At 50.6% G+C, this 57,671-nt stretch carries 47 protein-coding genes and 1 pseudogene (2 of these 48 running past the window's edge); 6 read left to right on the top strand and 42 right to left on the bottom strand.

Going from position 1 to position 57,671, the window contains the following annotated elements; translation table 11 throughout:
- Both BLQ82_RS13820 and BLQ82_RS13825 read right to left on the bottom strand, forming a co-directional pair.
- Nucleotides 1-795 carry the 5' portion of a M24 family metallopeptidase gene (locus BLQ82_RS13820; protein WP_062527683.1) on the bottom strand. 273 nt of this gene lie to the left of the window's left edge, so only the first 795 of its 1,068 coding nucleotides appear in the window; its start codon is at nt 793-795; the stop codon falls past the left edge of the window.
- Nucleotides 796-869: 74 nt separating this feature from the next.
- Nucleotides 870-1,361 carry a YqhR family membrane protein gene (locus tag BLQ82_RS13825; RefSeq protein ID WP_062527682.1) on the bottom strand — a complete coding sequence of 164 codons (492 nt, stop codon included), beginning with the start codon at nt 1,359-1,361 and terminating at the stop codon, nt 870-872.
- A 206-nt stretch (nt 1,362-1,567) separates the two neighbouring features.
- On the opposite strand from BLQ82_RS13825, the gene BLQ82_RS13830 reads away from it, so the two are divergent.
- Nucleotides 1,568-2,515, top strand: coding sequence for a DUF1385 domain-containing protein (locus tag BLQ82_RS13830; RefSeq protein WP_143013442.1), 948 nt, complete (start codon nt 1,568-1,570; stop codon nt 2,513-2,515).
- Nucleotides 2,516-2,522: 7 nt separating this feature from the next.
- A complete protein-coding gene (locus BLQ82_RS13835; RefSeq protein ID WP_062527680.1) occupies nt 2,523-2,864 on the top strand; it encodes a hypothetical protein in 342 nt (113 codons plus the stop codon).
- Between the two features lie 63 nt (nt 2,865-2,927).
- Here the strand turns inward: BLQ82_RS13835 and BLQ82_RS13840 are convergent, their stop codons facing one another.
- The 3 genes from BLQ82_RS13840 to mntR form a co-directional block, all read right to left on the bottom strand.
- Nucleotides 2,928-3,875, bottom strand: coding sequence for a patatin-like phospholipase family protein (locus BLQ82_RS13840; RefSeq protein ID WP_062527679.1), 948 nt, complete (start codon nt 3,873-3,875; stop codon nt 2,928-2,930).
- A 57-nt stretch (nt 3,876-3,932) separates the two neighbouring features.
- Nucleotides 3,933-5,621: a family 10 glycosylhydrolase gene (locus BLQ82_RS13845; RefSeq protein WP_062527840.1), complete on the bottom strand. Its 1,689-nt coding sequence runs from the start codon at nt 5,619-5,621 to the stop codon at nt 3,933-3,935.
- A 179-nt stretch (nt 5,622-5,800) separates the two neighbouring features.
- Complete coding sequence (gene mntR / locus BLQ82_RS13850) at nt 5,801-6,226, bottom strand: transcriptional regulator MntR (protein ID WP_019909637.1); 426 nt, start codon at nt 6,224-6,226, stop codon at nt 5,801-5,803.
- 193 nt (nt 6,227-6,419) lie between these two features.
- Between mntR and splB the strand changes: the two genes are divergently transcribed.
- A complete protein-coding gene (splB, locus tag BLQ82_RS13855; protein WP_062527678.1) occupies nt 6,420-7,496 on the top strand; it encodes a spore photoproduct lyase in 1,077 nt (358 codons plus the stop codon).
- Between the two features lie 27 nt (nt 7,497-7,523).
- Here the strand turns inward: splB and BLQ82_RS13860 are convergent, their stop codons facing one another.
- From BLQ82_RS13860 to BLQ82_RS32645, 31 genes and pseudogenes are all read right to left on the bottom strand, one after another.
- Nucleotides 7,524-8,237, bottom strand: a complete 714-nt coding sequence (locus tag BLQ82_RS13860; RefSeq protein WP_062527677.1) for a cytochrome c biogenesis CcdA family protein — start codon at nt 8,235-8,237, stop codon at nt 7,524-7,526.
- Nucleotides 8,238-8,326: 89 nt separating this feature from the next.
- Nucleotides 8,327-9,130: a metal ABC transporter permease gene (locus tag BLQ82_RS13865; RefSeq protein ID WP_062527675.1), complete on the bottom strand. Its 804-nt coding sequence runs from the start codon at nt 9,128-9,130 to the stop codon at nt 8,327-8,329.
- Nucleotides 9,131-10,152: 1,022 nt separating this feature from the next.
- Complete coding sequence (locus tag BLQ82_RS13870; RefSeq protein ID WP_062527673.1) at nt 10,153-10,902, bottom strand: metal ABC transporter ATP-binding protein; 750 nt, start codon at nt 10,900-10,902, stop codon at nt 10,153-10,155.
- Between the two features lie 48 nt (nt 10,903-10,950).
- Complete coding sequence (locus BLQ82_RS13875; RefSeq protein WP_062527671.1) at nt 10,951-11,928, bottom strand: metal ABC transporter solute-binding protein, Zn/Mn family; 978 nt, start codon at nt 11,926-11,928, stop codon at nt 10,951-10,953.
- 990 nt (nt 11,929-12,918) lie between these two features.
- Nucleotides 12,919-14,940 carry a methionine--tRNA ligase gene (gene metG / locus BLQ82_RS13880; RefSeq protein ID WP_062527669.1) on the bottom strand — a complete coding sequence of 674 codons (2,022 nt, stop codon included), beginning with the start codon at nt 14,938-14,940 and terminating at the stop codon, nt 12,919-12,921.
- Between the two features lie 347 nt (nt 14,941-15,287).
- On the bottom strand, nt 15,288-15,551 hold the full coding sequence (gene yidD, locus BLQ82_RS13885) for a membrane protein insertion efficiency factor YidD (protein WP_062527667.1): 264 nt from the start codon (nt 15,549-15,551) through the stop codon (nt 15,288-15,290).
- Between the two features lies 1 nt (nt 15,552).
- The gene (locus tag BLQ82_RS13890; RefSeq protein ID WP_062527665.1) at nt 15,553-16,014 is read right to left on the bottom strand and encodes a Fur family transcriptional regulator; all 462 of its coding nucleotides are present in this window, start codon (nt 16,012-16,014) and stop codon (nt 15,553-15,555) included.
- Between the two features lie 159 nt (nt 16,015-16,173).
- Nucleotides 16,174-18,465 (bottom strand): stalk domain-containing protein, encoded by a 2,292-nt coding sequence (locus BLQ82_RS13895; RefSeq protein WP_074648241.1) that lies wholly within the window; start codon nt 18,463-18,465, stop codon nt 16,174-16,176.
- A gap of 121 nt (nt 18,466-18,586) precedes the next feature.
- Nucleotides 18,587-18,808 (bottom strand): hypothetical protein, encoded by a 222-nt coding sequence (locus BLQ82_RS13900; RefSeq protein ID WP_062527660.1) that lies wholly within the window; start codon nt 18,806-18,808, stop codon nt 18,587-18,589.
- Between the two features lie 65 nt (nt 18,809-18,873).
- Nucleotides 18,874-20,292 (bottom strand): sugar porter family MFS transporter, encoded by a 1,419-nt coding sequence (locus tag BLQ82_RS13905; protein ID WP_062527658.1) that lies wholly within the window; start codon nt 20,290-20,292, stop codon nt 18,874-18,876.
- Between the two features lie 236 nt (nt 20,293-20,528).
- Complete coding sequence (locus tag BLQ82_RS13910; RefSeq protein ID WP_062527656.1) at nt 20,529-21,857, bottom strand: AraC family transcriptional regulator; 1,329 nt, start codon at nt 21,855-21,857, stop codon at nt 20,529-20,531.
- Nucleotides 21,858-21,862: 5 nt separating this feature from the next.
- Nucleotides 21,863-23,278: a sensor histidine kinase gene (locus tag BLQ82_RS13915; RefSeq protein ID WP_062527654.1), complete on the bottom strand. Its 1,416-nt coding sequence runs from the start codon at nt 23,276-23,278 to the stop codon at nt 21,863-21,865.
- Nucleotides 23,275-24,273: a substrate-binding domain-containing protein gene (locus BLQ82_RS13920; RefSeq protein ID WP_062527651.1), complete on the bottom strand. Its 999-nt coding sequence runs from the start codon at nt 24,271-24,273 to the stop codon at nt 23,275-23,277. The genes BLQ82_RS13915 and BLQ82_RS13920 overlap by 4 nt, the downstream gene beginning before the upstream one ends.
- Before the next feature lie 171 nt (nt 24,274-24,444).
- A complete protein-coding gene (locus tag BLQ82_RS13925; protein WP_062527649.1) occupies nt 24,445-25,236 on the bottom strand; it encodes a response regulator transcription factor in 792 nt (263 codons plus the stop codon).
- Nucleotides 25,214-27,082 carry a cache domain-containing sensor histidine kinase gene (locus BLQ82_RS13930; protein ID WP_062527647.1) on the bottom strand — a complete coding sequence of 623 codons (1,869 nt, stop codon included), beginning with the start codon at nt 27,080-27,082 and terminating at the stop codon, nt 25,214-25,216. The genes BLQ82_RS13925 and BLQ82_RS13930 overlap by 23 nt, the downstream gene beginning before the upstream one ends.
- Nucleotides 27,083-27,110: 28 nt before the next feature.
- The gene (locus BLQ82_RS13935) at nt 27,111-27,941 is read right to left on the bottom strand and encodes a carbohydrate ABC transporter permease (protein ID WP_062527645.1); all 831 of its coding nucleotides are present in this window, start codon (nt 27,939-27,941) and stop codon (nt 27,111-27,113) included.
- On the bottom strand, nt 27,941-28,825 hold the full coding sequence (locus BLQ82_RS13940) for a carbohydrate ABC transporter permease (protein ID WP_062527644.1): 885 nt from the start codon (nt 28,823-28,825) through the stop codon (nt 27,941-27,943). Before BLQ82_RS13940 ends, BLQ82_RS13935 begins: the two co-directional genes overlap by 1 nt.
- A gap of 198 nt (nt 28,826-29,023) precedes the next feature.
- Nucleotides 29,024-30,433: an extracellular solute-binding protein gene (locus BLQ82_RS13945; protein WP_062527642.1), complete on the bottom strand. Its 1,410-nt coding sequence runs from the start codon at nt 30,431-30,433 to the stop codon at nt 29,024-29,026.
- 230 nt (nt 30,434-30,663) lie between these two features.
- On the bottom strand, nt 30,664-31,401 hold the full coding sequence (pflA, locus tag BLQ82_RS13950; RefSeq protein ID WP_062527640.1) for a pyruvate formate-lyase-activating protein: 738 nt from the start codon (nt 31,399-31,401) through the stop codon (nt 30,664-30,666).
- Nucleotides 31,402-31,533: 132 nt separating this feature from the next.
- On the bottom strand, nt 31,534-33,795 hold the full coding sequence (gene pflB, locus BLQ82_RS13955; protein WP_039838559.1) for a formate C-acetyltransferase: 2,262 nt from the start codon (nt 33,793-33,795) through the stop codon (nt 31,534-31,536).
- 264 nt (nt 33,796-34,059) lie between these two features.
- Nucleotides 34,060-36,681 (bottom strand): bifunctional acetaldehyde-CoA/alcohol dehydrogenase, encoded by a 2,622-nt coding sequence (adhE, locus tag BLQ82_RS13960; protein WP_062527638.1) that lies wholly within the window; start codon nt 36,679-36,681, stop codon nt 34,060-34,062.
- Nucleotides 36,682-37,056: 375 nt separating this feature from the next.
- Nucleotides 37,057-38,520 carry an ABC transporter substrate-binding protein gene (locus tag BLQ82_RS13965; RefSeq protein ID WP_062527636.1) on the bottom strand — a complete coding sequence of 488 codons (1,464 nt, stop codon included), beginning with the start codon at nt 38,518-38,520 and terminating at the stop codon, nt 37,057-37,059.
- Nucleotides 38,521-38,653: 133 nt separating this feature from the next.
- Nucleotides 38,654-39,526 (bottom strand): carbohydrate ABC transporter permease, encoded by an 873-nt coding sequence (locus tag BLQ82_RS13970; protein ID WP_062527634.1) that lies wholly within the window; start codon nt 39,524-39,526, stop codon nt 38,654-38,656.
- Nucleotide 39,527: 1 nt separating this feature from the next.
- Nucleotides 39,528-40,451, bottom strand: a complete 924-nt coding sequence (locus BLQ82_RS13975) for a carbohydrate ABC transporter permease (RefSeq protein ID WP_062527632.1) — start codon at nt 40,449-40,451, stop codon at nt 39,528-39,530.
- Between the two features lie 115 nt (nt 40,452-40,566).
- Nucleotides 40,567-41,895: a response regulator gene (locus tag BLQ82_RS13980; protein ID WP_062527630.1), complete on the bottom strand. Its 1,329-nt coding sequence runs from the start codon at nt 41,893-41,895 to the stop codon at nt 40,567-40,569.
- A 16-nt stretch (nt 41,896-41,911) separates the two neighbouring features.
- A complete protein-coding gene (locus tag BLQ82_RS13985) occupies nt 41,912-43,705 on the bottom strand; it encodes a cache domain-containing sensor histidine kinase (protein WP_062527628.1) in 1,794 nt (597 codons plus the stop codon).
- Between the two features lie 720 nt (nt 43,706-44,425).
- On the bottom strand, nt 44,426-45,223 hold the full coding sequence (locus tag BLQ82_RS13990; RefSeq protein ID WP_062527838.1) for an alpha/beta hydrolase: 798 nt from the start codon (nt 45,221-45,223) through the stop codon (nt 44,426-44,428).
- Between the two features lie 86 nt (nt 45,224-45,309).
- Nucleotides 45,310-45,940 (bottom strand): annotated as a pseudogene (gene pgmB / locus BLQ82_RS13995) (beta-phosphoglucomutase).
- Nucleotides 45,941-45,983: 43 nt separating this feature from the next.
- On the bottom strand, nt 45,984-48,281 hold the full coding sequence (locus BLQ82_RS14000) for a glycosyl hydrolase family 65 domain-containing protein (protein WP_244280784.1): 2,298 nt from the start codon (nt 48,279-48,281) through the stop codon (nt 45,984-45,986).
- Complete coding sequence (locus tag BLQ82_RS32640) at nt 48,278-49,126, bottom strand: glycosyl hydrolase family 65 domain-containing protein (RefSeq protein ID WP_244280785.1); 849 nt, start codon at nt 49,124-49,126, stop codon at nt 48,278-48,280. The genes BLQ82_RS14000 and BLQ82_RS32640 overlap by 4 nt, the downstream gene beginning before the upstream one ends.
- A gap of 13 nt (nt 49,127-49,139) precedes the next feature.
- A complete protein-coding gene (locus tag BLQ82_RS32645; RefSeq protein ID WP_062527623.1) occupies nt 49,140-49,805 on the bottom strand; it encodes a glycoside hydrolase family 65 protein in 666 nt (221 codons plus the stop codon).
- Nucleotides 49,806-50,160: 355 nt separating this feature from the next.
- Here BLQ82_RS32645 and BLQ82_RS14010 point away from each other — a divergent pair, with 355 nt between their 5' ends.
- On the top strand, nt 50,161-50,880 hold the full coding sequence (locus BLQ82_RS14010; protein ID WP_269847273.1) for a Crp/Fnr family transcriptional regulator: 720 nt from the start codon (nt 50,161-50,163) through the stop codon (nt 50,878-50,880).
- Nucleotides 50,881-51,094: 214 nt separating this feature from the next.
- Here BLQ82_RS14010 and BLQ82_RS14015 read toward each other — a convergent pair whose 3' ends face one another.
- The 5 genes from BLQ82_RS14015 to ric form a co-directional block, all read right to left on the bottom strand.
- Nucleotides 51,095-51,913, bottom strand: a complete 819-nt coding sequence (locus BLQ82_RS14015; protein WP_062527621.1) for a formate/nitrite transporter family protein — start codon at nt 51,911-51,913, stop codon at nt 51,095-51,097.
- 42 nt (nt 51,914-51,955) lie between these two features.
- On the bottom strand, nt 51,956-52,276 hold the full coding sequence (gene nirD / locus BLQ82_RS14020) for a nitrite reductase small subunit NirD (protein ID WP_062527619.1): 321 nt from the start codon (nt 52,274-52,276) through the stop codon (nt 51,956-51,958).
- Between the two features lie 30 nt (nt 52,277-52,306).
- Nucleotides 52,307-54,733 (bottom strand): nitrite reductase large subunit NirB, encoded by a 2,427-nt coding sequence (gene nirB / locus BLQ82_RS14025; protein WP_062527617.1) that lies wholly within the window; start codon nt 54,731-54,733, stop codon nt 52,307-52,309.
- Nucleotides 54,734-54,945: 212 nt separating this feature from the next.
- Entirely contained in the window at nt 54,946-55,647 is a 702-nt protein-coding gene (locus tag BLQ82_RS14030) for a hypothetical protein (RefSeq protein WP_062527615.1), read from the bottom strand.
- A gap of 191 nt (nt 55,648-55,838) precedes the next feature.
- Nucleotides 55,839-56,570 (bottom strand): iron-sulfur cluster repair di-iron protein, encoded by a 732-nt coding sequence (ric, locus tag BLQ82_RS14035; RefSeq protein WP_062527614.1) that lies wholly within the window; start codon nt 56,568-56,570, stop codon nt 55,839-55,841.
- A gap of 238 nt (nt 56,571-56,808) precedes the next feature.
- On the opposite strand from ric, the gene BLQ82_RS14040 reads away from it, so the two are divergent.
- Nucleotides 56,809-57,024, top strand: a complete 216-nt coding sequence (locus BLQ82_RS14040; RefSeq protein WP_062527612.1) for a helix-turn-helix transcriptional regulator — start codon at nt 56,809-56,811, stop codon at nt 57,022-57,024.
- Complete coding sequence (locus BLQ82_RS14045) at nt 57,011-57,448, top strand: DUF6773 family protein (RefSeq protein ID WP_062527610.1); 438 nt, start codon at nt 57,011-57,013, stop codon at nt 57,446-57,448. Before BLQ82_RS14040 ends, BLQ82_RS14045 begins: the two co-directional genes overlap by 14 nt.
- 146 nt (nt 57,449-57,594) lie before the next feature.
- On the opposite strand, the gene BLQ82_RS14050 is transcribed toward BLQ82_RS14045, so the two are convergent.
- Nucleotides 57,595-57,671, bottom strand: the 3' portion of a protein-coding gene (locus BLQ82_RS14050; RefSeq protein WP_062527608.1) for a hypothetical protein. Its footprint extends 646 nt past the window's final position; the window shows 77 of its 723 coding nt (coding positions 647-723); the start codon falls outside the window, past its right edge; it ends in the stop codon at nt 57,595-57,597.

Genomic DNA, 57,671 nt, shown 5'->3' on the forward strand with positions numbered 1-57,671 from the left:
TTCCCTTCCGGTCATGCCCGGTTTGATATTGGCCAGCGTGTGGAGCTGCGCTTCAAGCACAATATCATAAATCTCTTTGAGCTTGGGGTCCGGAGAGCCCAAAGCGATCGTACGCGTTACATCCGAGCAGTAACCATCCAGCAGCGCACCGAAATCGAAGGTCACGAATTCATTGTTCTGAATGACCTTGCTGCTTGCCACGCCATGCGGCATCGCTGACCGTTCACCGGAAGCCACAATCGTATCGAACGAAGATGAGGTTGCGCCGTGGGTGCGCATGTAGAATTCCATTTCCAGGTCCACGTCACGTTCGGTCATGCCGGGCTTGATCACATTCAGGATGTGGCTGAACGTGGCATCCGCCAGATCTGCAGCACGCTGCATCACAGCAAGTTCGCCTTCATCCTTGAACGCCCGCAGATTCTCAACAGCCTTGGAGACCGGCACCAGCTCCGCAGGCTGCAGCGCAGCCGCATATGCACTATAGGCACTGAAAGTCACATCATCCTGTTCGAAGCCGATGCGGACATTCGCGCCCTGCAGCAGCTCGCGGACAGTATCAATAAATTTCGGACCATGCTGTACCACCTTCAGGCCTGTTACCTGTTCCGCCGCCTGTGTCATATACCTGAAGTCAGTCAGCAGATAGCTGTCATCGCCGGTCACCAGAACATAACCGGAAGAACCGGTGAATCCGCTTAAATAGCGGCGGTTAATGCCGCTGGTTATTAAGATCGCATCCAATCCCTGTTCCTGCAAAACCTTGCGCAGCTTGGAGACACGCTTGTTGCCCATTTTCATTCTCCTCTCGAAATAGCCACATTGTATTTTAACATAGGGTCATGCCCTTGAGAAGTTTTTTCGGGCTGTCAGGCAAGCTTTGTCTGCTGTTCGCGTTTGCGTTCATCTGTATATTCGATTGCCGCTGTATATCCGATGAATAATCCCCAGAGCAAAAAAATGCAAAACTCACTGACCACAGAGTTCCATGGCAGCCTGAACATCTTCTGCTGCAGGAATTGCCAGGATCCGGCAAGGAAGATCGCCGACCAGCACAGCACACCGAAGATCATCCCCGGCCACGGCCCCTTCAGCTTGCGCAAGATCAGCACATACAGCAGGGACGCTACCACTGAAAAAGCAATAAAACATAGATATCCTGTCAGATGACCCGCCCGTGTCATCAAGAACTCATGCTTAAAAAAGGGCTCGGCCAGAAATCCCGGGATCACCTTGGTAAAATGCAGGGCATACATCAGCCAGCGTGCCCCTCCCCAGATTAACCCGGCGAAAAAGCCCAGCTCCATGCCAAAAAACCAGGGATTGGTATGTTCGGATTTTTGCTTATGGGATTTGCTCATTATGCTGCCTCTCTTTCAATGGATGGAATAGCTTGCCGGCTCTCTGCTCCCAGTTCCTAGTATGTACAGTAAAAGGCAATCCAACTAGCAATGTCGCCATAAATTAGTTACAATGTATTATATAAATCACATTAATACACGGGAAGGTGAATTGGTTGTCCCAAGAAACTCCAAGTTACGGCGGCCAAGCCGTCATTGAAGGCGTTATGTTCGGCGGCAAGCATATCAACGTAACTGCCGTAAGAAGGAAGAACCGGGAAATTACATTTTTGGAGGTGCCGAGAAGCGATAAGAGCTGGGTCGTAAAACTGCGCAGGATACCGCTTCTTCGCGGCCTTGTCAGTATTATAGATTCCAGCGCCAAAGGCTCCAAGCACTTGAATTATTCAGCGGAATCCTATGCCGAGGATGAGACCGAGCCGGAAGACTTGGCGAAGCAGCAGAAGAAAGCCAAGAAAAAGGAAGAGGGCTGGAGTCTGGGGATGATTTTTGGCGTAGCGATCATGGGTATTTTATCTTTCCTTTTTGGCAAGCTGATCTTTACCCTTGTCCCTGTCTTTGTTGAAAATTTTCTGTTCAAGAATGCATTTGATAACTACATTCTGCACAACCTCGTAGAAGGCGGAATTAAACTGGTTCTCCTGCTCGTCTACCTGTGGGCTATCTCTCAGACCCCTGTAGTGAAGCGGCTGTTCCAGTACCATGGGGCCGAGCACAAGGTTATCAGCGCATTTGAAGCCGGTGAAGAGCTGACGGTAGCGAACGTGCAGAAGTACAGCCGTCTGCATTACCGTTGCGGAAGCAGCTTCATGATGCTGACGATTATCCTTGGCGTCATTATCTACTCCGTGTTTCCTTGGGATAACCTGGTTGAACGTGTAGTGCAGCGCATTGTGCTGCTGCCGGTCGTAATCGGTATCTCCTTTGAGGTTCTGAAAGGAACCAACGCCGTAAGAGACATTCCGGGACTGAAGTACCTGGGCTATCCTGGACTGTGGCTGCAGCTGCTGACAACCAAGGAACCCAAAGATGAAATGGTTGAAGTCTCCATCGCCTCATTTAACCGGATGCGGGAGCTGGATGCCGCAATCGAAGCAGGGGCATATACTGAAGCAAGTGTGTCAGGCGGAATATTGGATCCTGCGAAAGGATGAGTGGTCTATGATCAAGCATGCTTTGATTTTTTGGATAAGTGTAGCGCTGGCGGTACTGGGTTTGGTTACACGGTTTATGCTGGTGGGCTTCGGAGCGCTGACGTCTTTGATTATCCCGCTCTTGCTTCTAGGAATTGTGTTTTATGCGAACCGGTCTTTCAAGGCTGGTTATGGCCGGGGTTCCGGCAGATCACAAACGAAAGTAATCCCTTCCCAAAAAACCATGGCCAAGGTCGCAGGCCTGCGTAAAACGCAGTCAGCCGCTCCCGGCAAACGCAAAACCTATCCGTTTCAGGTGATCGAAGGCAGCAAGGGCAAGAATGATGAGCAGCTGCCCAAATATCATTAATAAAAGCCTTCCCGCGCAGCAATACGCGGGAAGGCTTTTATAATGTATGTGCTTCACGCCATCTTAGAAAATCGTAGGCTTCGGAAGCGGCCGCCAATTTTTGAAAAACGCCTCCCCCGCCTTGTATCCGGCTGCATACAGCTCGTCACTTCTGTCCGGCGCGAGATTGAACTCCGTCATCGAGATGCCCAGCGTAGGAATCTTAACCGTCCGGATAAATTTTTCCGTTTCAATATAACGTTCATCATGGGCCGACAGCATGGTGCCCACCATCGCCTGGAGCATACTGAAAGGACCGGTAATCCTGTGCGGCTGCGGCTCTGTTTTACCGATCATCTGATAACCCACCGTGGGGATTCTGCGGCCCGGGCTTTTGAAGCCCTCTTCCTTCTCGTCGAACAGCCACAACGGAAAATTGCTTAACAAACCGCCATCGACTATATAGACAAACTGCTCAGCAAAAGACTTTCCTTTAGCCGCTTCATTGCTCATTCTCAGCATCACCGGATCAAAAAAATACGGGATGCTGCAGCTCATCCGCACCGCTTTGGCCACCTCGAAGCTGTCCGGGGAAATCCCATACTGCTTCAAGTCGTCAGGCAGCACAACCAGACGCCCGTTCGTAATATCGGAGGCGATAATGGACAGCTTGCCGCGGGGCAGATCTCCAAAGGTGACAAGTCCTTTTTCTTTCAAAATCCCGCGTATCCACGACTCCAGCGCCTCCCCGGAATACAGCCCTTTTTTGATCAGCACACGTAATGCAGGTCCCACATAAGCCGTATTATAGAGGAAGCCCCTTTTTAGAAAAGAGGTAAAAGCTGTTGCCTGGATAATCCTGCTCATCGCTTCACCGTCATACCCCGCGGCAAGCAGCGAGGCGATGATGGAGCCTGAAGAGGTTCCGGCCACCCGCTTAAACACCGCCCCCGCCTGCTCTGAAGCCTGAACCGCGCCCGCGAGCGAAATCCCCTTCACACCCCCGCCTTCAAATACGGCATTGATCTCCATAGACAGTCATCCCCCGTTCCATAGACCTAATGCTTATCTATGACCACGGGGGAAGTTTCATGACTTGAAATAAAAGGTCAGCAGACTGGCGAGTCCAAAAGGATCGCGGCTTACAATATCGTTCGCTCTGAACATGATGCTGCCGGCCACTTCAGTATACTTCTCATTATATTTCAACTGGTTGATAATCTGTTCGCCGCTTTGCCACTCAGCGCTTTTGTCGGTTCCTACTTTGTAGGTGGCCTGTCCTATGTAGAGCTTGACTCCGGTGCCCTTCACCTCGTTCACCCACCAGTCCACCAGCTTGTCGTACCGGGCCGCATTAAAGGAGAGGCTCCAATAAATCTGCGGGGCAATATAGTCGATCCAGCCGCTGCGTATCCAGGTCCGCGTATCGGCATACATGTCGTCATACGCAGATACACCTGCAGTGGTATCGGAACCGGTGCTGTCCGCCTTCTTGTTGCGCCAGACGCCAAACGGGCTGACACCGAACGAGACATCCGATTTCACGCCATGAATGGACTGGCCTAGGCGGCTGATGAAATCATTGATATTGTCCCGCCGCCAATCCCCCTTGGAGCTGATGGACTTGGAATTATAGGTCTTAAACGCCTCATCATCGGCAAAAGTACCGGATGGATAGAAATAGTCATCCAGATGAACACCGTCAATGTCATAGCCCTTCACTACTTCCATAACGGTATCGATGATATGCTGGCGCGCTTCGGGAATGCCCGGATTAATATAGAGCTTGTTGTCTGCTTTGACGATCCATTCCGGATGGGCTTTTGCCACATGATTGCTCGCCAGATTTGCCGTGTTGGCATCCGTAGTCGCGCGGAACGGATTGAACCAGGCATGGAACTGCATGCCCCGGCTGTGAGCGGCACTGATCATAAATTCCAGCGGATCATAACCCGGATTCTTGCCCTGCGTACCAGTTAATATCTTGGACCAGGGAACAAGCACCGAGGGATACAGGCTGTCCCCGGAGGGTCTGACCTGCACGAATACGGCATTAAAGCCGGTTTTTTGCAGCTTGTCGAGCAATGTGTTGAACTCCTGCTTCTGCTTGGCCTCATTGCCTGCAGAGGCAGTAGAAGGCCAGTCCAGGTTGAACACGGTTGAGATCCAGGCACCCTTCATTTCTTTCGGGGCCTTTGCTCCCGGAACCGATGGAACTGTCGGCGCAGGCGCAGTTGGTGTCGGCACGTTAGGCTTTGGCACGTTTGGTGTCGGTACAGGCGCCGGTGACGGCACGCTTGTCGGTGCAGGTACCGCCGGCGTGGACGGTCCGACAATCTCTGTATTTGAATACAGCGCGATGTGCTTGGTTGCCTGATTCCAGACGACCTCCAGCCCAAGCTGTTCACTTACAAAACGCAACGGCACGGTCACCCGGCCCTGCACGATCTGCACCGAGGTATCCAAGGCTACCGCTGTTCCCCCTACGTCGGCTGTCTTTTTGCCGCTGGTGAGCTTAAGCACGTTCTCCCCTTTGCTGATCGTCGCAGTCTTATTGCTTTGATTCCACTCTACCGCTGCACCCAGCCCTTTGCTGACTACACCTACAGGCACCATAGTCACGCCTGAAGCGGTAATAAACGGCGGCACATCACTGCTCAAGGCCTCGCCATCCAGCTCAATGGTTATCGGTATGGCCGCCGCCCGAACGCCGGTCATACCAAACGGGAGACATAACAGCAGCACCAATAATCCTAACATCCATTTACGGTAATTCATAATTCCTCCCCGGTATACAGTGAAATTTTGCGCAGACACCAAAAAACGGCCTTCTCGTCCTTATCACAAGGGAGACGGCCGTTTCTCTTGTCAAACGGAGTCCTGAACAAAAAAGAACGATACCGTTATGACGTCAAAAAACTGGAAAGGTTGCGGTAAACACATAAAAACAACATCATTTATGAGTCGCTGACCAGTTCAAGATGAATATCGTATAAGGTCTGCAGACGCGCTTCATCACGGCGAAAATACTCCACCAGCGTCTCAATGCGCGTAATGGAGTCCCAGCTCAAATGATGCTCGATTCCTTCGACATCCTTATAAATATGCTCCTGCTGCACTCCGATCAGGCCAAGGAATTCCTCCAGCAGCTGGTGACGGTCAACGAGACGTTTTCCCACTTTTTTCCCTTTGCTTGTTAGGACAAGCCCACGATATTTCTCATAGATGAGATATTCGTCCTTATCCAGTTTTTGGATCATCTTGGTCACAGAGGAGGGGTGGACTTCCAGTCCCTCGGCAATATCCGAGACCCGCGCATAACCCTTCTCGTCGATGAGCTTGTATATGCGCTCCAAATAATCCTCCATGCTGGGTGTTGGCATTAAACTTTACCTCTTTTCTATAATGAGCGTGGCGACGGGGCCGGGTCTTGCTCTAACAATGATACATGTTTCTGCCGCTCCTTGGCAAGTCCTGAAGCACAGTTCCCACAGCTCTTAGCGATGTTTTCCATGGTTTTCGCCGGCCCAATATCGGCACAATAACCATATCCTCATTCATAAGGAGCGTGAATTCATGACCACGGCAGTAACTGAACGCCCCTCCGCCAAAAAACACCGCAAGCCCACCGGCCTGTTTATTCCTGAACTTGTTTTTTTTGAGCCGGAGGCGCTGAAATATCCCAAAGGTGAGCGGATCATGGAATGGGTCAAAGCGCAGAATATCCCTTACCGCATGACTACTTCACACAACCGGATTACCAATCTGCCGGGAGAAACGGAACTGGAGCAATATAAAATTGCCAAACGCACCCTCGTGGTGGGCATCCGCAAAACCTTGACCTTTGACCAGTCCAAGCCCTCTGCCGATTATGCGATTCCGATTGCCACCGGCTGCATGGGCCACTGCCATTACTGCTATCTGCAGACAACCCTTGGTGCCAAACCGTATATCCGTGTGTATGTCAATACAGGCGATGTGATCGATGCCGCCAAAAAATATATCGAAGAACGCGCCCCGGAGATCACTTCCTTCGAAGCGGCGTGCACCTCCGATCCGCTGGGTCTGGAGCATATCACCGGTTCTCTTGCCGAGCTGATTACCTTCATTGCGGACGAGCCGCTGGGGCGGCTGCGTTTTGTCACCAAATACCAGCATGTGGAGCCGCTGCTCCACCTGAAGCATAACGGCCACACCCGGATCCGGTTCAGTGTGAACGCCGATTACGTAATCCGGAATTTCGAGCCGGCGACCGCACGCTTCGAGGAACGGATTGAAGCTGCCGGGCAAATCGCCCGGGCCGGGTACTCGCTTGGCTTCATCATCGCCCCCATCATCTGGCATGAGGGCTGGCAGGAAGGGTACGCCGAGCTGCTGGCGAAGCTGGCCCAGACGCTGCCGCCGGAGACCGGCAAAGGCCTTACTTTTGAAATGATACAGCACCGGTTCACCAAGACGGCCAAAACCGTCATCGAGAAACGATATCCGAAATCCAAACTGGAAATGGACATCGAGAAGCGCAAAAAGAAATGGGGCCGCTGGGGCCAGCACAAATACGTCTATCCCGATGAACAGCAAACCGCCCTGCGGGAATTCATCACAGAGCGGATCTTTGAACATTTCCCGGAAGCGGGAATTGATTATTTCACCTGATTGGAAGGCGGTCATTGGGACCATCAGTTAGAACTTGAGCCAATCCGGCGTAATTCCCTGCAGCCATATGGTAATGCGGAACATCTGATCCGTAAACAGCAGTAGTCCCATAACAATCATGAGTCCGCCGCCCGCCTTCATCAGCAGATTGGAGTATTTGAGAATGCGCCGGGCTCCGCCGAGGAAGAAGGCAAGAACGAAGAAAGGCAGCGCAAAGCCGATGCAATAGGCCGTAATCAGTGTGAACCAGGCCCCTTGGTCGCTGGCCGACAGCGCAATGATTGGAGTCAGGATCGGGCCAATGCATGGAGACCAGCCTGCTGAGAAGCCGATGCCCAGAATGAAGGAGCCCAGATAACCCGCCGGCTTCCATCTCATATTGAGTTTGTGTTCACGAAGCAGAAACCTGGGTTGGAAAATCCCCAGCAGGAACAGCCCCATCGCCATCACAAGGATGGCCGATAATTGCCGGATCAAATCCCGCTGCTCCTGAAATACTTCTCCAAACAGCCCGGCCCCAAAGCCAATGGTATAGAAAACTGCAGACAATCCAAGAATAAAAGCCAGCGTATGGCTGATGGTCCGGAAACGGGCCTTTTTGGTATTGCTGCCGGCTTTTAGTTCCTGAACGGACAGACCGGTGATATAGCTCAGATAGGAAGGGTACAGCGGCAGACAGCAGGGCGAGATGAAAGACGCAACACCGGCAGCAAAAGCAATTCCTGCATTCAGGTTGGACAAAGTGGCTTCTCTCCTTCCGGGCTTCAGGGTCACTTCGTATGAATGGATTACATTACTTTCTACTTTAACCTTCCACTCTTCCGTTCACTTTACGCAGGCAGCCCTTTTTTGCCAATCAGGGTTAAGGCCAGCAGCGCAATCAGCAGCAAAACAATTGTGGCCCCAGGGGCCAGATTCCAAATTCCTGCCACCACCAGCCCGCCGACCACCGCAATCTCTGCAATGATGACGGACAGCACCACCGACGACTTGAAGCTGCGCGACAGAAGCAGACTGATCGCCACAGGAATAGTCAGCAGCGCCGACACCAGCAGCGAGCCGACGATCTTAATAGCCGTGCTGATGACCAGCGCCGTCAGCACCGTAATCAGCATATTCAGCAGCTTCACGGGCAACCCGCTCACACTGGCTGCATCCTCCTCAAAGCTGAGCAGAAAAAATTCTTTGAAAAACAGGGTCACCACGACCACCACCGCCAGGGTGACGATACCCACTACGAGGAGATCGGTGTTGTCGAGCGTATAAATGCTGCCGAACAAGTAGCTCATCACATCCGCATTATACCCTTTGCCCAGAGTGAAAAAAAGCGAGGCCAGTGCCACCCCGCCGGACATAATGATGGCGATGGACAGCTCGGCATAGCTTTTGTACGCTTTGCGCAGCTTCTCGATTGCGAACGATGCCACGACCGCAAAGATCAGCCCCGCTCCCAGCGGATAAAAGCCGGTCAAAAAACCGAGCGCTACCCCGGCAATCGTCACATGCGCCAGTGTATCGCCAATCATGGACAGACGGCGCAGGACCAGAAACACGCCAATAAGCGGCGCGGTAATGCCAATCATCAGCCCGCCCGCAAGCGCCCGCTGAAAAAAATCACTGAATAGAATTTCCAAGACTTCAATCTCCTCTGAGTATCAAATGCTTAGCGATTTAAAAAGCGATTTCAAAAAACCTTTTTCAAAACCTTTTCGATCCCTCCCAAACCCTCCCTTCCAAGGGAGGGCCCCAAGGGCTCCGCCCTCTGGACACCCGGTAAGTGCAACTGGTGTGGGAGAAACGTTAGCTGGAGCTTAGGGACGGGGATGAAGGATCGCTTTTCGTCCCTTCGGGACACGCTTAACGGATGCGGGATCTAGAAACTACTGATACAAAACCCCTGCTTTATCGTATGACTAACGACGTTTCGTTTTTGCGTCATTAAATAATTACGTTTTTGCGTAAAAATACGTAAAACTTTCCGCTTACTTAAGAGAGGCATTGTTAGTTGTTCTATGAAGGCGTTTGGTTGTCCTATGTTGTACAATGGACGAACCGAAACATTAACAAAGCAGACAAAAGCGGTACTGAAACAGTAACAAAACAGTTCCGAAGCAGAACAAAAGCAGAACCAAGAGCGGCTAAATGCAATCTATTGCAGATGCTGCAATAGAATTTTCATTTTAAGGCCAAAAAAGGAATTCTAGTGTATTTCGTACAGCAGAATTAGCCATATAAGCGTAATTATCGTACAAATACAAAATTCTAGTGTACAAAGTGCAACAGAACGTTAATCTGGGCAGGAAACAATTGATTCTGCTGTACAAAGTGCAATAGAACCTTAAAAAACGAGCAGAAACGATCACGGCAGGGAAGCCGGAGCATGACTTACCTTGGAGGCAAAATTTAGACAAGTGCATTCATACACTTAAAAGCAGGCTAACCCGGCGTATGATCAGCATTCCGCATAAATAAGTGGACGAAGGTGCAATTAGCTCCTTATGCGCACGAAAAAGTTAGTTTTTAACTGCACAAAATACAACTAGACTTACCTTAGCATGCAATTAATAATCCCCCGCGTAAATCGACGTACCCTGTCAACACAGGGATTCGTCGGGGCACATACCTGATTCTTAAGTGCAGCTTATATAGAGTCTGATTATGAGATAGTGTGCTGCAGGTTGTCTACTGCGCAATCCTGGGCGTCATGGGAATGGCGGCAGTAAAAATTAATTTTGCCGTTTTTTTGCACGGGTTCCTCGCCCAGATAGTTCTTGATCATATCAATATCATGCGACACCATCAGGAACGTCATGTGGTGATGACCATGCATATGCATAATCAATTCAAAGAACCCGGCCTGCGTCTCGGCATCAATGCCGACCGTAGGTTCGTCCAAAATCAGCAGATCCGGATGGTTGATCAGCGCCCGGGCCAGAAAGACGCGCTGCTGCTGGCCGCCGGACAGCTGGCCGACTCTTTTGTCCGCTATATCCTGTATCCGCATCACTTCCAACGCATCGTCGCATTTTTGCTGCTGCGCTTTGGATACTCTGCGGATCAGGTTTTTGTTATTGTATAATCCGGACATAACGACCTCGCGCACAGTTGCCGGGAACAAGGGATTAAAAGCGTTTTTCTGCGGCACATAGCCGATCCGCTCCCAATCCTTGAATTTTCTCACCGGTTGTCCGAACAGCTTGATTTCGCCGCCGGTTGCAGGGAGCAAGCCGACAATCATCTTCAGTAGGGTGGTTTTGCCGGCCCCGTTGGAGCCGATAATGCCGAGGAAATCCCGCTCCTTCACGGTATAGTTGAGGTCTGTTATTACCTTCTGTTCGCCGTAGGAGAAGGATAGATCCTGTATTTCGATCATATGCTGATGGCAGTCCAGGGATACCGGTTGCATGTGAGTACCGCCTTTCACTTATACTTTCTACTTATACTTCTTTCCTTATTATTGTAAGGCCAGAATCAGATTTTGCAAATTTTTCTCCATCAGGGTGAAGTAATTGTCCCCATTCTTCTCCTGGGCTTCCGTCAGCCCTTCTACCGGATTAAGCACCATAGTGGACACACCGGCTTCAGCCGCAAGAGTTTTGGCCAGCTTGTCAGACACCAGCTCTTCGAAAAAAATGTAGCGGATGCCTTCCTTCTTCACCAGGTCGGCAAGCTTCAGCAGATCCTGGCTGCGCGGTTCCGCATCGGCGGACAGTCCCATAATGGCATGCTGGGTCAACCCGTAATCACGGGCCAAATAAGCAAAAGCCTGATGGGATACCACAATTTCATGATTTGGCAGCTTGGCCAGCTCTGTTGCAAATTTACTGTCCAGCGCCTTCAAACGCTCGGCAAGCTTGTTGTAACGCTCTTCGTAGCCGTCCTTATGCGCAGGGTCTACAGACTGCAGGCTTTCTTTTATATTCTCAGCCATAATAAGCGCTGATTTGGGGCTTACCCAGGTGTGAGGGTCGGTATGCAGAGTGTCCGTGTGGCCTTCTGCTTCCCCTTCTTCCCCTTCTCCTCCATGATCATGCCCATCTTCCTCGTCAGTCATGATATAATCAACGCCTTTGCTGACCTCGACCGCTTTCGCTTCGCTGTCGGCATCCAGGCTTTTCAGGAAATTTGGCACCCAGCCTTCCAGCCCCGCTCCATTGTACAGGAACAGCTGGGCTTTGGAGGTATTGATAATATCCTGGCTGCGCGGTGTCCAATCATGCGGCTCAACACCTACCGGCAGCAGATTGATGGCATGGACATCCTCCCCGCCAATCTCGCTGGCAAATTCATATATGGGATAAAAAGTAGTAATCACATTTACTTTGCCTTCTACGATACTTCCGCTGCTCTTCGGACCGCATGCTGCAAGCAGCAAAAATACCAGCAAAGTCAGCGTAAGCAGCACGCCCCTGTGCAGGCTCTTGGTTAACATTTGATTGATCGACTCCTCAAATCGTAAATTTTACTATTTGAATTATAATAGTAATAGTTACGATAAGTCAACATTTCCACTTACAACATATCAAGAACCAACCGGCTGCGCCTTCCTTCATTGGACAGTACAGCCGTCTTGGATTCAGTCTAGCATTACCTGGAGAACAACTCTCCATAAATTCTACGGCAACTCCAAGTGGAAAAAGAGTAAATAATTTGCTTGGCTACCCTGTTCTCCACAGATTAGGTGGAAAAAGGTACACTAATTTAGCTCATTTCACTCCTACCGAGGGAATATGGCCCAATTAAGTTTCCTTTTTCCACTTAAATCTCATGATTCTTGATTATGGGGAGAAATAAGCCCCCTTTTTCCAACTAAAGCTTGCGAAGAGGCCGGTTTGCAGGCACTCGTTGGAATAAGGATATCTAGACCGGCTGATCCCTCAACTTAATAATCTCCAAGATAAAGGCCAACCAGCCTTCGGCGCTTGCGCCCACCTTGCGTGATGGGACATTGCTGACCGTGCGATTTCTTGTGAGTTCCTCTGCGGGCACGATGCGCTCCTTTCACGATCTATCTGCGGCTGTTGCGGACAGGAAAGCCGTTATTAGGAAGGATTCGTCCATCCCGCAAGACACCCGGACTGAGATTCCGCTGTTTGTCCTTTTTCCTCTTATTCCAGGCTCCATTGAACGATATAACGCCTCCTGAGTCCGCTTCCGCCAGAAAAGCAGACTTTTTCGCAAAATAAAGGCTTCTCTGTTCGCTTCGTCCTCTTCGTCCGCTTCATCCTTCGTCCGCAGTCCACTCTGTCCGCTTCATTCCGCTGATGAAGCCCCTTCCTCCCGCACCTCTTATATCATCTGATGCTTCCAAGATATCCACATGGTATGATATTGCATAATTTCCCATGCAATAAAAAAGGGACAACTGCGCCATTTTCCGCAGGTTGTCCCTTTCTGTAAGCCAATGCCGGATCCACCCGGCCTACTTCACAATTGCGCCGTTCGGCATGCTGTCCGGCACGGTGGCAATGGTCAGCTGGTCGCCTTTGGAGGCGGCCAGGATCATGCCCTGTGACAGTTCGCCGCGCAGCTTCACCGGCTTCAGGTTCACAATGCAGATCACCTTGCGTCCCACCAGCTCCTCCGGTGTGTAGAACTTGGCAATGCCAGAGACCACCTGGCGCTGCTCATAGCCGAGATCCAGCTGCAGCTTCAGCAGCTTGTCCGCCTTCTTCACCGGTTCGGCCGCGATAACCTGGGCCACCCGCAGCTCGGCCTTGGCGAAATCGTCGATGCCGATTTCTTCCTTGTGCTCCTCCTCCGGCTCGGCTGCGGCTGGTGCAGCTCCGGCTTCAGGAGCCGCCTCCGCCTCCGCTGCTGCCGGTTTCCCGGCGCCCATCGCTTCGGCGATGTAGGCCACTTCCTGCGCCACATCCAGGCGCGGGAAGATCGGATCGCCCTTCGCAAGCTTGGTGCCGGCCGGAATCAGGCCGAAGGTCTTACCGCCGTCCCAGGAAGTCAGCTCACCCGGCTCAATGCCGAGCTGCTGCCAGATTTTAGCCGGTGCTTCGGTCAGGAACGGCTGCAGCAGGATTGATGCGGTGCGCAGCCCTTCCACGAGATGTCTCATCACAGAAGCCAGTTCACCCTTTCGGCTCTCGTCCTTCGCGAGCACCCAAGGCTGTGTCTCATCGATATATTTATTCGTCCGGCTGATGAACGCGCCAATCGCTGTGAGCGCTACAGAGAACTCCATTTTTTCCATAGCTTCTTCCACTTTGGCATATGTGCTCTTAGCCGCTGCCTCAAGCTCACCGTCAAAAGCGGTCACATTGCCCTCGTAAGCCGGAAGCACACCAGCAAAATACTTTTCCACCATTGCCCCGGTGCGGTTCAGCAGGTTTCCAAGGTCATTCGCGAGGTCATAGTTGACGCGGTCGACGAAGCTCTCCGGAGTAAACGTGCCGTCCGATCCAAACGGAACCTCGCGCAGGAGGTAGTAGCGCAGCGCATCCAGACCATAACGGTCGATCAGGGTCACAGGGTCCACCACATTGCCCTTGGATTTGGACATTTTGCCGTCCTTCATCAGCAGCCAGCCATGCGCAAACACCTTCTTCGGCAGCGGTTCGCCAAGCGCCATCAGAATGATCGGCCAATAAATCGTATGGAAACGCACAATTTCCTTACTCATGAGATGAACATCCGCCGGCCAGAATTTATCGTACAGGCTGCGGTCCCCGGAGCCATATCCCAGAGCCGTAATATAATTGGTCAGCGCATCGATCCATACATAGACCACATGCTTGTTATCGCCTTTGACCTTGACGCCCCAATCAAATGTTGTCCGGGAGACGGCCAGATCCTCCAGCCCCGGCTTAATGAAATTGTTGATCATCTCATTCTTGCGCGATTCCGGCTGAATAAAATCCGGGTTCTCCTCATAATACGCCAGCAGCCGGTCCACATATTTGCTCATCCGGAAGAAATAACTTTCTTCCTTCACCAGCTGGACGGGATGACCGCTATCCGGGCTTTTGCCCCCGATCACTTTGCCGTCCGCATCACGCTCAATATCCACCAATTGAGTTTCTGTGTAAAAGGTTTCATCCGAGATACAGTACCAGCCTTCATATTCCCCTTTGTAAATATCGCCCTGCTTCAGCAGCCGGTCAAAAATATCCGCCACCACTTGTTTGTGGCGCTCCTCCGTTGTTCGGATGAAATCATCGTTGGAGATGTCCAGCTTGCGCCACAGCTCCTTAATGCCCACGACGATGTCGTCGACGAACGCCTGCGGCGTCTTGCCGGCCTTCGCTGCCTTCTCCTCAATCTTCTGCCCATGCTCATCAGTACCTGTCAGATAACGGACCTCATAGCCGCGCAACCGCTTGTAGCGGGCCATAGCATCCCCCGCCACCGTCGAGTAGGCATGCCCGATATGCAGCTTGTCGCTGGGATAATAGATCGGGGTTGTCAGATAAAATGTTTTCTTGTCGCTCATTTCCTGGTCATCCTTTCGTCTTGGCAAACACAAAAAACTCCCGCCCCGATATGGGGCGAGAGATTACTCACGCGATACCACCCAAAATTCCCCGGCTCCTCGCAGAGCACAGGCTTCGCCAGTTCCCTTCTGGGAACTGTCCATTAACGCTGGATCACGCCATAGCCTTACGCATCCGCCCTTGCACGGCCTGCCGCTCGCCTACAGTTCCTCCCGGACCATATTCAACCTGCGTACCATACCGGTTCCCAGCACCTCCGGCTCTCTGTAATGGTCGTCCTGATCTACTTATCCGTTCATTGGAAATCATCGTATTATTCAAAATATACCCATGTGCAGGTCTCATGTCAAGTTGGCTTGACTGATTCATCCCCGGATAACCGTTCATCCCGCGGCGGCACCGGATCAAGCCCTCCGGGATGGAAGGGATGGCATCTGGCGATCCGCTTGGCCGCAAGCCACGAGCCTTTTAATGGACCATGGACTTCAATCGCCTCCAGGGCATAAGCTGAGCACGTGGGGTAGAAGCGGCAGGTTGCCGGTTTGATAGGGGAGATATACTTGCGGTATACACGGATTGGCGCCTGAATTGCTCTGCGTCCGGCACTCATGTCAGTGGCCTTCTTTGCTGTGTACCGCCAGGGCCGTCTCTTCTTCACGGTTCTGTTCACATTCCTTACAGTAGCCGAACACCTCGAATTTATGCTTAACCACCCGGAACTGGTCGGGCGTATCCGTCAGATTCATCGGGCAGAAATTAATCGGGTAAGTCTTCATGCATTGAAGACAAATCATATGGTGATGGTGATGGTCCTGATTGCAGCTGCCTTTGAACTTAACCCCGTCCTCAAACACCACCTGCTCCAAAACTCCCAGCTCCTCCATCACCCGCAGATTGCGGTACACAGTATCGAAGCTGAGTCCGCTGTATTTGCGGCCCATATGCTCATAAACATCCTTCGCGGATAAATAGCCCGTATTCTCGCCGAATAGCTTGGCAAGCGTTTTTCGCTGATCGGTGATTCGCAGTCCCTGCCCCGACATGGCTTCCAGTATTTGATCTGTCGACAGCATTCGCTCATCTCCCATAACATGGTCTTTGTTTTGCACTCTCTTTATAATGCCCCAAAACCAAAGCCCCGTCAATGAAGCTCCACTGCTCCGGCTGCAAAAAGGCCCGGCAGCCATTCCCAATAGGAAAATGCTGCCGGGCCTGCTGCCGATACGGCCGGTTTATTTAGGAGCCGGAATCGGTGTGAAGACAAAGTTCACCGGAAGATTGCTGCCGGAGGCTACCGAGAATACGATATCCACCGGACCCTCGTAGTTCCCCGAGCGGTAGACCACTGCATTCATGTCGGAGCTGGTCAAGCTCCCTTTGTTCGGCAGATTAACAATCGTACCGTTGACCATCAGCGAGCCCAAATAATTGCCTCCGCGCGGATTGAACGTAATCAGTGTATTTTTTGCGACACTCTCTAGTCTGATTTTGTAGAGCGCACCGAAGTTACCCGCGTTCGATGCTTCTGTTCCGCTCATCGGATCCGTACCAATCAGATTCTTGTCATTGCTGTTGTCGCCAAGCACCAGCTTCGATTGTGTAGCCCCAACCTGATCGAACACACTGATGATACGGGTCGAATCCGGGTAAGTTCCCCGGTTGTGCACCCCATCACGGTCAAGCAGAGGAAGGGTTGACAGCAGCGCTACCGGATCCTTACTCTGCTCAACCATCACAACATCATACTGCACCGCTAAATCACTGAACAGATCAGCGCTCAGCGAGAGCACTTCTCCGGGCTTCATGGCGATTTTGCTCACGTCAGTCATAATGGGAATACTTTGTCCCGGCTGAAGCGTAATGGTTCCATAGCTGGAGTTAGTAAGCATGGAATTAAAATACTTTTGGATCGAAATTTTGCCTGTATATTCCGGCGATACGGCTGGACCGGCAATCCCCAGATACTGGGTTGTAATTGTCGTTGGATACAGATTGTGATTCGTTGCAATAACATACAGCTTCTGTCTGGTAGACATATTGTTCATGTGATGGACCAGAAAACGGGTGGAGCCAAGTGAAGTTTCGCGGTACAGCACGCCCTCGGCGTTAACCGTTTCCGGACTGTTGCTGCGAATCAGCGTATAAGGCTCGGAAGATATATTGTACGTCAGGTTAGGCAGTCCCGGAATCATTCCGCCGTCCATAGAAATAATGTCTCCCGGAACAGTGAACAGCTTCGCTACCTCATCCTGGGTATACAGTTGTTCGCTTGTAATATTGATGGTTTTCTCGAACGTGCTGCTCAGTCCGTGTTTGTCTGTTACTTTGAGCTGAAGCGAAACAGGTCCCGGGTTAAAATAAGCCAGTGCGCGATTCGTCCACTCAACCGTCAGCTCTTCGCCTTCAGGATCCGTACTAAGATCGGTAAGGGTAACCGGCTCACCCATTTTGTATTCATCTTTATCCGTTGAGAAATTCGCCACTGGCGGCTGGTTCGGCTGGAGCACTTGAATGGTCGCGGTATACGGATCACTCCATAGCCCGGATGCATCCTGGACCGTATAAGTTATTGTATAATAGCCCGGCTGATCGTACATGTCTTTTTTATTTTCATTCCACACCTCTTGGGCGATTGCACTGCCGTTCGGAGATGAGTATTGGGTTACAAAAGTCACCGGTGTTACTCCGGCATAGATTTCTGCAGGCTGTACCATAAAGGAAGCCGTTGGCTTTGTGTTTAGTTCAAGAATGACACGTTTCCCCACATTATCTACAGAATATTTTAAGGAAAGTGCTTTGGTAATCGAGGTCAAAGGAATCATGAACGTGCCCTTGAACTGATACGCAGGCCCTTTCATGGTCTCCTTGCTGCCGTTAACCGTATAAATCTTGCTGTTTGTCTTAAAGCGCATGACGCTGTCGCCCTTGGTCACAATAACTTCCTTTGTTTTGTTATCATAGGTGTATTTCACCTTGACCATATCCACCATGGCACGGATCGAAACGTAGGACACCCCATTTTTGACGGCCATTGGCTGGTTGGCCAAATACGCGTTGCCGTTCATGTACATTTTGTTGCTGTTCATCATGAGGATGAGCTGGTTCGGTCCTGCAGTAGGGATAATTTGGCCTCCGGTGGCAAGCGGTGTAATCACGCCCGGAGTTTCAGTAGGCAGTGCTGACGCTCCAGGGAGCGGAGTTATTGCCGGATCTGCCGTCACAGCTGGCAGTGCTGAACTAGACGGCACCGGTGTCGCATTAGGTACGGAAGTTGTTACCGGTGTCGGTGTTGGTGTTGGTATCGGTGTAGGCGTTGGTGTTGCACTACCCGGTGATACCAGAGGAGGCAGCGGATCAGTTGATTCAGGCATTAGGGTCGCCGCAGGCGTCGGGGTAGCCTCGGCTGCTTGAACTACTGTGCCGGATATAGTTGTAGTGCTTACAGGGGCGGCAAAAGCCGGCACTGCCGCTGCAACCTGCGATATAGCCAGGATTGCAACTAAAGATAGTTTTTTCAAATTCATGGTATGACTCCTTCTGCTCCCATTTGTAGTATATAAGGAAATTAAGACTCTCTGTACATGCCTTATATTCCCGCAAAAACACAGCATCCAAACGGATCAGCCGCTGCGGTTTTTGCCACGTTCATTTTACAAAACATAGTATTAGACGCATGACACCCCAAAAAGTTTCATTAAATATTAAGAAAAGATCAAAATTGTAATCCCATTTTTTCACAAAACCAAGAACATACACGTACTTGACTCCCTTTTGCTCTTCCGTTCTTATTATCGCCGGATTGCCCATTTCATCCTCATGGTTTTCTTGTTTTGTCCATACAAAAGAGGCACTTACCATTGGGAACAAGGTAAGCGCCTCTTTTCGTGCATTTCCGGGAATCCTCGTATTATTTTGCATCGCTTATCTGGCGATCAGTTATGGACTTCAGAGCTTTTCCCCGTCCACATAGCCTCCATCTGCTCAAGCGATCTGCCCTTCGTTTCAGGAACGGCCCGCCAAATAAACAGAAGAGAGAATAAAGAGGCAATCCCGAAAATCCAGAAGGTATTAGCGGGACCGGCCGAACCCAGTAATGGCGGGAAGAGCTGGGATACCAGATAATCGCCTGCCCATAGGGCCATCGAAGCGATTGCGACTGCTTTGCCCCGGATGCGGTTCGGGAAGATCTCCGACAGCATCACCCATACAACCGGTCCAAGCGATATAGCGAACGAGGCGACATAGATCAGAATCATGATCAGCACGAGCGGACCCGTAGTCAAGTCCATTTTAAAAGCCGCTCCGATAATTGCCAGACAGAGAGTCATTAATGAGGTTCCTGTCAGAAGCAGCGCTTTCCTGCCCACCTTGTCAATGAGCCATACCGAAATAATCGTGAACAGCACATTGATCAGTCCGATCCAGATGGTCTGTGTCAGAGAAGCATCCGTGCCGAGTCCCATTCCTTTGAATATTTCGGGAGCATAGTACAAAATGGCGTTGATACCGGTAATATGCTGCATTACGGCGAGCATGACACCGATGAAGAGTGCGCTCCGGATGCCGGGAGTGAACAATTGCTTGAACGAATCGCTTTCATTGTTGAACGACTCCTTGATGTCGAGAACTTCCTGCTTAGCGGCTTCTTCCCCATGGATTTTCACCAGGATCGGCAGCGCTTCATAGGGCCGGTTCCGTTTGATGAGCCATCTGGGACTTTCGGGTATGAACAGCATCAGGAGCATGAACAGCAGTCCCGGAACAGCCCCCACTCCGAACATCCAGCGCCAGGCGGTAGAAATATCCCAAGCTTCGTCTCCCATGCCGACAATCCACAGATTCAAAAAGTAAACCAGGAATATGCCTGAAACGATGGCCAGCTGGTTCAGAGCAACCAGACGTCCCCGGTATTTGGCAGGCGCGATTTCCGCATTATAGACAGGGCAGATCGTGGAAGTAATCCCAATGCCGATGCCGCCGATCATACGGGCGATAATGTACCCGGTAAAAGTATCCTGTACCGCCGAGCCTACCGAACCAACAATGAACAGAATGGCAGCGGCGAACAGCACCTTCTTTCTTCCGAATCGTTCACTCATATACCCTGAGAGTGCAGCACCTGTTACACTTCCCACAATCAAGCTGGATACCGCCCATCCCACTTGAAATTCGCTGAGTGCAAAATGCTGCTGCAGCAGACCGACCGCCCCCGAGACGACCGCAATATCAAAGCCGAACAAGATGCCTCCAAGCGCCGCAACGATCGATACCAGCGTAACAAAAAGCATATTGGGCTTCTCCATTTGAAGAGCATTCGTCTGAGGGATCTCTTTATCGATAACAATAGCCATTTCTGTTAGTCTCCTTCCCTATATCCATCTCCAACCCAGCAAGATAGTTCCTGTGAAAAAGTATAGCACGCGTTTTTCCTGCGGAAGCCGGCTATCGTCTTCACTAAACAGGCGATTATAAGCACTATCTTAACCTTGACCCGGGAACGGAAGAGGGCAGTACCGAGACTAGTATTTTTTCGACTGCATAACTCAAAAAAATCCATGCCGGGGGCCCGGCATGGAACTCCAAGGGACTATTGCTGCTGCCCACGGAACTCGGTGGGCGAAACGCCGGTTATCTTTTTGAAGACCCGGCTAAAATAATTAGGGTCCTTGTAACCCGCTTCAAAGCTGACCTCCTTCAGGCTCAGCCGGCCTTCGCCAATAAGCGAGATGGCCTTGTCAATCCGCAGCCGGGTTACGAAATCTATGAACGTTTCCCCGTATTCCTGTTTAAAGATTTTGCTGAAGTAGTGGGGATTCAAATGGACGTAATCGGCCACCTCCTCCAGCGAAAGATCATCCGTGTAACGCTCCTCGATATATTTTTTGGCCCTGCCCAGCACTGTCAAAGTCTGCTCCTCCCGCTGCTCGCGAATCCGATGAAGTGCCGAAATGACATAGGACTGCTGAGGAGCGGCGCTTATAGGCCCAGTATCATTCGGTAAGCCTATCCGTTTCAGCTCTTCAAAGTAACAATAAGCTTCTCCAGGTTCCTGCAGCGTTGAGGCAAATACCGCTTCGAAATACGACTCGCGGAACCCCTCCTCACCTTTTCGCAGCGATCCGATCCCGACGGCAGCCTGAATTCCCGTCTGCTTGCAGGCAAGTTCGAAGAGCTGCCTGGCAAGCTCTTTATTCCTTTCACGCCAGTCGTTCTCCCCCATGGAGAGAGGCTTCCGCACAAAAATGACGAGGTGATGGTCGATCAAGGAGCTTACAATGCTGCCAGAGCTATAGATTTTGACAAAGCTGCGGAAATGGTCATAAATCTTCTTCTTCTCCTGCAAGGAGGGGTGCCCCTCGAAAGCCACAACGATGGCGCTTCCCTGATCAAGCGGGAAATCCAGCCACTCCGACAGCTGGGGTGCGGTAGAATCCGCTGTCTGGTCAACCATTAAGATCAATGCCAGCTCATTTTCAACGAGAGGCATCAATTGGGATATTTTATGGCGAAGCTCCAGCTCCCCGGCGCGCAGCTGCTTCTCCCGCTCGATCTCGGAGATCAATCTTTTCAGCGTGCCGATAATCTGTTCACGTTTGGCAGGCTTCAAAATATATTCCTTCGCCCCCAGAGATAGCGCCTCCTGGGCATAAGCAAAATAATCATAGGCGGTAAGAAGGATGAACCGGGTATCCGGCAGCCGCTCCTTCAGCTCGCGAAGCGCCTCCAGTCCGCCGATTCCGGGCATATTGATGTCCAGAATGACGATATGTGGACGGTGCTCCTCCGCGCATTCAATCGCCTTGCGTCCGTTGCCGGCATGGATAAAGCGGAATATCCCCGGCATGGAGCGCTCCACGGTGAATTCCAGCCCCTCTCTTTCCAGAGGCTCATCATCCGCAATCAGAAGCCTGTACATAAGTTTTACTCACCTCCCTTTCTTGCAGGAATCCTAATGGTTATCGTTGTTCCTTGACCAAGCCTGCTGTGGATTTGGACCAAATCCTCCGCTCCGAAGAACAGTTCAAGCCGTTTCAATACATTCCGCGTGCCGAGTCCGGTAGACTTGCCGCTTTCGGCTCCGGCTTCCAGCCGCAAGATGGACTGCAAAGTCTCCTCAGGCATCCCGGCCCCGTTGTCCGAAATCTCTATCAACACTTCACCGCTGATTCTCCGAAGTACGAGGCTGATAACAGCTCCACTCTCCATATTGGCTACACCGTGCAGAAAAGCATTCTCGACAAGCGGCTGAAGCGTCAGAGCTGGTATCTCCTCCTGCAACACGGACGGATCAAAATCCAGTTCAAACCGGATGCGTTCCCGAAAACGCGCCTGCTGGATCGCGGCATATTCTTTGATATGGGCAATTTCATCCTGCAGCGTAACAGGCTTGTCCAGCTTCTGCAGGCTGTATCTAAGCAGATTCGACATGGAGACGATCAAATCGCTTGTTCTTTCGGCTCCTTCCAGCAGTGCCAGTCTGGAGAGCACATTAAGAGTGTTGAACAAAAAATGGGGATTGATTTGGCTCTGGAGCGCCTGAAGCTCCAGTTCCTTCACAAGACGCTGCATTTCCAGGCTCTTTTTGTCCCGTTCAATGAGAACGCTGAGGTCAGCCGACATGTGCTGGATAGCATTCGAGAGGATGCCGAGTTCGTCATCCCTGCTTGGCTGGGGGCCGATGTCCAGATTTCCTGTGGCGATTTGCTTGGCTAGAGCGACCAGTCTGCCGACAGGCCCCGTAATGCTGCGCGAGGCCCAGACCGCGAGCAGCACACCCATAAGCGCGTTCATCCCGAACAACGCTGCGCCCAGCCGGTTCATCCGGTCGTTCTCTTCCCGGACATCCTGGATGATCGGCCGGTAAAATGCCAGCTCTGCATCCACCACCCGCTGACCTTCCTCACGGATGTAACCGGCGATCTTCTCAGCCTCCGCATAATGCTCAAAGGCGATCTGAGGGTCTTCCGAGGCGGAAGCGTTGATGGCGGCCTGCTTCTGATCAAGAAAGCTGGCGGTCAGACTCATGTAATCCTCCAGTGTGAACGAAACGCCGGTCTGTCCGCCCTCCTGTCTGATTTCCCCACTCAGCCGCTCCAACTGGCCGCCTGCAGCGTTCATCTCCGCTTGATCTGTTCGCGGATCGAGCAGAAAGGCATACATAAGCTTAAGATTAGTATCTGCCCATTCGGTGCTTTGCTCGATAAGAAGGATCCGGCCCAGCATTTCATCGTAACTTCGTTGAACAACCTTTCCACTTTGGAACACAAAAAAAGCGATGGTGTTGGCCAGCACCACAAGGAGGGGGATGCCAATCAGCAGCTTGGCTCGAATCGTCATTCCGTACCTCCTCCAGCATCCGGGTTAAGAGACTCCTTCTTGATTACATAGGTTTTGGTATACATCACGGCGGGAGGGGTGCTTCCGCTGAAATAATCATGGAGCTGTTCAATGGCCTGCTCCCCCATCTCAACAGGCTGCTGCACGACAGCCGACTCGATCTTCGATTGGCGGATGGCATCCACCGTTTCTTTCATATCGTCAAAGGCGAAAATATGCAGTCCGGTTACACCCATCCGCTCTTTGGCCTCCAGGAATCCCAGGCCATCCATGGAACTGAACCCGACCACGAACCGAATATTCGGGCTCTGGATAAGCATCTTCTGCGCCTGCTGCGCAGCCTGAAGCCGCGAAATATCTGAAGATCGGATTTCCAAGATTTGAAGTCCGGGATAGCGTCCGATGACAGAGCGGAAGCCAGCTAGTCTAAGCCGCTGGTTCTCGGCCTGCTCATTGCTGATCAGCACTCCAATGTCGCCCCGCTCACCGGACGCCTGCACTACAAGCTCTCCCATTTGTCTCCCGGCCTGCTCATTATCCGTTCCGACATAAGCCACCCTTTCGGATTCCGGTTCATCTGTATCCACCGTGATGACCGGGATGCCAAGACCCGCGGCCTTGTCGATCAGCCGGCGGTAATCCGGATTGTTAAGGCCCTGAATTAGAATGGCGTCAGGTTTGCTGGCAATGGTCTTATCTAGCAGCTTGATCTGCTCGGCCGGATTGATGCGGTCCGGGCCGATATAATCCAGCCGCATGCCGTAGGAGACGGCAGCTTTGCGGGCACCCTGTTCAATAGACCGCCAGAAATAGTTGTCCAGCTCCTGTGAAATCAGCACAACCTTTGGACCGGACACAACGGCACCCGGCGAAGCAGCCTTCAGCGGCCCGACCAATCGGTGAATCTGGAGAAAGGACAGGCTGAATTGAGCCAGCAGCCAGGCGAACAGCAGAAAGAGCGGGATAAGAGCAAAGATCCATTTACGGTTTGACATGCCTGCGCTCCTTTTATCCGGTTATTATAAGATTGGTATAACTCATTATACACGAAGATATCCATCGGTTCGCGAATCATAGGAGCGCAAGAAGAAGCCACCACCTCAAAGGAGCTATGCCCTTAAAAGTGATGGCTGTTGGGGATTATATACGTATCGCATGTATTGTACTCACCGTATTTCCGGCACCTTATGCTGGTCACGGTATTCTTTGGGAGTCATTCCCGTCTGCTTCTGGAACACTTTTGTAAAATACCGGCGCTCCTGATAACCCACACCCGTGCTGATCGCCGCAATGCTCTTGTCGCTGCTGGCCAGCATGAACTTCGCTGCCTCCATCCGCTGGAGGGTTACATATTCCACAAAGGTCATGGCAAACCGGTTCTTGAACAGCAGGCAAAAATAACTGCTGCTGATCCCAATCTTATGTGCCACTTCCTCAATCCCGAGATCAAAACTGAGCCGCTCCGAAATATATTGAGCCGCCTGGTTCATCAGCTGATCTGGCGTTTTCTTCGCAGAATCCTCTGCCGGGGGAAGTTCCTGAAAGAGGGGGATACTGTTATACAGCTTATCCTTGTACTGTTTGCTGCGGATGCGTGTGCCGATTTCCCGCACCTTGTTGCCCAGCTCCTCATAATGAATCGGCTTGCAGATATATTCCTTCACGCCCAGACGGATCGCTTCCCGCGCATAGTCGAACTCCTGATAGCCGCTGAGCAGCAGAACCTCGCTGTCCAGTCCCATCTCGCGCAGCTTGCCGACGAATGTCAACCCATCCATGACAGGCATGCGGATATCGCACAGCACCAGATCAGGCGCCTGCTCTTCGGCTATGCGCAGTGCCTCCATCCCGCTGCGGGCCATGCCGTATATCTCCATCCCCATCTCCTGCCATGGCAGTACCCGCCGCAGATTGCCCAGAATAGGAGCTTCATCGTCAACCAATAATACTTTTAGCATAATGATCTTCCCCCTGCCCGTATTTAGGTATGACGCATTGGATGATGGTGCCTTCCCCAGGGCTTGCGCAGATAAAAATCCCATACCTGTCGCCATACTCAATCCGGATGCGGTCAGCTACGCTGCGTACACCAAGCCCGCGCCGCTCCAGATGAATACCGTGCCCCGGTTTATTTTCATCAGAGTCCGGTCCGGCTGACTCCCCCGATTCACTCACCATGTACTGGAACATCCCGAGCTGGGCTGAAGTCATCCCGATTCCATTATCCTGGATCTGCAGAATCAGATTCCCGCGGTCCTCCCAGCCCTTTACCCGGACCAGGCCCTTGTAATCAATGCCTTCGAACCCGTGCTGGATGCTGTTCTCGACGAGCGGCTGGAGGGTAAGCTTAAGGATTCCGCAGCCCATCAGCTCCTGTGGAATCTCAATCTCATAATCGAATACATCCTCGAAGCGGAATTTCTGGATATCCAGATAATTGCGCAGATGGGTGACTTCCTCTTCCAGCGTAATCTCATCCCTGTCCTGAATGCTGATCCGCAGAATACTGGCTAATCTGTAGACCATCTCGCTGACCTTGCGGCCTTCATTCTGCACCGCCAGCACATTGATCGACTCTAATGTGTTGAACAGAAAATGCGGCTTGATCTGCGCCTGCAGCACCCGCATTTCAGCCTGGTTTTTGCGCCGCTGCTCCACATGGACTCTATTGAACAAACTGTTGATTTTGTCCATCAGATCATTGAAGCCCCTGGCAAGCAGTGTCATTTCGTCGCTGCCCGTCTCTTCCACGCGCGTTGTGAGATCTCCATCCTCTACACGGCGCATAAAACGGACAATCACAGCAATGCCGCCTGTAATCCGGTTCATAAAAAAGAGATTAAAGATCACTGCGCCCAGCAGGCACAGAAAGATCACAACTACGAACCAGCGGGCAAACACAGTCACTTCACGGGACAAGGAATCCCACGAAGTCACAGAGACCAGACTCCAGGGATAGTCCTTAAGATGATAAACCGAGAGAATGCTCTTCTCTCCGGCGAACTCTGTTTTGAAGCTTTGGAATCCTTTTTGAAAAGTAAAATTCTTCTTCGAGGTAAACGAATGGAAGTCCTGGCCATCCAGCTTGCGGTCGGGGTCGAACAGAATCATCCCGTCGTCATTGACCAGCATAAAGGAAACCTTCTGGCCGCTGTCCCCGATTTTCAGATTGCGGAAGATCGATTCGAACTCCCAGTTCTTGATCTGCACCACCAGAATGCCGATATTCTGAAAAAAACTAAGCTCCTTCACCAACCGGATCTGTGTAAATACAGGCTCTGTTCCCGTTAGTTCCGGATATTCATGCGGTGCGAGCCATTTGGGCACACCATTAAGCTCCATAACTTCCTGGTACAGTTCACTTCCTTTGAACTTGTCATAGGGCAGCGTCCGGAAATTCTCCTTGTTGAACACCGAGACGATCTCCGAGCTGCCTTTTCCATTGAAATTATAGAGAAAAGCGTAGCTGATCGAAGGATGGTTGTACAGCAGACTGCGGAAATTACGCTGGCTGGCGTTCAGGCTGAGCTGCTCGGCATCCGTTAAATCCTGTTTCGACGGGTCCTCTGCACTAAGAGCCATATGAAACACCGAGGTGGCAATCCCGTTGTCTGTGACATTGTCCATGTCCTTGAAGACGCTGGAAATGCTGTAGCTGATAGCTTTGAGCGAATACTCAGATTGCTGGCTGTACTTCTTCTCAATGGAATTATAGGTCACAAAAAACATAATCATGCCAAGAATAAACAGAGGAATGATAATCAGGCCCAGAAATGCCGTAAACAACTTGTAGCGCAAATTCATCGGCTAATGCCCCTGACTGTGAATAGGATTATCCTTTTACGCTGCCCGCTGTAACCCCTTCAATAATCTTCTCCTGCAAAATGGCGTAAATAATCACGACCGGAAGCACACTGTAGACAATGCCTGCGGACATCTGCGCATAATTCATCTGATACTGATCACGGAATTGGACCATCCCCACCGGAAGCGTGCGCAGCTCGTCATTCGAAAGAAAATAATTGGCCAGCAAAAACTCATTCCAATTTCCCAGGAAATTAACAATGAATACTGTAACCATGGCGGGAACCGTCAAAGGTACAATAATTCTAGCAAAGATACCCGGTGCCTTCAAGCCATCCACAACCGCCGCTTCCTCAATTTCACCGGGCAATGAACGCATAAACGCCGCCAAAATAATGATCGTGAACGGAATAGCATTAGCAATATAAGGAATAATCAGCGCCCAGTGCGTATTCAGGATATGCAGCTTGCGCACAATCGTATAAATCGGAAGCATCAACGCATTGTTCGGGATCAGCATTCCTATCACAACCAGCGAGAAGAGAAGTTTATTCCACTTGCCCTGGCGCATCCGCGTAACTGCAAAGGCAAACATGGAAGCCAGCAGAATGGATACCACTGAAGATAATATTGAAATGTATAAGCTGTTAAAAAAGTACGTGCTGATCTTGGCATTTACCCAGGCTTCAACATAATTGTTAAACACAAATTCCTTCGGAATGCCGAACGGGTTCAGCGCTATCGCATTATTGTCCTTCTTGACGGAAGAGAACAAGACAAACAAGAACGGAAACAGCACAACTACGAGATAACCCAGCAATGCGGCATGAGGAATGCCTTTTTTCAATGAACGCGCCATTAGTATTCAATCCTTTCATTACGCCGGGCGAACAGCAGCTGGTACAGCGCCGTAACCACAAGCGTGAATATAAAGATCAGAACGGCTATGGCGTTCCCGTATCCGTATTTGAAGTTGGTAATTGCGTATTTAATCATATAAGTGGCCATTACCTCAGTTGAGCCTGCCGGTCCGCCCTTCGTCATGACGATCACGATATCCGCAGCCTTCATGGCACCGGCGATGGACAGCATAATCACAACGGAAATGATCGGGACGATCAGCGGCAACGTGATGCGTGTAGCCCGCTGGAAGCCCGTAGCGCCGTCAATAGCTGCAGCCTCATCCAGCTCCCCTGGGATGGATAGAATCGCTGCCAGCACCATTACAATGTAGAATCCGGTCCACTGCCAGGCGTTGGTGATCAGAATGGACAGCATGGCGAACCTTTCATCCGACAGCCAATATACCGGTTCGATTCCCACGATCCCCAGCACTTTATTGAACAATCCGATATTGGGCTCATAGATGAACCCCCACAGGATGCCAATAACCGCTGTAGACATAATGGAAGGCATGAACACTGCTGTCTTATAGAGTCCCTTCAGCTTTTTGACATTAGCAATCAGCAGTGAGAACAGCACAATCAGTGGGACCTGTATGAATACAGAGAATAAAATAAACCAGCCGTTATTTTTGACGGAAGTCCAGAAACGGTCATCGCCAAGAGCCTTTTCGAAATTACTCATTCCTGTGTATTTAACGGTGTCCGAAACGCCGTTCCAGCTGGTCAGACTGTAGTACAGCGAGCTGAAAATCGGATAAATAAAAAATATCAAAAACAGGACTAACGCAGGCAATATAAACAAGGTGAACACCAGTGGATTTCTAAGTGATTTGTTCATGACTTTCCTCCGATTGCTTGAGAATCAGGGTGCTGTTTATATTTTTACAAGTGGAAACGGCTTCGCCGTCCTCTGCAAGAGGCGGCTTCCGTTTCAGCGGGAAATAGAAGGAACCTTTATAGCGAGAAGCATATAAATGCTTATATTTTAAAAATGTACCCTGGAGCAAGCACCAGGGTACATTCCGTGTACCGTTCCTTATTCCACTGCTGCGTTGGCTTCTTCTTGAACTTTTTGCAGGGCCTCGCCCATTTTTTCAGGGGTGGTCTGCCCGCCAATCAGCTTCTGAATCTGAATATTGCTGATTTCAGTAGTCACATCCGCCTGTACCAGGGAGTCGAAGGCCGGGAATGAAGATTCGGAGTTGTTCAGCACAGCCACAATTTCACTCATCAAGTCGTCGGTGATATTTTTGTTCAGTACAGCCTGATCAATTTTCATGGCTGGCAGCACGCCATCTTCAACCAAACCGCGAATCTGCATTTCCTCATTGTACATATTCTTAATGAAAGACTTCACTGCAGCGAGCTGGCGTCCATCTTCACCAGCAGTAGCCGAGAAGCCATATCCGTTGTTCACATCGCGCATCAAAGCTGTCTGATCGCCAACACCGCCCTCCACCGGCGGAATGTTGAAGAATCCAACCTTGCCGATCAGGCCTTCACCGGATTGGCCTGCCTTAAATACAGAGGACTTCCAGGTGCCGTCATACATTAGAATCGCTTCACCGCTGGTAAACTGGGTAGTGTATTCAGCATATTCAAAGCCAAGCTCGCCTTTTTTGAAGTAGCCTTTGTCTTCCCATTCCTTATACTTGGCAAACCCTTTAACCACATTCGGATCGCTCCATTTGGCTTCTCCGGTGGCGAATTTAGCCGTCACATCCGGCCCGGCATAACGCGACCAGAGATGGTTAGCCAGCATCAAAGGCACCCAGCCTGCTTTGGAGGCTCCAGCCAGCGGCACTTTACCATCAGCTTTGATATCGGCAAGCTGCTGCTCCAATTCAGCAAAGGTTGTCGGCGCCTTCCAGCCTTTGCTGGTGTAATATTCTTTATTATAGAAGAAACCTTCACCGGAGCCGCCGATCGGCAGTCCGTAGATCTTACCTTCGTACGTAAACGGATCAAGATTGGAGAACTTGTCTTTGATGCCCAGTTCCTCCAGGATCGGCGTCAGATCAAGCAATTTGCCTTCCTTGGCATATATTTTGGAATCAGGGCTGCCGAAGAGGTCAAAAATCTCCGGAGGGTTGCCGGCCGCCATTTCACCGCGCAGCTTCTCCTTACGGTTGACATCCGAGTCCACACCGTCCAGCTTAAAAGTGAGTCCAGGGACTTCCGCTTGCACTTTCCCTACAACATCCTCCAGGATCGCGAGCCGCTTCTGTTTGTCGGCCCCCACCTGCGTATGACGAATGGTCATTTCAAAAGGCTCGCTGCTGGCCGGCTCTTCCGTAGCAGGTGCATTCGTAGCATTCCCAGCATTGGCCCCCTTGGTTGCGGCTGCCTCACCATTATTGCCATTGGAATTACTGCCGCCGCAGCCAGCCAATACTGCAGAGCTTACGAACAGCAGGGACAAGAGCAATGTTACACTTTTCTTCATTGGGGTGACCCTCCCTATATGTTGATTTCCCTTACATCTCTTATTATAGAAAACAAGGTTTGTTACCGTAAGGTTAAGATTCATCCACAGCAGGGATAAAAACCTCTAATGTAAGCGAAATCAAACGAGTTATCTATCTCCCCACGTTATATAACCTCACTCATCCATACAGAAAAAAACCGTTCCAACAGTAGTTACACTATTGGAACGGCTTGGGTATATCAAGCAGCTTAAACTAATGCAGTTTGCTTGCGGCCTTCTTCAATCAGCCGGTACGCACGCTGGACTTCTTCTTCGGTTGGTGAAGGGACCCCTTCCAGCTCATAAGGTCTTCCGAGCACTTCCCATTTATAGATACCCATCTGATGATAAGGGAGGATTTCAAATTTTTCCACACCGTTTAATGTGCCAATGAAGCGTCCCAAGTTCACAAGGTCCTCTTCACGGTCATGAATCCCTGGCACATACACATGACGTATCCACATCTTGCGGTTATGGTCAGACAGCCACCGGGCCAGCTTCAGCGTACGCTCATTGGATTTACCGGTAAGCTTGATATGCGCTTCATCATCAATATGCTTCAGATCAAGCAGCACCAGATCTGTCAGTTCAAGCAGATCATTGATCTTGTCGCCTTCATTATAACCGTTAGTGTCAAGTGTAGTATGCAAATTCCAGCGTTTCTTTACTTCAGTAAACAGCTGTTTTACAAAATGCGCCTGCAGGGTTGGTTCACCACCGGAAACGGTCAACCCGCCACCGGAGGAGCGGTAATAATTCAAATACGGCTCAATTTCGGCGAGCACCTCTTCGATACTCATTTCTCTGCCTTCATTCAATCCCCAGGTATCAGGATTATGGCAGTATTGGCATTTCAAGAGACAGCCCTGCATGAACAAAACAAAACGAATACCTGGTCCGTCAACGGTTCCAAAGGTTTCTAAGGAATGTATATGTCCGTTAGCCATATGAGGTCATCCTTCCGAAAATTTAAAATTTTAATCAATTTTAAACAAGATTTTACCGCCCTTGAGGTCAAGAGCGGTATCACCTTGCAGCTATTTCACTGTATACCTAGAACCCAAGCTACCGCTTGTGTATTACATTGCACCGTGGAATGTGCGGTTGATAACATCCATTTGTTGTTCACGAGTCAGCTTGATGAAGTTAACAGCATAACCGGATACGCGGATGGTCAATTGTGGGTAGTTCTCTGGGTGTTCCATAGCATCCAGCAATTGTTCGCGGGCAAATACGTTAACATTCAGGTGGTGACCTTTGCTTGCAAAGTATCCGTCAAGCATCGATACCAGGTTGGATTTACGTCCTTCTTCTTCTTTACCCAGTGCTTTTGGCACAATGGAGAAGGTGTTGGAGATACCATCCAAGCTATCTTCGTACGGCAGTTTGGCAACAGAACTCAGGGAAGCCAATGCACCTTTCTTGTCGCGTCCGTGCATAGGGTTCGCACCAGGAGCAAATGGTTCGCCTTTTTTACGTCCATCAGGAGTAGTACCAGTTTTCTTGCCATATACTACGTTGGAAGTAATCGTCAGGATCGATTGAGTCGGCAGCGCATCACGGTAAGCGTGGTGCTTGCGGATCATTGTCATGAACGATTCAACCAGTTCTACTGCGATGCTGTCGACGGCATCGTCATTGTTACCATAGCAAGGGAATTCGCCTTCAGTTTCGAAGTCTACCGCGATACCTTGTTCGTTACGGATTACTTTTACCTTAGCGTGTTTGATGGCGCTCAGGGAGTCAGCTGCTACAGACAGACCAGCAATACCGCAAGCCATAGTCCGCAGAATATCGCGGTCATGCAGAGCCATTTCGATACGTTCGTAAGAATATTTATCGTGCATGTAGTGGATAACATTCAGGGTGTTCATGTATGTCTTAGCCAGCCACTCCATCATCGGTTTGAAGCGTTTCATGACTTCATCATAGTCAAGATATTCGGAAGTGATGGCAGGATACTCAGGACCAACCTGTACGCCGGATTTTTCATCCACACCGCCGTTGATTGCATACAGCAGAGCTTTTGCCAGGTTGGCACGGGCTCCGAAGAACTGCATTTGTTTACCGATGCGCATTGCGGATACGCAGCAAGCAATACCATAGTCGTCTCCGTAGATCGGACGCATCAAATCGTCATTTTCATATTGAATCGAGCTGGTTTCGATGGAAACCTTCGCACAGTATTTTTTGAAGCCTTCAGGCAATTTTTCCGACCACAGTACAGTCAGGTTTGGCTCTGGAGCTGGTCCCAGATTGTACAGGGTGTGGAGGAAACGGAAGCTGTTCTTGGTAACGCGTGTTGTTCCGTCTACAGACATACCGCCGATGGATTCAGTAACCCATGTAGGGTCTCCACTGAACAATTCGTTATAGTCAGGAGTACGCAGGAACTTCACGATACGCAGTTTCATGATGAAGTGGTCAGCCAGTTCTTGTGCTTGTTCTTCAGTCAAAGTGCCTTCTGCAAGGTCACGTTCTACATAGATATCAAGGAAAGAGGATACGCGTCCAAGGGACATAGCCGCACCGTTCTGTTCCTTAATAGCAGCGAGATAACCGAAGTATACCCACTGGAAAGCTTCTTTGGCGTTGTTAGCAGGTTTGGAGATATCCATTCCATGCATTTGGGCCATTTGTTTCAGTTCGCCGAGTGCACGAATCTGTTCGGAAAGTTCTTCACGAAGACGGATAACGCTATCGGTCATGGAATCTACTTCAAGATTCGCGAGATCTTGTTTCTTTTCTTTAATCAGGAAGTCAACGCCGTAAAGAGCTACACGACGGTAGTCACCGATGATGCGGCCGCGGCCGTATGCATCAGGAAGACCTGTGATGATACCGGCTTTACGAACAGCTCTCATTTCGGAAGTATATGCATCAAATACGCCTTGGTTATGCGTTTTGCGGATGTTCGTGAACATGTCAACAATGCCTTGCGGAAGTTCGAAGCCATAAGCCTTGGTGGCATCGATCATCATCTTGATTCCGCCAAACGGTTGAATGGAACGTTTGAAAGGCGCATCAGTCTGAACGCCGACAATTTGTTCCTTGTCTTTGTCAATGTAGCCAGGTTGGTGGGATACGATAGTGGATACTGTGTTAACATCCACATCCAGTACGCCGCCATTAGCAATTTCCTGCTTGGTCATTTCGGAAATAATCTTCCAAAGTTCAGTAGTGTTGTTAGTAGGACCTGCAAGGAAATCTTCCTTGCCAAGATAAGGTTTGATGTTCTTTTCAATAAAATCATTCACATTTACTTTTCTGGACCATTTTCCTTTTACAAAACCGCGCCATCCAGCCTTAACTTCTTGTACATCTTTTTCAATCACCGACATGCTAAATCCCTCCATTTATATTTATTATATTTGTAGAGATCGCGGGCTTGAAGGTTAATCCCGTGTCTCGTGATCCCAAAAAAAGATCTGATTGTTATAAAATTCACAATTATATCTTCATAATAGGGACCGTTGTTTATATAAACATTTTAGTTTATTTTCTGAAAAAGGACTGTGACAAATATCACTATTTCGGTGATATTTGTCACTTCCATCCAGTTCCATATTAACCTTTAACCTTATTCTTTGCCATAGAACCGTTAATTAGTTGTCGAATCTGCCGTAGAAAGCATTACGGTATACATCAGCAAGCTCGGAAACCAGCGGGAGCTTAGGGTTGGCAGTTGTACATTGGTCTTCAAATGCACGGTCAGCCAGATAATCTACACGGGATTCGAAATCCTTAGGATCGAAACCAAGCGCCTGGAACGACTCTTCGATGCCGAGTTTTTTGTTCATGTCGCGGATTGCGTTGATCAAGCTTGTTACGCCTTCTTCAGTGGTGCGGGCAGGCAATCCCAGAATGCGGGCGATTTCGGCATAGCGTTCGTCAGCTACAAAGTGCGAATATTTAGGGAACGAAGCGAACTTCGTAGGTTTCTTAGCATTGTAGCGGATGACATGCGGCATCAGAATGGCATTGGTGCGGCCATGGGCAGTGTGATACTGTCCGCCCCATTTGTGCGCCAAGCTGTGGTTGATGCCCAGGAATGCGTTGGCAAAGGCCATACCAGCCAGCGTAGATGCGTTGTGCATTTTTTCGCGGGCAAGCTTGTCGCCTTGCAGTGCCGATTTTTCAAGGTATTGGAATACCAGTTGGATAGCTTTGATAGCCAGACCGTCAGTGTAGTCACTTGCCATAACCGAAACGTAAGCTTCGATGGCATGTGTCAGAACGTCCATACCTGTATCGGCAACAGCTGTTTTTGGCAAGCTGTATACAAACTCAGGATCGATGATCGCTACGTCTGGAGTCAGCTCGTAGTCAGCCAATGGGTATTTCGTATTGTTGGCAGTAGTTTTATCAGTAATAACCGCGAAAGATGTTACTTCAGAACCTGTACCCGAAGTAGTTGGAATCGCTACGAATTTCGCTTTGTTTCCAAGCTTAGGGAATTTGTATACGCGTTTGCGGATATCCATGAACTTCTGTTTCAGACCGTTGAAGTCAGCGTCCGGATGTTCGTAGAACAGCCACATGCCTTTGGCAGCATCCATTGGGGAACCGCCGCCGAGTGCGATGATGCAGTCCGGCTGGAATCTGTTCATCATAGCAGTACCTTTTTCTACAGTTGTAGTCGATGGGTCCGGTTCAACTTCCGAGAACACTTCGATCGCTACTGGAGTCTGGCGTTGACGCAGGTAGTGCTCAACTCTTTCTACATAGCCCAGTTTCACCATCATAGGGTCAGTGATAATTGCTACGCGTGTGATGTCAGGCATTTTGGCCAGGTACTGAGTGGCACCTTTTTCGAAGTAAATCTTGTCAGGTACTTTAAACCATTGCATATTCACGGTACGACGGTTCACCCTTTTCACGTTGATCAGATTGATGGCAGTTACGTTCTGCGATACAGAGTTGCGGCCGTAAGATCCGCAGCCCAGAGTCAGTGAAGGGATATTCGTATTGTAGATATCGCCGATTGCGCCGTGTGTGGAAGGCGAGTTGACGAGAATACGTCCGGTCTGCAGACGGTTCGAGAACTTCATGATCACTTCTTCGTTATTGGAGTGGATGGCCGAGCTGTGGCCCATACCGCCAAATTCTACAACCTGTGCTGCGCGTTCGATACCCTGGTCAGCATTTTTAACCTTGTAGCATGCCAGAACCGGGCTCAATTTTTCAGCGGACAGCGGATATTTGGTGCCTACGCCTTCAAGCTCTGCTACCAGGATCTTAGTGCCGGCAGGAACCTGAATACCGCACATTTCAGCAATCTTCACTGCAGATTGACCTACAATTGCAGGGTTAACTGCGCATTTTTCCACGTTCATAGCGCCGCTTGTCAACTTGGCAGCTTCTTCTTTATTTACAAAGTAGCAGCCGTTGGCGATCATTTTCTTCTTCACTTGGTCGAAGATCGCTTCTTCAATGATAACTGCTTGTTCGGAAGCGCAGATCATACCATTGTCGAATGTTTTGGAAAGGATGATGTCCGTTACTGCCTGATCGATATCGGCACTTTTTTCAATGAAGGCAGGCACGTTACCAGGACCTACGCCAAGAGCCGGTTTGCCGCAGCTGTAAGCTGCCTTAACCATTGCCGAACCGCCTGTTGCCAGGATCAGCGCAACATCCGGATTGTTCATAAGTGCGTTTGTTTTGTCCATCGTTGGCAGCTCGATCCACTGGATGCAGTTCTCAGGAGCACCGGCTTTTACGGCTGCGTCATGTAGAATCTTAGCTGCTGCGGCACTACATTCTTGCGCAGATGGATGGAAACCGAATATAATAGGATTACGTGTCTTAGCGGCAATCAGTGCCTTAAACATCGTGGTGGATGTTGGGTTGGTTACCGGTGTGATACCCATAACGATTCCGACCGGTTCGGCAATTTTTTGGAAACTGTCATATTGATTGTCTTCTACAACGCCTACTGTCTTGTCATACTTAATTCCGTGCCAGATATATTCTGTTGCGAAGATGTTCTTCGTGATTTTGTCTTCATAAACGCCGCGGCCTGTTTCTTCTACGGCGAGTTTTGCCAGGTACATGTGCTTGTCGAGTCCTGCCAGAGCCATTGCATGAACGATTGTGTTAACCTGCTCTTGATCCAGCTGCATGTAAGCTTCTTGAGCTTTCTTTGCTTTATCCACCAAAGTCTGAATATATTCTTCAGCAGTGGTTTGTTTCACTTGGGCGGCGACTTCGTTCTTAACTGCCATCTCCCTCGTCCTCCTGTCAATTTTTAGGTTGTTTTTCTCTACACATTTATCTTATCACATCGCATCAGGGTTGTATAGTGAAATCTTTCACAAAGTATAAAGTTTTTTTTGATTTGTTTTCAAAGCGCTTTCATTCGCTCTTATTCAGGGTCCTGTTCCATTTTGTGTATAATTTTATCGCCCTTTTTGTCTTTTTTGCGAACGTGAATTTTTTCACTTGACATATTCCCCTCTTAAATAGCTTCTTCGCCTTAAAAACACGCCCGGCTGAGACGTTACCAAATCTCTATCTAAATATGGAAAAAGACCGGGGACCCCCGGCCTTCTACCTTCTCAACTATTTCCTTGTCTTCACGGACTAATCTCTTCTCCGGACTACTCTACCTTAATTGTATCAAAGAATTTTTCCTGTACGGTCTTGGCTGCGGCGTCAAGCTGGGCTTTGGAGTCCGTACCTTTTTTGGAGAAAAGCTCCTGAATCACATTGGACATCGTTGCATAGTAATCCTGTGTATTGTATTGCGCCTCAGGCTTGCCATCCAAGAGTGCCATAATATCCGGGTTGTACTGATAGACAATATCGTACTTGTCATAGATCGCTTTGGTTTTTTTGCCAAAATCAGAATCTGCGGCATAGTAGTCGAGTAGCGGCGGGATGAAGTATTTGCCGTCCGCTTTGCGCTGCTGCAGAATGGCATCCAGTGCCTCCAGGCCTTTGTCGGAGAAGTAATCAAAAGTGATATAGCGGAAAGCCATCTCCTGCTCGTCCAGGGTGGCGTTCGGGTTGATGACCAGATAGTCGCCGCCGAGTACGCCCGTGTGTTTGCCGCCCTTTTCCGCAGCAGGCATTGGATAAGTGAGCACATCCTCCGGTTTCAAGCCGCCCTGGTTCAGGGCTTGCTCGATTACACCGTCCGAACCGGCCATCACCATCGCTGTGCGTCCTTGCTGGAATGCGCCTACGGCATCGCCCCAGCCCAGCGCCCAGTCCTGAGGAATGGCATTGGCTTCCCATCTCAGCTTCTTATAGAAGTCCAGCGCCTTCACGCCCGCATCGGTGTTGAAGGTTGCCACCACTTTGCCGCCGTCAATCTTCTGGATCTCGCCGCCGGCTTCGAACAGGAAGTTGGTCCAATTCCAGCCAGCTTCATTGCCCTTGCCCATTGGAGCGATACCGGAGATGCCTTTTTTGGCGTCGGCCACACCTTTGGCGGTGTTCAGCATATCCTCCCAGGTCCAGTCCATGGCCGGTACAGGCACACCTTTGTCATCCAGCATCTTTTTATTAATCATCGTAGTGGTTACATAGCCTTTTTGGGTGATGCCGTACACCTTGCCGTCAATGATGAACTGGTTTTGCAGGACGGGATTGATCTGGTCCTTGTACTCATATTTGTTCCACAGATCGGTAATGTCTGCCACCCAGCCTTTTTCGACGAGAAATTTCGCTTCCGTGGCATACGTATTGAAGAAGGTCGGGGCTTCATTGGCAGCCATTTTCACACCGATTTCACTAACGTTATACTGCCAGTCGTCTTTGACGATCTCAACATTCGGGTATGCCGCCTGGAAACGCTTGATCTTGTCATCTTCCTGCGCCCGCACTTCCGTTAAGTCCGGTGTAGGATAATGGATCTTAATGGTGACCTTACGCTGAGTGATATCATCTGCCGGCGCATTAGTGGCGGTACTGTTGTTTGTAGCTTTATCCGTAACAGCCGGTGACGCATCTCCCCCATTCGTTCCCTTGGCGCTATTGTTGTTATTGTTGCCGCTGCAGGCGGATAACAACGATCCTGTCACCAGGAGACAGGCTAGGACGCTGGAAAATTTACGCATTGAAACTCCCCTTTTCCATTCATAGTTAGCTTACAGATTTATCTTAAGAGAGAAAATGTGCCCACACGAGGTGTATTTATATTCCTTTCATGTGCATGTTTACGATCTAATCAGCCAAACGTATATCCCCGTGTTACCCCTTCACCGCCGACAAAGCCACCCCGCGCATAATAAATTTCTGGAACAGCAGGAACACCAGGATCGGCGGCAGAGAGACCAGAAAGAGAATGGCAAACTTGATATTGGTGTTGAGCGCCTTAACGGCAATTACATATTTATAGATCGCTGTGGCGAGAGTGTATTTATCCTCACTGTGCATGACAAGGGACGGCCAGAACCAGTCGTTCCAGGCGGTTGAGAAAATAAAGATCGCCAGTGTGGCAAAAATGGGAATGGACAGCGGTACAGCTATCGAGAAAAAGCTGCGCGGCTCCGAGGCTCCGTCAATCCGCGCGGCTTCAAAAATCTCCGGATGGATTCCGTCAAAAAAGTTCTTCAGCAGCAGGAAGTAAAACGTATTCGCTCCGGCCGGCAGCCAGAACGCCGCATACTGGTTCAGCAGTCCAAGCTCCTTCAGATTGACGAAGTTCGGAATCATATAGCTGGTCGCCGGGATAAACAGAGTCATCAGGAAGAAAAAATAAAATACCTTGCGGAAAGGCACGTTCATCCGGGAAATGCTAAAAGAAGCAAGGCCAAGTACAATAAGGGTCACAACCATATTCCCCACGAAAATATAGAGTGTATTCCTGAGAAACACCAGCAGATCGATATAATTTAACGCATCCTTCAAATTGCCGAAATGCCACTCCTGCGGGAAAAAATGCGGCGGAAAGGAATTGACCTCCGTGTTGGATTTGAGACCGTTGAACATCGTCATGAGGATCGGGTAGAGCATGGTGAAGACCATGACCAGGATGAAGAACACCATTATCCCGTAGACGATTTTATTGCTTGTTTTTTTCAGATCATGTTCGGAGAGAATGCCTCTGTCTGCGCTCTTCATGTTAGTTGTCCTCCTTGTTCAGCTTGAACTGCACAATGCCCAAACCGCCGAGGACGATGAACATCAGCATGCCGAGCGCCGTCGCCGTACCGTAATCCAGCCGGGTAAAAGCATATTTCACAATCAATAGCGCGTAGGTCAGAGTGGTATTGTTCGGGCCTCCATCCAGCAAAGCAAGCTGTGACTGGTAGCCCTGAGAGGTGGCGATAATCTGCAGAATCAGCATCAGGACAATCAGATTGCGCAAAGAGGGCAGTGTGATATGGCGGATACGGGCCCATACCCCGGCACCGTCAATTTCAGCGGCTTCGTACCAATCGCGCGGAATACTGAGCACAGCCGCCAGATAAATAAGCATCCCAGAGCCAAACTGCTGCCAGGTTTCCATAAAAACAAGCGAGATCATCGACCACCTGCTGTCCGTCAGAAAGGCAATTTGATCCGCTCCCATCGTGCCGAGCAGCGCATTGATGGGTCCGACCGGATCATACAGCCATCTCCACAGGCCGTACAGCACGACAGCCGGCAATACAAAGGGCAGATAAGCCGCCACGCGGACAAAGCCGCCGAACTTCCGCAGCTCGGAAATGGCGATGGCAAAGGCAATCGGCACCCAAAAGCCGATCACCAGACAGAGCACCATGTAATAAAGGGTATTTTTCACAGCAATCAATACATCCGGGTCCGTAAGCGCTCTGGCATAATTATCGAGGCCGGCAAAAGTATTGCCCTTTACAAAGTCCACGGTATAGAAGCTGTACATAAAGCCCTTAAAAATGGGCACCCACATAAACAAAACAAAAATAATAATGGCGGGTACGAGAAACATATATCCCCAAAAGTTTTTTTTCCAGCGGTTCTGTTTATGCGGCTTGCGCTCCAGCTTCGCTGTCATCTTCTCGCGGATTGTAGCGGTTTGGTTCATCTGGCTCCCTCATTCCTTTTGTCTTTCAGCACTTGCACCAAGCGCTGCCTACATTCATTGTAGAAAAGGAGCCGAAGCCTGAACATGTCTATATCTACCGCAATCGTAAGTGTTCTTACTTCTTCAGTTCGCTGGGGCTGATGCCGTAATATTTTTTGAAAATCTTGCTGAAATGCTCCGGGGACTCATAGCCCACCCGCTCCGCGATCTCATAACGGCGCAAATCGGTATGCAGAATCATCTCGCGGCTGTCCTCCATCCGCAGCTTGATGACATATTCCCAGAGGTTATGGCCTGTATTTTTTTTGAACAGATAGCTCAGGTAATTGGGGCTGACGTGATTTTTTTTGGCCACCTCATGGATCGTAAGGCCCTTCTGGGCGTAATTCCCGTCGATATACTCCTTAGCCTTCTGCACAATCAGGTTGCTGTGTGTATGCAGCTCCTCGGCCGAGGGATCAGCGGCATAGCTGCTCCAGTTGAAATCACCGTAGTAGAACACATAGTAATCGGAATGCGCCTTGTTCCACTGAATGGCCTTCGAGGCCTGCCGGTTCAGCACATCCATAAAGGACAGGCCCTTGAGGATCTGGCTGATGCCAATTACGGTGTTCAAATGCAGGTATTTATGGATATTTAAATGCAGACTGCGGCCAAGCACATCCAGCCGGTTGATCTGGCCCGTCGCCGATTCCTCATAGGTCTTCTCATCCCACTGGATAATGACGGTGATCTCCTCCTCCGGAGAATAAAAGGCCACTGTGCTCCACTCCTGGTCAAGCAGCTCTTTGGCAATGTTAAGTGCGGCATAACGCAGCAGCTCCCGGTCGCGGTAGGTGTAATTCTTCTCTCCAGTTGCTTCAGGCAACGGCAGTTTAATCTTGATTACAGAGAAAAAAGGCCCCTGCAGCTTCAGCTCATCCACCTTCCGTAGCTTCTGCTCATCGCCCAGCACAGAGGCGGGCTCTTCAATGAGGGCATTCAGCAGCTTGCTGTACTCGGGCAGCGGCTCCTCCAGGCGGAAGCCTTCCCCGATCCCGGCCATGAAGGTGGACAGATCCGGGGAGGGTTTATCCAATTTAAGCAGCACATTCCGTACCGAATCGAGAAAATGCTCACTGTTCAGCGGCTTGATCAGATAATCCTTCGCCCCCAGCCGGACGGCCATCTGGGCATACTGGAACGTCTCATGGGCGGAGATGACGATGGTCTGCACCCACGGTTTGGCCAGCTTGGCGTGCTGCATCAGCTCAATGCCGCTCATGGCCCCCATCTGGATATCCGTCACCAGCAGATCAACTTCCTCCATGCGGATACAGTCCAAAGCTTCAAAGCCGCTGTTCGCGGTATAAATATGGCCGATCTCCAGACCCGAGGAAGCCAGCAGGCTGCTCAGCCCTTTGCAAATCAGCGGCTCATCGTCTACAACCAGTACATTAAACATCTAAGTGGCCACCTTTCTATTGTTGATTCTCCGACTTTGGAAGCTTAACTGTTACGACAGTTCCTCCAGCCTGACGGGGGGCGTAGCTGATTCCATATTGTGAGCCAAAATGCAGCTGCACACGCTGTTTGATATTGCGGATGCCATAACCGCTGACCGGATTGGGGCTTTCGTCATTCAGCACCTGCTCAATGGCCTTGTAATCCACCTGTTTGTACCCATTATCTTCTATAGTAATCAGAATGGTATCGTCCTGTTGAACCGAGGTGATCATGATCTCCCCGTCCTCATCCATATTTTTCACACCGTGGATGATGGCATTTTCGATCAGGGGCTGTAGGGTGATCTTGGGAATAAGATTCGTTTTGGTCTCCGGGGCGATGTTCCAGCTGACCGTGAACACATAGTCATACCGGTGCTGCTGCAGCTTGATATAGGCACTGGCATGTTCCAGCTCCTCCTCCAGCGTAATTAGTTCCCGGCCCCGGCTTAAGCTGATCTTCATCAGCTTCGATAGCTCCTTGATCATTTCCGCGGATTCGATATTGCCTTCCAGCGAGCTTTTCCAATAAATACTCTCCAGGGTGTTATAGAGCAGATGCGGATTGATCTGCTGATAGAGCAGCTGCAGCTGCGATTCCTTCTGCTTCAGCTCCATCTGATATTTGTACATGATGAGACTATTCAGCCTGCGGGCCATATCGTAAGTAGAAGCGATCAGCACACTGACTTCATCGTTGGTCCCTCTTTGCGGTGTCTCCGGAACGCGGTTGCCCGGCTCGTATTTGCGCACAAAAAAAGCCAGCTTCTGCAAAGGAGTCATGAGAGAACGCCAAAAATAAGTGATGATGATCAGTCCGAAAAGCGCGTAAGCAACCGTTATGTATTGAATCACCCGCTTCATTTCCTTCTGCTGCTGGAGCAGTGCATTGACCGGGACCTTGTAGACCAGCTTCTGGGCAAAGGCATGGTTGTTGTTCACGACATAGATGAAGTCATCCGTGATAATGTCCTCGGTCCCTTCGGGATCACCGGTCTCAGCCCCCTCCGGGAGGTCAATAACTTCTCCAGTCGCATTGGTGGTCGAAGCCAGTACCCGGTTGTTCATATCGGTCAAATAGATTTCGCCTTCCGGCAGGGAAATGGATTTCAGCGATTCGCCGATTTTGGACTCCATCTTGGTGACCACCAGCACGCCGATGGTTCCTGCCCCTCTGTAAATGTTGTTGACCGCCCGGACGTAAGTCAGTGTCTTGAGATTCTCGGCCTGCGGGCTCAGCTTCTCTGCAAACATTAAATAACCTCTGCCCTTCTGCTGCACGACCTGGTCAAACCAGTAAGGCTTCTCACCTTTTGAGAAAAAATACACGCCCGCCTTCTTCACCTGGGGAAAATTAGGGGCAAAAAAATAATAATTGTCGGGGTCGTACACGTACAGCGAGTAATAAATCCCGTTGCCCCGTCCGGCGCCCTGCGAGTAGCTGCCCAACAGCTTTTCTATCGTTTCATAGCGCTCTACCCGCTCCATTACAGGCTCGCGGCCGCCGACATGCAGCTGCTGCAGAATCGGATTCTGAATAACGGTGGTGGTAATCTTGTTCACTGTATCTATGTCTCTATTGATAATCGCAAAGTTCTGCTTATTCAGCTCCACATAGGCATTGGTGACATGGCGCTTCAGGATTTCTTCTGCCTTGTAATTGCCGTAGCTGTTCAGGATCAGTATGGGCGAGATCATAATCAGAAACAGCAGAATCAGCTGCTGCTTGACGTTCAGCCTGACGATTGGCTTGAGAAAGGCAGACAACATCTGGATACACCTCCAGTTTCAATAATATAGCAAACGGATAAGCGCTTACATAGGTTTATTTTAATGGAAATGATGTTCATTTATATGTATTTTTTCGGTTAGGGGCGGATTGGAGAGGTAAGGGGGGGGAGTCACTCCGTGGAAGATTTGGACCTCCGCCTTTATAAATCCTTCGGCCACTCCAAGTGGAAAAAGGGCAACTAATTCAGCTCATTTCGCAACTCATGAGGGAATATGGCCCAATTAAGTTCCCTTTTTCCACTTAAAAATCATAATTGTTAATTTTGGGAAGGAATAAGCTCCCTTTATCCAACTAGCACTGCTCAGCTACTTCTTCAACAGGCGCTACTTAGAAAAAGACTATCAAATTTGACTGAAAAAAAAAGGAACTGTCATTAGACAGTCCCCTTGCATGATCATCTATATAGAGTGAACTTAAGATCTTTACATTAGGGACTTCGTCGGGACTACGGAGAATGTTTGGACTTCCGGCAGCTGCCCATCTACAGATTTCTTGATTGTTACCGCTGTTCGCGGTGGAAATCCGCAGACAAAGCATATGCTTACGAAGCCAGCTTTCCTGCGGAAAGCTCTCAGGCGGACGCATTCGCTCCGTAAGTATCCAAACTCCCCTCCATCCCTTTTCCCTTTTGTTAGTTTTTCAAGTTCACTCTATATAGGAACGATGATGTTTCGAACATTTTTAGAAAAGACTTTCCACTACTTCGTATAGCCGTTCAACGCCAGCCAGGACGCGCAGGCCTCTGTCCAGCTTCGGGTGTGCGGCTCCCCGCCGGCCAGGCCAAGCCCATGCTGGCCATGAGCATAGACATGAAGATCGAACGGTATATGATGACGGCTTAACGCAGCAGCAAATTGCAGGCTGTTCTCCACAGGCACCGATCCGTCATCCGAGGTATGCCACAGGAAGGCGGGCGGGGTAGCTTCCGTGACCTGAAGCTCGCTGCTAAGGCGCTTCACCAGCTCCGGATCGGGGTCTGTCCCCAGCTGATTCTCCTTGGAGCCCTGATGGGTCACTCCTTCAGCCATGGATATTACCGGATAACATAGAATCAGCAAATCCGGACGGCAGGACTTCCGTTCCAAAAGCTCTGAAGCTGCCTCGTCCCCCGCATCAAACAAGACACCGGCAGCAGAAGCTAAATGTCCGCCTGCAGAAAATCCCAGGATTCCCAGTCTGTCAGGATCTATCCCATACTCTTCAGCGCGGTAACGGATCGTGCGGAGCGCACGCTGAGCATCCCGCAGCGCATGGGGATATCCATAAGGTGCAACGCGGTATCGCAGCACAAAAGCCGAGATTCCCAGTGTATTCAGCCATTCAGCCACCGGTCCTCCTTCGTGGTCTGCACGCATGCCATACCCGCCGCCCGGACAGACAAGCACAGCGGCGTTCTTGTCACCTTCCAACAGATAAGGCGTAATCGCCGGGCAATCCTCATCGCTTGTTCCCAGCGCGCCAGGCGCCCCTTCCGGCCATAACAATATTGTCTTCATCTTCATCCCTCAAGCTTTCTTCCATTGGATAGAATTATTTCATACAGGAAATCGCTTTCTTTTCCTGCAATAAGTCTACCAAGGTCCTACAATTCATGCAATCCTGCGACGACAATGTCGGCTGCTTCCAGTACCTCCGGCTTGCCGATGCCAACCACCCCCGCATCCCTGCCGCTTTGGCGGCGGCAATTCCCGCTTCCGCATCCTCAAAAACCACACAGTCCGCAGGCTGCAGCCCGAGGCTGCGGCAAGCGGTCTCAAAGACCTCGGGGTCCGGTTTGGCACGGGATACGGTGTTGCCGTCAACAACCGCATCGAACAGCCCGGATAGCTTCAGCTTATCCAGGATGAATACGGCGTTTTTGCTGGCAGAACCCAGAGCAATGCCTACCCCCTGCTCCTTAAGCCTACCGAGATATTCGCGGACGCCAGGCAGCAGTTCTGAATCATCCAGGCGCGAGATATAGTCTACATATAGCCGATTCTTCTGTTCGGCCATCGCCGCCTTCTCCGCTTCATCGATCTCCAGGCCCCGATCCCCAGCAGAATATCAAGTGATCGCATACGGCTAACCCCTTTCAGCCTTTCGTTATGGGCCTCCGTGAATTCGAACCCGAGGTCTGCGGCAAGCGAGCGCCAGGCCAGATAATGATATTTGGCTGTGTCTACAATCACTCCGTCCAAATCAAAGATTGCACCCTTCATATGCTCCAGCATATATATTCTATCCTCTCCATTTATATAAACTTTCTGCCTTTTATCAATGTTCTGCCGCTGCCCGCTCAGCCGAGCGCAGCAGCAGCTGTGTACCCGGTCCGCACAGCTCAGCCGGGCCTCCGAATCCGGCAAAAGCCAGAGCCTCACGGTTGCCCGCTGCCGCTGTAATCACGATTTCATCACGAGTGACACGCAGTCTGTACTGGTCTCCGCGCAGCGTAACCGGCAGTTCAATCGACTGCCAATGCTCCGGCAGCGCCGGCTTCAGGCAGACGGTAGCTCCGTCGAACTGCACCCCTGCGAAGCCAAGCACCGCGGCCATCCACGCCCCGCCATTCGCTGCCGGATGTGTGCCTCCGATATAGAGATCCCCCACATATTGCTTCGATTCTCCGGTAAGATCGACAGTGGCCGTCCGCATAAAATAAGGATAACCCCAATCGGACGAGCCGATCTCGGCAGCCACCAGCGCGTAGATACATGGGCTAAGGTTGGAGCCATGCTCGGTACGCGGTTCATAGAACTCCCAGTTCGCCTGCTTCACTTTCTTAGTAAAAGCTGATTTGAACAGGTTCAGCATCAGCACAACATCCGCCTGCTTCAAGATTCTGGTGGTGGTGGCGAGCCCGTTGCCGCCGCCCCAATATTCATTTTTGTTAATCACCCGTGACCTCAGCTCCGGCAAAGTTACCTCTTCGAGCTGGAAATAACGGTCAAATTGTTCGATCAGGAGCGTATCCGGGTCCGGCTGGGGAAGATACAGCCCTTCCAGCAGAGTCTGGAATTCTGTCAGGAACGGACCTCCTGTAAATTGCCTGTACAATTCGCGGTAAGCTTCCGGGTACCTGCTCTCCAGCAATTGTGCACTGTGCAGGGCAATCTCCAGGATTTCTTTAACCAAGGCATTGGTAAAAGCGTTATTGTTCACGCGCTCGTGATATTCATGCGGACCGGTAACATCCAGAAGCTCATAGCGCTCTTTTACCGGATTGTAATAGGCATAGGAGCAGAAGAAACGCGCACATTCCCAAATGACCTCGGCCCCGCCGTCCAGCAGCAGGCTGTCGTCGCCTGTAAACTGAATGTACTGCCAAATTCCATGCACCACATCCGCACTGATATGGACCTGCTTATCACGGAAATATGTCCGCATTGGGCGGCCCGTAAAGACATCATTCACATTGAAAAGGGTGCAGGCATCATCTCCCGAATCCTGGCTCTCCCAGGCGTAGAACGCCCCAAGATACCCATATTCAGCCGCTTTGCGCCGCGCGCCATCCAGCGTGTGAATCCGGTACATCATCAGATTGCGGGCAACTCCGGGATCACTGTGCAGAAAAAAAGGCAGCATGGACATTTCTGTATCCCAGAATACCGCGCCCTTGTAGACCTGGCCGGATAAGCCCCGGGCCGGGATGGACACCTTTTCCGACACCGTAGGTGCGATGATCATCAGCTGATACATGCTGTACCTTAGTGCAAACTGCGCAGCGTTGTCCCCTGCAATGAGGCAATCGCAGCGGGACCAGCGCTCCTCCCACACTCTGCGGTGAGCCTGCAGCAGATCCCGGTACCCTGCCTCTGCCGCCGCCTGAACCGCTTGCTCTGCCAATACCTCTGGATCACCTTCCATATCCAGACCGGTATATACGGCTGCATATTTGAACCATTCATAGATTTCTCCAGCCTTGGCGTCAAAAGTCATCCTCCGCAGTGTTCCCGCCTTGGAGAGCTTCAGCCCGCCAAATTCAGACACTGACAGCTCAGCTGCAGCAACCGGAAGCCGCAGCTCCCCCGTAGTTGCGGAAGACAGCAGCACCCCATTCTTGAACACTTCCTGCTTATCCTGCAAATGGGGGCCGTTAATATCCCACACTTCACTGTCGATGCCCGTCTCAATCGTGATCCGGCAGTCCGCTGTACACTTAACAGTCTGCCTGCCGGCCAGTAAATGCAGCTCAGCCATACTGGCAAAACGCTCAGCACTGTAAATCAGCTCGCCGCCCTCCGGTATGCGGTAAATTGTCTTTCTCCAGTGAACTGCACTGCGGATATCGAGCTCCTGCTTGTGATCAAGCGGTTCAGTCTCCAGAACACTGAGGCGCTGCCCGTTGCAGACTAATACCGTGTACAACCCGTTGGGAGCATTAACCGGTTCCCGCCACTGCTCTCCGGCCTGATCGTACACCCCTGCGAGCGTCACCGCAGCCAGTTGATCCTTGCCGAACTCCTCCAGGGTGCCGCGATAGCCCATATAGCCATTTCCGGTCATGTACTTGTTGCCGTTTGTTATGATCCGGGCCTTGTCAAAACTTGAATCACGAACGGTCCAGCTCATCATGCCAGCATCCCTTCGCCCAGCGGAAGCACTGTTCCTGCGGCATCCACCTTAATCTCCTGTCCATACACCAGAATGCTTGCTGTTCCGCCTTGCAGAGCTTTGAACCCTACATGCTCACTGTTCACTGTAACGCCCAGCAGCACCCCTTCATACATCACCTGGAAGCTGTAAGAGGTCCAGCGCTGCGGCAGCGTCGGGCGGAAGGAGAGACGTTCGCCGTCTGAACGCATGCCGCCGAAGCCGTACACGATATTCATCCAGGCCGCAGCAATCGAAGTGGTATGCAGGCCTTCGCGGGTGTTCCGGTTGTAATTGTCCAGATCAAGCCGGGTCGCGAACTCGAAGAATTGATAGGCCTCCTCTTCTTTGCCGATCTCACTGGCCAAGATGGAGTGGATTGACGGCGAAAGCGAGGATTCATGAATACATCTCGGCTCGTAATATTCGTAATTGGCCCGCTTGGCTTCCAGGGAGAACTCCCCATTATATAAGAACATAAACATCAGCACATCGGGCTGCTTAATCATGTCATAGCGGTACAGCCGGTCGTAGGACCATTTGGAATACAGGGGAAAATCCGTTACAGGAATGGAATGAATATCGATGTGCGGCAGATCAAAATAACCGTCATGCTCCTCGTACACCCCGCTAGCCGGGTCAAGAGGTATCCGCATATGCTCCGCCTTGCGGCTCCAATCGGTTAATTCCTCTGTCCGGAGCCCTGTCTTCCTGATTAGTTCAGCGTAGGCATCCGGCACCTGTGCCTCCATCCCGGCTAGCATCTCCAGCGTAAATTCGAACATTTTCTTGGCCATAAGGTTAATGTAGCAGTTATTATTCACCATCAGCTGGAATTCGTCAGGAGGATTGCAGAACAAAGCCCGAAAACAGCTTGTTGCCCGTGTTCAGAGTGCCCGCCATCATGGCGGTAACACCGTCTTGTACCCCACTGCGCAGACTTCTCCACATGCCCTGGCCGCGTTCCTCATGGATGCAGCCGAAATCAAGTCCGGTGCATATCTCTACATCTCCCGAGAAATTCAGCGGCTCCAGCACAACCTGCTGCAAGCCCAGATGGGAATCTGTCATACTTACCAGCCGTGTAAAAGTGAGCCTCAGCTTCTTGCCGCTCCCCAGCAGCCAAATGAATTCGCGGCGATAGGTGCCTGTGCGGAAATTCAGCCTGCGGCTGTAATCCGCTATCCGGCAGCGGGCCAGATCCAGCTGTTCACCGTCAACCGTAAGGCGCGTATGCAGCCAGTCCACCGCATTTACCATATAACGCAGCGAACGGATCATTCCCTTGTAATGATTGCCGATCTCCAACTGCTCATGAAGGCCATTGAAGTAGCTGCCAGGCAGGGAATCCCCTCTGTAGCCCTCCTCGGCATAGCCGCGCACCCCCATATACTCGTTGGCTACCGAAAAAATCGATTCCGAGGTCCGGTTCCGCAATGGATCAAAACCTTCCTCGATAACAGCCCAGGGATCAACCTGCAGATATTTGTCTGCTACTTTTGCCATGTATGAACTCTCCTTCTCCTGAGTTGTGTCCTCCGGCTGTGTGAATCAGAAACCGTGGGACGCTCACTTCCAGCGTAGCTCCCAGGAGAAAGAAGGCCAATGTCAGCCGATAACAGAGTTATGTGCATTTTTACGGAGTTGAAAGAAACCTGCAGATTGCGTTATGATCAAAAAAGACTTTGATCCCGATTTCAGGCCAAAATCATATTAAATCTCACACCTTTGAAGTGAAAATTATCACAATGTTAAAAATTCGACACTTTTTCGGGAAAATATTCACCCATAAAGAGGAATTTCAATGTATAATTAATTTAAAATTTACTGAAAAACTGAGGGAATAAAGGGGATGTCGATTATGATAAAGGAACATTATAATGTTATCGAAGCCCACGGAAATACAAACTGTTTCTCCGAACAGAACTTTAACCGGCTTCTGGTTACAATGAAAGAGCGTATGGTGCCAGAAGGCTCTCACCTGTTTTGGGAGGGCGACTACTCGGATAAATTGTTTTATATCAAACGTGGACGTGTGAAATTAACCAAATCTACCGACGAAGGCAAAGAACTCATTCTGTATATGTATCAGGCAGGCGACATGGTAGGTCAGGCAGACCCTTTTTTCAGCACCAAGCACAGCTTTACCGCCGAAGTAATTGAAGAAAGTGAAGTGGGCGTTATCGAGCAGAAGGATCTGGAGATTCTGATCTGCCAGCATTGCGATTTTGCCATTGATTTTATGAAATGGATGGGTATCCACCACCGTCTCACACAGACCAAATTCCGTGATCTGATGATGTATGGCAAGCCTGGCGCACTGTGCTCCACGCTGATCCGGCTGGGCAATACCTATGGCGAGAAGAGCGGGGACAGCATTCTGATCAACAAAAAGATTACGCATACGGATCTCTCCAACATGATCGGTGCTACCCGTGAGAGCGTCAACCGGATGCTGAGCGATCTGCGTAAAAAAGATGCTGTGGAATATGAGAACGGCATGATTGTCATCAAGGATCTTTCGATGCTCCAGGACATCTGCCACTGTGAATTGTGTCCGAACGAAATTTGCCGCATTTAATTTCCTAATACTAATACCCTCTATTCTCCTCAATGAATCATATATGACCCGTAATTATTGCATAACTAATAGAGTGGTCAAAGGCGCCTTGTCGGGCGTCTTTTTTTATGTAAATATCACGGGCTGCTCTATTCTCAGTGTTCGGACAAGTCCCCCGCAGCGCTCATGCCAAAAAAGCCCTGCAGTCATTCGACCACAGGGCTCTGCTAAAGAGCTAGCTTACTTGTTTTTTGGTCCCGGTGATAACGCCTGGCCGTGCGGCCCGCACCGGAGAAATCAGCCAATAGGCCATGCCGACAAACACGCCCCCGCCAATAATATTGCCTAAGGTAACAGGAATCATATTATGAAACCATCCAGCCAGACTGACCGTTTCCGGATGGTTAGGCAGCAGCACCGCTACGCTAAGCAGCGTCATATTGGCTACACTGTGCTCATAGCCGCTCGCGATGAAGGCGAACAGACACCACCAGATCAGCACCAGCTTGGCAGTTTCGCTTTTGGCACGCGAGGCCATCCATAGTGCCAGGCAGACCAGCCAGTTACAGAGAATACCGCGGAAGAACAGCTCAGAGAAGGGCAAGCTCATTTTTTTGGCGGCTGCGGTGAAGATCAGATGTTCCGCCGGAGCAGCGCTAAACAATCCCGTGCCCCGGATTAGCAGAGCCAGAACCACGGCACCAGCTACATTTCCGATAAAGACGATGATCCAATTCTTCACCGTATCCCACACGCTGGTCCGTCCGGCAAGGGTGCTTACGGTGAAAAACATATTGTTTCCGGTGAACAGCTCTGAGCCGGCGAAGACGACCAGCGTCAGGGCAATCCCGAAGGACGTCCCCATAATCAGCGGCTGAAAAGGTGATTTAACCGCCGCCAGCGGTGCTCCCAGCGAAAAAATCAGAATAATACCAATACCTACATATGCTCCGGCCAACAATGCGGCAAGAAAATACTTCGGCAGACTTTCATTCATTTTGTCACGTTTGGATGCTGCCGTCTCTACGATATTTTCCACACTTTGTGTAAACACCCGTCCACCCCGCCATTCCTCATTAAAATTGATGATGCCAGCCTACAAGCTAACCGTTACACTATCTCCGTCCAGGACTACCGGGTAAACCTTCACCTTGCCGTGATCCGGGGTCTGCACTTCGCCGCTGCGCAGATCGATCTTCCAGTCATACAGCGGATCATACAGGTAGCAGCCGGAGACGATCCCCTCGGCCAGCGGACCGCCTTTGGGGTGCGGACTGCGGTTCTCTATAGCATGAATCTCTCCGTCAGAGGTGCGGAATATTGCCAGCTCCACCCCTCCCGCAACGACAACCCGGCCAATCTGCAGCAGGAAGTCCTGCACTTTGCCTACAGCATATTCTTGTGTCGCAGTTTTCATCGTGCTCTCTCCTCTTTAAGTCAGTATGGGTCAGACTCTGGTCTGCTCAAACAATGCGGTACGTGTCTCTTGGTCATCCAGCATTTTTTTCCATGGATCAGAAACCTGTGCCAGGGCAAAATCAATCCGGGCCGCCAGCTCCTTGCGGTTGTCTTCATTGTCCAGAATCACCTGCTGTATCTGTTCAAGCCCTATGCGTTCCACCCACTCAGAAGTCCGCTCCAGATAGTTGCCAGTCTCACGGTAATACTGCATAACTGCGGAGCAAACCTCAATCAGCTCTTCATCGGTTTTCACTTTGCAGAAGGAGTCCGCGATCCGCGGCTTGATTCCGCCGTTACCGCCAATAAAGATCTCCCAGCCGCCATCGTTGCCGACGATACCGATATCCTTTGTGCAGGATTCCGCACAGTTGCGCGGGCAGCCATTAACCGCCATTTTGAACTTGGCCGGAAAATCAAGACGTTCGTATTTGCGCTCCAGCAGCGCCCCCATACCCATAGAATCCTGAGTGCCAAACCGGCAGAACTGGGAACCTACACAGGTTTTTACGGTACGGAGCGATTTCGCATAGGCATAACCCGATGGCATATCAAGCTCTTCCCATACTTTAGGCACATCCTCTTTTTTGACCCCAATCAGGTCCAGACGCTGTCCGCCGGTTACCTTCACTACTTTTACATCATATTTCAAGGAGACATCGGCAATCCGCTTTAAATCCTCCGGTGTAGTTACCCCGCCATACATGCGCGGCACAACCGTAAAGGTGCCATCCTTCTGAATATTCGCACTCATCCGTTCATTGACGAAGCGCGATTCCTTCTCATCCTCATGTGTATCCGGGTAGAGCATACCCAGATAATAGTTCACGGCCGGACGGCATTTCGAGCAGCCCTCAGCTTGCTTCCAGCCCAGTACATTCATGACCTCTTTGGTCGTTTTCAGGCCTTTTGCGGTGATTTCGGCTACAATTTCGTCCCGGCTCAAGGTGGTGCAGCCGCAGATTCCCTGCTTGGCGCTCTGCTGGAAGCTGTCCCCAAGGACAAACTGCAGGATCTGCTCAACAACAGGCTTACAGCCGCCGCAGGAACGGGTAGCTCCGGTGCAGGCTTTGATCTCATCCACAGTCGTGAAGCCATTCTCCGTAACGGCATCGACAATGGCTTTTTTGGTCACGCCGTTGCAGCCGCAGACAATCTCTTCATCCGCCATCGTCTCTACCGACATGCCCTTCTTCGCACTGCCTCCGCCGCAGCAGCCGGTGCCCATAACCTCGCTGTAAATCTCGTCGGTCATCTCCGCACCCTGCTTCACCAGCTTCTGCAGATTGGCCGATTCCGTGACATCACCGAACAGCACTGCACCGACGATAATGTTATTTTTGAGCAAAATCTTCTTGTAGGTCCGCTTCCATTCATCCTTGGCCGAGATGACCGTATGCTCAGCGGTTTCCGTGAACTCACCGGCTGAGAAAACATCTACTCCGGAGATTTTCAGCTTGGTGGCTACAACTGAACCTTCATAAGGCTGAGTCTGTACACCGCAGAGGTGCTTCGCAAGCACACTTCCCTGCTCGAACAGCGGTGCTACCAGACCGTAGCAGATACCTCTGTGCTCCGTACATTCGCCAACGGAATATACACCCGGCATCGAGGTTTGCAGATAATCATCGACTACAATCCCGCGGTTAACCGTAATGCCGCTCTCTTGGGCCAGCAGCGTGTTAGGCTTAATCCCAACGGCCATAACGACAAAATCCGCTGCCAGTTCCGTTCCGTCACTAAAACGCAGTCCGTTAACACGTTCGTCCCCGGTCAGTTCAATTGTCTGTTTGCCCATAGCAAATTTCACGCCCTGGCGCGCAAGCTCCGCCTGAAGCATAGAGGAAGCATTGTGGTCCAGCTGCCGTTCCATCAGATCCTCCAGCAGATGCACGACCGTAACATCCATGCCAAGGTTCACAAGTCCTTTTGCCGCTTCCAGCCCCAACAGTCCGCCGCCGATAACCGCCGCTGTACGGTACTGCTTGGCAGCTGCAATCATGGCATCGCAATCCGCGATATCACGGAAGCCTACTACGCCTTCTTTGTCGCTGCCCGGTACAGGCAGAATGAACGAATTCGAGCCTGTAGCAATGATGGCCTTGTCATATGGAACCGACATCCCGTTATCTGTGATAATCTGCCGCGCCGCTTCATCAATCCGGATCACGGTCGTTCCTGTGTGCAGCGTGATATTGTGATCCGCATACCACTGGCGGTCATTCAGCACGATCTCCTCTATCGTTTTACTTCCTTCAAGCACATAGGACAGCATAATCCGATTGTAATTGGGATGCGGCTCACTGCCGAATACAGTAATATCATAAGCGCCGCCGAGCTTCAAAATCTGCTCTATCGTACCTACACCTGCCATACCGTTACCAATGAGTACTAGCTTTTCTCTCTCCACTGTCATTGTTGTGCCCTCCTTAAACCATCTGCATTTCATCACAACACACCTGATAGTGAAATTATACTGTTGATTTTCGAAAAGACTTTGTGATTGCAATCACATTAAATGTGAAGACTTTCACATAATTCAGTAGGTTAACCGTTAAGCCTTTTGGACAAAAAAATGCCAGATTCCCAAGCATAGGAGCAAAAGAAATCCGGCGCTATCCTCCTCAACTAACGCAGCACAAGTGCTACCTCCAAGGTATCCTGGGGTCTAAGCTTCATGTCGATTCCACTGTCCAGCAGCTGCTTGCCGTTGACCTTCAGCGTCCATGCCTCATTGCTGAGCGGCTTGTAATCCATAACGCTTATCACTGTCTTATTATCCTCGGCCAATAAAACCATACCGCTGCTCTTCAGCACACCCCGGACGGACAAATCCTCGGAATACGGCAGCACATACGAATGAGTCATTTCCGGCTGCTCGCTTCCGCCATTCACGGTAAAAATGACCGGCTGCTGCTCGGCCCCGGCTGCCGCAGGTTCTGCCGCAATAAGTATGCTGTCGCTGCGGTCAACACCGCTGTTCCAATCCGTTATTTTTTTGCCGTTCAATTGTATTTCCCAAATCCACTCAGGACTCAGAGATACTTTGTTGACCGTCAACAGACTGTACCCGTCTTCCGCAAATGTGGCTACCCCACTCTTCTTAAGCAGTTCAATCAGCGGTATGCCGTCCTTAAAGGCCTCGCTTACTTGTCCCCCCGAGCTTCCGGCCAGCTCGCTGTCACCGGCACGCACCGAAAACGCAGGTCCTGCATTTCCGGCTCCGCCGTTGTTCCCTTCGGTCTGGGCGCCAATAACCGAAGAGCAGCCGCCCGTTATTGCAATTATTAATATTCCCAGCCAAATGCGCCACACCCATTTCGCGGACATTTCCGGCACCGCCTTCTTCCGCCCGCTCTCAGTCTCCGCTGCTGCTCAGGCATGTCTTGATGATGTACATAGTCTTTTTAAGAATAACGTAAACGGGTGCCATTCTCAAATCTTCCTGCCGCCATTCCTAAATATATGAAGCCTCATATTTAAAAAAAGTCCCCTAAGGGACTTGTGGATTGCTCAAGGTTCTATTGGTAACGCAGGAACAGGATATTATTCTCCAGATGGACATGCTCAAAGGTCATTCCCTCCAGCTCTTCAAGCCGGGCATAGGTGAGACGATAGGTGGTGCAGGCGTGCTCCGGCGGTGTGTAATCATTGGTAACTCTCCGCAGCTCGCGCAAAATATCGCCCGCCCCGTCATGCTCCGCTTCCAGCGTACGCAGAAGTCCACGCAGCTCAGTCAGGCTGTCCTCTGTAGGATTCTTCTCATAATCCAGCATTTTGGGGAACTCGCTTTCTTCTTCCTTGGCCGTATGCTCCAGCAATTCCTCCCGCAGCGTATGGAACAGCCGGTGCACTTCCGCCAAATGCGGGGAATCCTCACCGTGTACGCGGAAGACCTTGGTCACATTCTGGGCAATCAGCGGGAGCTCCTCGCGCAAATATCTGTGATGCTTATTGATAATGTATTCGACCAGCTCTTCTGACGAAGCTTCATTCCAAGCCGTATCTTCTTCCAGCACCGGATGTTCGGCCCGCAGCTTGTTCAGATCCTCGAGCACTGCTCCCGTATCAAGCCCTTTTTCTGCTGCAGCCTCTGCCAAAGGTTTTGCGCCTCCGCAGCAGAAATCGATCCGCTGCGCCTTGAAATAATCCGCCGCTTTGGGGAATTGAAGGACGATATCTCTAACCATCGCTTCACCGGAAAAATGGACGGAGCCCTCCGTCACTGTATTGTTAAATTGTTTGGCCGTCATGCTGGCCCCTCCCTTACGTTGTTGGTTTAGGTTTTCTTTTTACCCTCTTACCTTAACGCTGGCGGAAGTGGCTGCTTGTGATTGTACGCACTAAATATAAAAAATTTTAATGAACGTCAGAAACTCAAGCATAATTTAGTAAGATAAGTTCAACGATTATATCTTCTCTACATCCGCACATGTAAAATATATTTGACATTATGAATGGTATATATTACATTTTAATCGAGGTGATGGGATGGGGAAAAATTTAAGGCTGAAGGCCGCCAGAGCGGCAAAAGATATGTCGCAGAAGCAGCTGGCAGATGCTGTGGGAGTTACCAGACAGACAATTATTGCTATCGAGAACGGTGACTACAATCCCACGATCAGATTGTGCATTGATATTTGCTTAACCTTGGGCAAGACGCTGGATCAACTTTTTTGGGAGGGTGCTGAGCATGGGGAGAACTAATCTGGACGAAAGACAATTGCAAAAAAAGCACAAGGCGGGGAATCAGGCGTTTATCCTGCTGGCCTTCCTGCTGCTCGCGGATATGGGTCTGCAAAATTACGGAATTCATTGGCTTGAATATCCCCTGAGCAACTACGTTATTTTTCTTGTTGGTGTGGGTTCTTACCTGGTGCGGATCATCTGGAACGGTTCCTATGTAGGGCCGGGCAGCGGGAATCTGACGGCTAATGGCAGAAGCATATTGGGTGCCGTTCTGGCCATTCTTGTCGCATTATGCGTCATCACCGCCGCCTGGATGGGCTCATCCGGAAAAACATCTGGCGGCACCGGACCGGCCATTCTGATGATTTTTACAGCTGTTGGACTGGTTATCCTGGGTACGGTGTTCTGGATCAGATGCAGAAACAACCGGGAGGATGCTTAATATTCCGATTGCCCTGATTTTAGCCCGGCACTGTACAACTTATCCTTTGCAGCTTTCATGACGTATCCGCTAAGCACAACAAATACACAACAAAAAACACCCCTTAATCGAGGTGTTTTCTTGACGATATTCCCTTGCTCATGGCTCTATTTCACATTTGCCCGCATATACGTCCGCTTGCCCTGCGCATCCTTCAAATAAGGACCCAGCCCGGCAAAACGCG

It is taken from the genome of Paenibacillus jilunlii, from assembly GCF_900102965.1.
GTDB lineage: Bacteria > Bacillota > Bacilli > Paenibacillales > Paenibacillaceae > Paenibacillus_AQ > Paenibacillus_AQ jilunlii.

What these genes read in the sequence shown, in the direction of transcription:
- BLQ82_RS13925 (WP_062527649.1), bottom strand. Translation starts at nt 25,236, where the DNA reads ATGCTAAAAGTATTATTGGTTGACGATGAAGCTCCTATTCTGGGCAAT.
- BLQ82_RS13945 (WP_062527642.1), bottom strand. Translation starts at nt 30,433, where the DNA reads ATGAAGAAAAGTGTAACATTGCTCTTGTCCCTGCTGTTCGTAAGCTCT.
- BLQ82_RS14010 (WP_269847273.1), top strand. Translation starts at nt 50,161, where the DNA reads ATGATAAAGGAACATTATAATGTTATCGAAGCCCACGGAAATACAAAC.
- BLQ82_RS13930 (WP_062527647.1), bottom strand. Translation starts at nt 27,082, where the DNA reads ATGAATTTGCGCTACAAGTTGTTTACGGCATTTCTGGGCCTGATTATC.
- metG (WP_062527669.1), bottom strand. Translation starts at nt 14,940, where the DNA reads ATGAGCGACAAGAAAACATTTTATCTGACAACCCCGATCTATTATCCC.
- yidD (WP_062527667.1), bottom strand. Translation starts at nt 15,551, where the DNA reads ATGAGTGCCGGACGCAGAGCAATTCAGGCGCCAATCCGTGTATACCGC.
- nirD (WP_062527619.1), bottom strand. Translation starts at nt 52,276, where the DNA reads ATGAAAACTGCGACACAAGAATATGCTGTAGGCAAAGTGCAGGACTTC.
- splB (WP_062527678.1), top strand. Translation starts at nt 6,420, where the DNA reads ATGACCACGGCAGTAACTGAACGCCCCTCCGCCAAAAAACACCGCAAG.
- BLQ82_RS13895 (WP_074648241.1), bottom strand. Translation starts at nt 18,465, where the DNA reads ATGAATTTGAAAAAACTATCTTTAGTTGCAATCCTGGCTATATCGCAG.
- BLQ82_RS13940 (WP_062527644.1), bottom strand. Translation starts at nt 28,825, where the DNA reads ATGAACAAATCACTTAGAAATCCACTGGTGTTCACCTTGTTTATATTG.
- BLQ82_RS13980 (WP_062527630.1), bottom strand. Translation starts at nt 41,895, where the DNA reads ATGTTTAATGTACTGGTTGTAGACGATGAGCCGCTGATTTGCAAAGGG.
- BLQ82_RS13905 (WP_062527658.1), bottom strand. Translation starts at nt 20,292, where the DNA reads ATGGCTATTGTTATCGATAAAGAGATCCCTCAGACGAATGCTCTTCAA.
- BLQ82_RS13830 (WP_143013442.1), top strand. Translation starts at nt 1,568, where the DNA reads ATGTTCGGCGGCAAGCATATCAACGTAACTGCCGTAAGAAGGAAGAAC.
- BLQ82_RS13835 (WP_062527680.1), top strand. Translation starts at nt 2,523, where the DNA reads ATGATCAAGCATGCTTTGATTTTTTGGATAAGTGTAGCGCTGGCGGTA.
- BLQ82_RS13920 (WP_062527651.1), bottom strand. Translation starts at nt 24,273, where the DNA reads ATGTCAAACCGTAAATGGATCTTTGCTCTTATCCCGCTCTTTCTGCTG.
- BLQ82_RS13915 (WP_062527654.1), bottom strand. Translation starts at nt 23,278, where the DNA reads ATGACGATTCGAGCCAAGCTGCTGATTGGCATCCCCCTCCTTGTGGTG.
- ric (WP_062527614.1), bottom strand. Translation starts at nt 56,570, where the DNA reads ATGACGGCCAAACAATTTAACAATACAGTGACGGAGGGCTCCGTCCAT.
- nirB (WP_062527617.1), bottom strand. Translation starts at nt 54,733, where the DNA reads ATGACAGTGGAGAGAGAAAAGCTAGTACTCATTGGTAACGGTATGGCA.
- BLQ82_RS13875 (WP_062527671.1), bottom strand. Translation starts at nt 11,928, where the DNA reads ATGTTAACCAAGAGCCTGCACAGGGGCGTGCTGCTTACGCTGACTTTG.
- BLQ82_RS13975 (WP_062527632.1), bottom strand. Translation starts at nt 40,451, where the DNA reads ATGAACCAAACCGCTACAATCCGCGAGAAGATGACAGCGAAGCTGGAG.
- BLQ82_RS14045 (WP_062527610.1), top strand. Translation starts at nt 57,011, where the DNA reads ATGGGGAGAACTAATCTGGACGAAAGACAATTGCAAAAAAAGCACAAG.
- BLQ82_RS13825 (WP_062527682.1), bottom strand. Translation starts at nt 1,361, where the DNA reads ATGAGCAAATCCCATAAGCAAAAATCCGAACATACCAATCCCTGGTTT.
- pflB (WP_039838559.1), bottom strand. Translation starts at nt 33,795, where the DNA reads ATGTCGGTGATTGAAAAAGATGTACAAGAAGTTAAGGCTGGATGGCGC.
- BLQ82_RS14040 (WP_062527612.1), top strand. Translation starts at nt 56,809, where the DNA reads ATGGGGAAAAATTTAAGGCTGAAGGCCGCCAGAGCGGCAAAAGATATG.
- BLQ82_RS13870 (WP_062527673.1), bottom strand. Translation starts at nt 10,902, where the DNA reads ATGCAACCGGTATCCCTGGACTGCCATCAGCATATGATCGAAATACAG.
- BLQ82_RS14000 (WP_244280784.1), bottom strand. Translation starts at nt 48,281, where the DNA reads ATGATGAGCTGGACCGTTCGTGATTCAAGTTTTGACAAGGCCCGGATC.
- BLQ82_RS32640 (WP_244280785.1), bottom strand. Translation starts at nt 49,126, where the DNA reads ATGGTGAATAATAACTGCTACATTAACCTTATGGCCAAGAAAATGTTC.
- BLQ82_RS13965 (WP_062527636.1), bottom strand. Translation starts at nt 38,520, where the DNA reads ATGCGTAAATTTTCCAGCGTCCTAGCCTGTCTCCTGGTGACAGGATCG.
- BLQ82_RS13845 (WP_062527840.1), bottom strand. Translation starts at nt 5,621, where the DNA reads ATGAATTACCGTAAATGGATGTTAGGATTATTGGTGCTGCTGTTATGT.
- pflA (WP_062527640.1), bottom strand. Translation starts at nt 31,401, where the DNA reads ATGGCTAACGGACATATACATTCCTTAGAAACCTTTGGAACCGTTGAC.
- BLQ82_RS13840 (WP_062527679.1), bottom strand. Translation starts at nt 3,875, where the DNA reads ATGGAGATCAATGCCGTATTTGAAGGCGGGGGTGTGAAGGGGATTTCG.
- adhE (WP_062527638.1), bottom strand. Translation starts at nt 36,681, where the DNA reads ATGGCAGTTAAGAACGAAGTCGCCGCCCAAGTGAAACAAACCACTGCT.
- BLQ82_RS14030 (WP_062527615.1), bottom strand. Translation starts at nt 55,647, where the DNA reads ATGTCCGCGAAATGGGTGTGGCGCATTTGGCTGGGAATATTAATAATT.
- BLQ82_RS13910 (WP_062527656.1), bottom strand. Translation starts at nt 21,857, where the DNA reads ATGTACAGGCTTCTGATTGCGGATGATGAGCCTCTGGAAAGAGAGGGG.
- BLQ82_RS13990 (WP_062527838.1), bottom strand. Translation starts at nt 45,223, where the DNA reads ATGAAGACAATATTGTTATGGCCGGAAGGGGCGCCTGGCGCGCTGGGA.
- BLQ82_RS13970 (WP_062527634.1), bottom strand. Translation starts at nt 39,526, where the DNA reads ATGAAGAGCGCAGACAGAGGCATTCTCTCCGAACATGATCTGAAAAAA.
- BLQ82_RS13935 (WP_062527645.1), bottom strand. Translation starts at nt 27,941, where the DNA reads ATGGCGCGTTCATTGAAAAAAGGCATTCCTCATGCCGCATTGCTGGGT.
- BLQ82_RS32645 (WP_062527623.1), bottom strand. Translation starts at nt 49,805, where the DNA reads ATGGCAAAAGTAGCAGACAAATATCTGCAGGTTGATCCCTGGGCTGTT.
- mntR (WP_019909637.1), bottom strand. Translation starts at nt 6,226, where the DNA reads ATGCCAACACCCAGCATGGAGGATTATTTGGAGCGCATATACAAGCTC.
- BLQ82_RS13985 (WP_062527628.1), bottom strand. Translation starts at nt 43,705, where the DNA reads ATGTTGTCTGCCTTTCTCAAGCCAATCGTCAGGCTGAACGTCAAGCAG.
- BLQ82_RS13890 (WP_062527665.1), bottom strand. Translation starts at nt 16,014, where the DNA reads ATGCTGTCGACAGATCAAATACTGGAAGCCATGTCGGGGCAGGGACTG.